34 protein-coding genes and 2 riboswitches (2 of these 36 only partly in view) are annotated in these 57671 nt (G+C 56.5%); of the genes, 7 read left to right on the top strand and 27 right to left on the bottom strand.

The window, feature by feature from the left end; translation table 11 throughout:
• The 17 genes from C7459_RS13680 to C7459_RS13600 all read right to left on the bottom strand — a co-directional run.
• Nucleotides 1-4342, bottom strand: the 5' portion of a protein-coding gene (locus C7459_RS13680) for a non-ribosomal peptide synthetase (protein WP_109689859.1). Its footprint begins 398 nt before the window's first position; 4342 of the gene's 4740 nt are visible here — the first part of the coding sequence; its start codon is at nucleotides 4340-4342; its stop codon lies off the left edge, out of view.
• A gap of 5 nt (nucleotides 4343-4347) precedes the next feature.
• Nucleotides 4348-9885 carry a type I polyketide synthase gene (locus C7459_RS13675; protein WP_109689858.1) on the bottom strand — a complete coding sequence of 1846 codons (5538 nt, stop codon included), beginning with the start codon at nucleotides 9883-9885 and terminating at the stop codon, nucleotides 4348-4350.
• Nucleotides 9886-9912: 27 nt separating this feature from the next.
• Nucleotides 9913-11196 (bottom strand): MFS transporter, encoded by a 1284-nt coding sequence (locus tag C7459_RS13670; RefSeq protein WP_109689857.1) that lies wholly within the window; start codon nucleotides 11194-11196, stop codon nucleotides 9913-9915.
• Nucleotide 11197: 1 nt separating this feature from the next.
• Entirely contained in the window at nucleotides 11198-18358 is a 7161-nt protein-coding gene (locus C7459_RS13665; RefSeq protein WP_109689856.1) for an amino acid adenylation domain-containing protein, read from the bottom strand.
• A 21-nt stretch (nucleotides 18359-18379) separates the two neighbouring features.
• The gene (locus C7459_RS13660) at nucleotides 18380-25363 is read right to left on the bottom strand and encodes a non-ribosomal peptide synthetase (RefSeq protein ID WP_245884551.1); all 6984 of its coding nucleotides are present in this window, start codon (nucleotides 25361-25363) and stop codon (nucleotides 18380-18382) included.
• 19 nt (nucleotides 25364-25382) lie between these two features.
• Entirely contained in the window at nucleotides 25383-28673 is a 3291-nt protein-coding gene (locus C7459_RS13655) for a condensation domain-containing protein (RefSeq protein ID WP_109689854.1), read from the bottom strand.
• Between the two features lie 178 nt (nucleotides 28674-28851).
• Nucleotides 28852-29715 (bottom strand): 2-oxoacid:ferredoxin oxidoreductase subunit beta, encoded by an 864-nt coding sequence (locus tag C7459_RS13650; RefSeq protein WP_109689853.1) that lies wholly within the window; start codon nucleotides 29713-29715, stop codon nucleotides 28852-28854.
• 8 nt (nucleotides 29716-29723) lie between these two features.
• Complete coding sequence (locus C7459_RS13645) at nucleotides 29724-31454, bottom strand: 2-oxoacid:acceptor oxidoreductase subunit alpha (RefSeq protein ID WP_109689852.1); 1731 nt, start codon at nucleotides 31452-31454, stop codon at nucleotides 29724-29726.
• Between the two features lie 17 nt (nucleotides 31455-31471).
• Entirely contained in the window at nucleotides 31472-33730 is a 2259-nt protein-coding gene (locus tag C7459_RS13640) for a hypothetical protein (RefSeq protein ID WP_109689851.1), read from the bottom strand.
• Nucleotides 33727-34866 (bottom strand): glycosyltransferase family 4 protein, encoded by a 1140-nt coding sequence (locus tag C7459_RS13635; protein ID WP_170119459.1) that lies wholly within the window; start codon nucleotides 34864-34866, stop codon nucleotides 33727-33729. The genes C7459_RS13640 and C7459_RS13635 overlap by 4 nt, the downstream gene beginning before the upstream one ends.
• A gap of 85 nt (nucleotides 34867-34951) precedes the next feature.
• The gene (locus C7459_RS13630; protein WP_109689849.1) at nucleotides 34952-35827 is read right to left on the bottom strand and encodes a LysM peptidoglycan-binding domain-containing protein; all 876 of its coding nucleotides are present in this window, start codon (nucleotides 35825-35827) and stop codon (nucleotides 34952-34954) included.
• Nucleotides 35828-35834: 7 nt separating this feature from the next.
• Nucleotides 35835-35973, bottom strand: a riboswitch (cyclic di-AMP (ydaO/yuaA leader).
• Between the two features lie 177 nt (nucleotides 35974-36150).
• Nucleotides 36151-37599 carry an aminotransferase class I/II-fold pyridoxal phosphate-dependent enzyme gene (locus C7459_RS13625; protein WP_109689848.1) on the bottom strand — a complete coding sequence of 483 codons (1449 nt, stop codon included), beginning with the start codon at nucleotides 37597-37599 and terminating at the stop codon, nucleotides 36151-36153.
• A 167-nt stretch (nucleotides 37600-37766) separates the two neighbouring features.
• Complete coding sequence (locus C7459_RS13620; protein WP_109689847.1) at nucleotides 37767-38225, bottom strand: YwhD family protein; 459 nt, start codon at nucleotides 38223-38225, stop codon at nucleotides 37767-37769.
• Between the two features lie 39 nt (nucleotides 38226-38264).
• Nucleotides 38265-38711, bottom strand: coding sequence for a hypothetical protein (locus C7459_RS13615; protein WP_109689846.1), 447 nt, complete (start codon nucleotides 38709-38711; stop codon nucleotides 38265-38267).
• 99 nt (nucleotides 38712-38810) lie between these two features.
• Nucleotides 38811-39533 carry an amino acid ABC transporter ATP-binding protein gene (locus tag C7459_RS13610; protein ID WP_109689845.1) on the bottom strand — a complete coding sequence of 241 codons (723 nt, stop codon included), beginning with the start codon at nucleotides 39531-39533 and terminating at the stop codon, nucleotides 38811-38813.
• A complete protein-coding gene (locus C7459_RS13605; RefSeq protein ID WP_109689844.1) occupies nucleotides 39526-40185 on the bottom strand; it encodes an amino acid ABC transporter permease in 660 nt (219 codons plus the stop codon). The genes C7459_RS13610 and C7459_RS13605 overlap by 8 nt, the downstream gene beginning before the upstream one ends.
• A gap of 20 nt (nucleotides 40186-40205) precedes the next feature.
• On the bottom strand, nucleotides 40206-40997 hold the full coding sequence (locus C7459_RS13600) for a transporter substrate-binding domain-containing protein (RefSeq protein ID WP_170119458.1): 792 nt from the start codon (nucleotides 40995-40997) through the stop codon (nucleotides 40206-40208).
• Between the two features lie 292 nt (nucleotides 40998-41289).
• Between C7459_RS13600 and C7459_RS13595 the strand changes: the two genes are divergently transcribed.
• Nucleotides 41290-42414, top strand: a complete 1125-nt coding sequence (locus C7459_RS13595) for a M20 family metallopeptidase (RefSeq protein ID WP_245884549.1) — start codon at nucleotides 41290-41292, stop codon at nucleotides 42412-42414.
• Between the two features lie 47 nt (nucleotides 42415-42461).
• On the opposite strand, the gene C7459_RS13590 is transcribed toward C7459_RS13595, so the two are convergent.
• The 3 genes from C7459_RS13590 to C7459_RS13580 all read right to left on the bottom strand — a co-directional run bounded on the left by C7459_RS13590 (nucleotide 42462) and on the right by C7459_RS13580 (nucleotide 45107).
• Nucleotides 42462-43385 carry a DMT family transporter gene (locus C7459_RS13590; protein ID WP_109689842.1) on the bottom strand — a complete coding sequence of 308 codons (924 nt, stop codon included), beginning with the start codon at nucleotides 43383-43385 and terminating at the stop codon, nucleotides 42462-42464.
• A gap of 127 nt (nucleotides 43386-43512) precedes the next feature.
• Complete coding sequence (locus C7459_RS13585) at nucleotides 43513-44730, bottom strand: M16 family metallopeptidase (protein WP_109689841.1); 1218 nt, start codon at nucleotides 44728-44730, stop codon at nucleotides 43513-43515.
• Between the two features lie 17 nt (nucleotides 44731-44747).
• Complete coding sequence (locus C7459_RS13580; protein WP_109689840.1) at nucleotides 44748-45107, bottom strand: arsenate reductase family protein; 360 nt, start codon at nucleotides 45105-45107, stop codon at nucleotides 44748-44750.
• A 177-nt stretch (nucleotides 45108-45284) separates the two neighbouring features.
• Here C7459_RS13580 and C7459_RS13575 point away from each other — a divergent pair, with 177 nt between their 5' ends.
• From C7459_RS13575 to C7459_RS13565, 3 genes are all read left to right on the top strand, one after another.
• Complete coding sequence (locus C7459_RS13575; RefSeq protein WP_109689839.1) at nucleotides 45285-45713, top strand: CoA-binding protein; 429 nt, start codon at nucleotides 45285-45287, stop codon at nucleotides 45711-45713.
• Nucleotides 45713-46294, top strand: a complete 582-nt coding sequence (locus tag C7459_RS13570; protein ID WP_109689838.1) for a DsbA family oxidoreductase — start codon at nucleotides 45713-45715, stop codon at nucleotides 46292-46294. The genes C7459_RS13575 and C7459_RS13570 overlap by 1 nt, the downstream gene beginning before the upstream one ends.
• A gap of 133 nt (nucleotides 46295-46427) precedes the next feature.
• A complete protein-coding gene (locus C7459_RS13565) occupies nucleotides 46428-47306 on the top strand; it encodes a S1 domain-containing protein (protein ID WP_109689837.1) in 879 nt (292 codons plus the stop codon).
• Here the strand turns inward: C7459_RS13565 and C7459_RS13560 are convergent.
• The gene (locus C7459_RS13560) at nucleotides 47303-48148 is read right to left on the bottom strand and encodes a GTP pyrophosphokinase (protein WP_109689836.1); all 846 of its coding nucleotides are present in this window, start codon (nucleotides 48146-48148) and stop codon (nucleotides 47303-47305) included. The two genes, C7459_RS13565 and C7459_RS13560, sit on opposite strands and share 4 nt — an antisense overlap.
• Nucleotides 48149-48374: 226 nt before the next feature.
• Between C7459_RS13560 and C7459_RS13555 the strand changes: the two genes are divergently transcribed.
• Both C7459_RS13555 and C7459_RS13550 read left to right on the top strand, forming a co-directional pair.
• On the top strand, nucleotides 48375-49724 hold the full coding sequence (locus C7459_RS13555) for a lamin tail domain-containing protein (RefSeq protein ID WP_109689835.1): 1350 nt from the start codon (nucleotides 48375-48377) through the stop codon (nucleotides 49722-49724).
• Between the two features lie 200 nt (nucleotides 49725-49924).
• Nucleotides 49925-50737: a DUF4350 domain-containing protein gene (locus tag C7459_RS13550; RefSeq protein ID WP_109689834.1), complete on the top strand. Its 813-nt coding sequence runs from the start codon at nucleotides 49925-49927 to the stop codon at nucleotides 50735-50737.
• A 106-nt stretch (nucleotides 50738-50843) separates the two neighbouring features.
• Here the strand turns inward: C7459_RS13550 and C7459_RS13545 are convergent, their stop codons facing one another.
• Entirely contained in the window at nucleotides 50844-51947 is a 1104-nt protein-coding gene (locus tag C7459_RS13545; protein WP_109689833.1) for a M24 family metallopeptidase, read from the bottom strand.
• 117 nt (nucleotides 51948-52064) lie between these two features.
• Here C7459_RS13545 and C7459_RS13540 point away from each other — a divergent pair, with 117 nt between their 5' ends.
• Nucleotides 52065-53063 (top strand): metallophosphoesterase family protein, encoded by a 999-nt coding sequence (locus C7459_RS13540; RefSeq protein ID WP_109689832.1) that lies wholly within the window; start codon nucleotides 52065-52067, stop codon nucleotides 53061-53063.
• A gap of 37 nt (nucleotides 53064-53100) precedes the next feature.
• On the opposite strand, the gene C7459_RS13535 is transcribed toward C7459_RS13540, so the two are convergent.
• From C7459_RS13535 to C7459_RS13515, 5 genes are all read right to left on the bottom strand, one after another.
• A complete protein-coding gene (locus C7459_RS13535) occupies nucleotides 53101-54060 on the bottom strand; it encodes a DMT family transporter (RefSeq protein WP_245884542.1) in 960 nt (319 codons plus the stop codon).
• A gap of 149 nt (nucleotides 54061-54209) precedes the next feature.
• A riboswitch (FMN riboswitch) is annotated at nucleotides 54210-54362 on the bottom strand.
• 96 nt (nucleotides 54363-54458) lie between these two features.
• Complete coding sequence (locus C7459_RS13530) at nucleotides 54459-55559, bottom strand: HBL/NHE enterotoxin family protein (RefSeq protein ID WP_170119457.1); 1101 nt, start codon at nucleotides 55557-55559, stop codon at nucleotides 54459-54461.
• Nucleotides 55556-56113 (bottom strand): hypothetical protein, encoded by a 558-nt coding sequence (locus C7459_RS22980; protein ID WP_146201001.1) that lies wholly within the window; start codon nucleotides 56111-56113, stop codon nucleotides 55556-55558. Before C7459_RS22980 ends, C7459_RS13530 begins: the two co-directional genes overlap by 4 nt.
• Nucleotides 56110-57015 carry a hypothetical protein gene (locus C7459_RS13520; RefSeq protein WP_109689829.1) on the bottom strand — a complete coding sequence of 302 codons (906 nt, stop codon included), beginning with the start codon at nucleotides 57013-57015 and terminating at the stop codon, nucleotides 56110-56112. The genes C7459_RS22980 and C7459_RS13520 overlap by 4 nt, the downstream gene beginning before the upstream one ends.
• 4 nt (nucleotides 57016-57019) lie before the next feature.
• Nucleotides 57020-57671, bottom strand: the 3' portion of a protein-coding gene (locus C7459_RS13515; RefSeq protein WP_109689828.1) for an HBL/NHE enterotoxin family protein. It continues 452 nt past the right edge of the window; only the last 652 of its 1104 coding nucleotides appear in the window; its start codon lies off the right edge, out of view — the gene reads right to left on this strand; the stop codon is at nucleotides 57020-57022.

The following is a 57671-nucleotide window of genomic DNA, read 5'->3' as shown; positions in this document are numbered from 1 at the left end:
AGTAGGCGGTGTTGCGCTCCGGATTTACTTCTTCGATCACGCGGTCAAACGGCACATCTTGGTTGGAGAATGCCCCATAGGCTGCGTCGCGGACGCGGGCAAGCAGGTCTCGGAAGGTCGCCGCTCCCGCAAGCCTCGTGCGGACCGCGAGCGTGTTGAGGAACATGCCGAACATCGATTGTGTCTCTTCATGGTGGCGGTTTGCAATCGGTATACCGACGAGGATGTCGTCACAGCCGCTGCGCTCGCCGAGCACGAGATTATAAGCAGCTAGCAAGGTCATGAAGAGCGTTGCCTGTTCTTGTCGGCTAAACGCTTCTAAGTCTTCAGGCAATCCGGCGGGCAGGTCAAGACGCAAGTTGCTCCCCTTGACACTCTGCACCTCTTGGCGAGGGAAGTCCGGGCGCAGGTCGAGAAGCGGGGCTACCCCTGCCAATTGGGTCTTCCAATACTGCACCTGCCCCTCAAGATAACCTTCCTCGAGCAAGCGTCGTTGCCAGACTGCGTAGTCGGCATAGTTCATGCCAAGCGTTGGAAGCGGCGAGGCCTCGCCTCCTGTGTAGGCCTCGTACAACGCCGTCAACTCTCGGGCCAGAATGTCCAACGACCAACCGTCCCCGATGATGTGATGCACGCACAGGTGCAAAACATGGCGTTGCTCACTCAATTGGAAGAGTTCCGCACGCAACATCGGCCCCACCGCCAGATCGAACGGTGTATTGATCGCATCCAGATGCTGCCGAAGGGTTGCCTCCTGTTGGTCTGCTGAAGTGGTCCGAAGGTCAAATCGCTCGATCTGGAAAGCCACATCGGGCAGGATGACCTGTACCGGCTGGCTGCCGTCGAGACGGAAGACGGTGCGCAAGGCCTCATGACGGCGGATGATTTCGACGAAGCTCTGTTCCAGCGCGTCCGCATGCAACTGGCCTTCGATCTCCCAGAAGTAGCGGACATTGTATTGCGTGTCGCGTTGCAGTTGGTCAGCGAGCCAGAGGCGTTGCTGTTCATAGGAGAGCGGCAACGGCAGGGTGCGCGGCACAGGGGACATCGTCGGCAGAGTGTCGCCGTGCGCTTCACGCAGTTTGGTGCCGAGGAACGCCGCCAACTTCGAGACGGTCGGGGCTTGGAAGATGTCGCGAATCTGGAAGTCCACGTGGAGCGCTTTTTTCAGGCGTGAGGTGATCAAGATCGCATTGACGGAGTGCCCGCCAATCTCGTAAAAGTTGTCGTGTACGCCAACTGTCTCCCGCTTCAATACAGCCTCCCACACCGCCTGCACCTGCTTTTCCAACTGGGTGAGCGCTGCGCTTGGGGCCGTCTCCTCCGCCTGTGCCCGTTCTGGGGCGGGCAAGGCACGACGGTCGATCTTGCCATTGACCGTCAGAGGCATGCTCTCCAGGTGCACGAGGTGCGTCGGAATCATGTGTGGCGGGAGCGTCTCCTTTAAGAAACTGCGCAAGTCACGAGTTTTAATCGGCGTTCCGTCCACCGTTGTGTAGTAGCCAAGGAGACTCTTGTCCCCCTGACCGTCATCCTGCACGATGACCGCTGCCAGCTTGATCTGCTCTTGCGTTTCCAGCACCGCCTCAATTTCGCCAAGTTCGATACGGTATCCGCGAATCTTCACTTGGTCGTCGAGGCGGCCTAAGTAGACGAGGTTGCCATCGGCCAGGTAGCGGGCGAGGTCGCCTGTTTTGTACATCCGGGTGTTCGGTTCAAACGGGTTCTCGACAAAGCGCTCCGCCGTCAGGTCCGGACGGTTCAGGTACCCTCTGGCAACACCGTAACCGCCAATGTAGAGCTCACCAACAGCTCCGATCGGCACCGGTTGCAGATGTGAGTCGAGGACGTAGAGCTTGGTGTTGGCGATCGGCCGTCCAATCGGGACGGGCCCGGTCGCTTTTTCCCCGCGCGGGACGCTGTACACGCAGCAGCCGACAACCGTCTCAGTCGGGCCGTACTCGTTGACCAGCACGGTGTCTGGAGCGTGTTGTTGCCACGGCGCGATGTTTTCATAGGTCAGCGCCTCGCCGCCGATGACAAACACGTGGTTCCATGTATGGGCATCACCCGCCTGCGTTTCCATGCCCAACAGTTGCAAGTGCGCCGGCGTGATCTTGGTCAAGCTGTAGCCAGGCGCGGTGCGCATCGCTTCAACCAATGCATCCACGCCCATCGATTCAGCGACCAGCACGACCCGCTTGCCACTCAGCAGCGGGACGTACATCGACGTGACAGTCAGGTCGAACGCCAGCGAGGAATGCACCGGTGCGCCATGTCCTTGTTGTGCATACGTCTCCATCGCCCACGTCAAGTAGTTCATCAATCCACCATGTGTGATCAAAACGCCCTTCGGTCGACCTGTGGAGCCCGACGTGTAGATGACATACACGAGGTCATCGGCACCGATGCGGTATTCAAGGTTCTGTTTCGGGAAGTCGGTCAATCGGTCAAACTCAGTGTCCAACAAAAAACGAGGAGCTTGCGCGGGCAAACGCTCAGCCAGATCGCTTTGGGTGAGCAGGAGTTTCACTCCACTATCCTCAACCATGTAGGAGATGCGTTCCACCGGGTACGCCGGATCGATCGGCACGTAAGCGCCACCTGCCTTGAGCACGCCAAGCACTGCCACTACCATCTCTGGTGTGCGGTCTACTAGGAGGCCTACTCGGGTGTCCGTATCAACTCCCTGTTCACGCAGGAAGCGCGCGAGTCGGTTGGCACGCTCGTTCAGTTCTTGGTAGGTCAGGCGAACATCGCCACCGACCACAGCGACTTCGTCGGCATGAAGTATCGCCTGCTTTTCGAAGGCCTGTACGACGTTGTACTGGCGCGGGTCTTCCGCAGTGGCGGTATCATTCCACTCCACGAGCAAGCGCAGGCGGTCTTCGGCACTCAGCACCGGCAGTTTCCAAACCGGGCTGTCCGGTTGCTCGACGACGCCCGTCAGCAGGGTCTCGTAGGCGTTGGCAAAACGGACCATGGTCGATTCATCAAACAAATCACTGTTGTATTCGAACACCAAATGCAAGCCGTCTGGTTTCGTGTGCGCTTCGATCACGAGGTCGAACTTGGCAACACCCGCGTCGAACATCTCGTAGGCGATGCTCAATTGGGGCAGGTGCGTTTCCGGAATTTCACGATTCAGGTTAAACATGACTTGGTAAAACGGTGACACCCCTGGCAAGCGTTCTGGTTGTAATTCCTCGACCAGTTTCTCCAACGGGACATCAGGATTGGTCATCGCGCCTGTTACTCGCTCACGCACCCGTTGTAGGAGCTCACGGAACGATTCTTCACCCGACACGAGCGCCCGAAGCGGGAGCGAGTTAACCAATGGCCCGAAGATTCCATGCGTTTCCTCACGAGAACGCCCAGAGACCGGAAAACCGACAGCGAAGTCTGTTTGGCCCGTGTAGCGGTGCAGCAACGCTTGGAAGGCTGCCATCAAGGTCATGAACAGTGTAGTCTCTGCCTCGCGACTGAGTTGTTGCAGGCGCTCGACGAGGTCGGACTTGATCTGCAAGCGGGTGAGTGATCCCCGATAGCGCTGGATCAACGGGCGTGTGCGATCGGTCGGCAATTCAAGCGTTGGGACTTTGCCGGAGAGCTGTTCCTTCCAATAGTCGAGTTGTTGACGCGCGACATCACCGCTGAACCACTCGGTTTGCCACGCCGCAAAATCGATGTAGTGGAGCGCAAGTGCCGGGAGGTTCGCAGGTGTTCCCGTGCTCGCTTCCCCGTACAATCGTCCAAGTTCGAGCAGGAACAGACCCCCCGACCAGCCATCGACTACAATATGGTGTACCATGAACATCAACAGATGTTCTGCTTCCGAGATGCGGTACAAGGACGTGCGCAGCAGCGGCCCTTGTTCGAGGTCCAGCGGTCGATGCGCCTCCAGACACATCAGTCGCTTCGCCTCCACCTCCCGCTCAGCAAGCGGAAGGTGTTCGAGGTCGATGAGTGGCAAGGGAAGTTCCATTGTGTCGTGTACACGTTGGAGGAGTTCTCCCTCGCCTTGCTCGATGAAAGTGGTGCGAATCGCTTCGTGACGATCGACGATTTTTTGGAGGCTTTTTTGCAACATCAGAGGGTCGAGATTCCCGGTCAGACGGATGATCGACGCATTGTTGTAAGAAGCATTGTCCGGCTCCATGCGCTGAAGCAGCCACATCCGCTTTTGCGTGAACGACACCGGATACGCTTCCCGATCACGCGGCAGAGCTTTGATTGGCGAGCCGTTCGCAGACGCGGACGACTTGGCTTTTTTCACCCGTGCCTGTAAGGCGAGGAGCTGTTCGGGGGTCAGAGTGGACAGCTTGTCTTTTAAATTGCTCATGCTTCTTACTCCTCCTTGGTGGCGGCAATTTCAGCCAACAGTGCATCCAGTTCTTCAGGCGAAAGTTCGCTGAGTTCGGCCATCAGGTCTTCCTCGACGACATCAGCATCCGACAACACAGCCCATTCATCGACCTGCGGCCGCAGCGCGGCGGCAAGTTCGGTTACGCTGACGCCTCGAATCAGGTCCACGATTGCAATGGAAGCACCCACTGTTTTTTCCAGACGGCTCTTGAGTTCAATCGCCATCATCGAATCGAGTCCGTACGATTGCAAGGAACGCTCCATGAGCAGTCTGGCACGCGGGACACGCAGGACTTGCGAGACCACTCCGGAGAGCTGTTCTTGAAGCAGCTCTTGGCGTTTTTCGTCGTCTGTCTGGCGGTAGAGAGAGGCAAAATCGACCGTCTCCGTTGAACCGGGGTTGCCGTCCGTTTCCCCTGCTTCGTTGGCTTGTGCGACGATGTCAGCAAGCATCGGCGGGTACTCGCCGTTCGGGTAGTTGCTTTGTAACACGGTGGACCAATCCAGAGCGGCAACCGTAACTTGTGGTCGGGTGTGTGCGAGCAGGTGACCGAGCGCTTGCACCCCTTGCTCTGGCTGGAGCGGGAAGATGCCGCGACGCTCGAAGAAGTCCAAAAGATCCAGGTTGTTCGCCATGCCAATGTCCGCCCAGGAGCCCCAGTTGATGCTCAGAGCGGAATGTCCTTGCGCTTGACGGAGGCGTGCTAACGCATCGAGGTACGCGTTCCCGGCGGAGTAATTCCCTTGTCCTGCTGAAACGATCTGGGCCGCCATCGAGGAGAAGAGCACGAAACAGTCCAGAGGTTGGTCTGCAAATGCTCGGTGCAGGTTCCACGCTCCGAGCACTTTCGGGCGCATGACGCCGTACAGATCGTCGAGCGTCATCTGGGCCAACATCTGTGGGATCGCCGTTCCGGCAGAGTGGAAGACCCCACGAATTGCCGGCCAGCCCTCGCGGTGATAGTCACGCAGGAAGTCTTGCAGCTTGGCCTCGTCTGCAATGTCAAAGCCAGTGACGTGCACGCTGGCTCCAAGGCACTCCAATTCGCGGATCGCTTGGATTCGTTGGCCGATGCGGGAATCTACCGAATGTTGATCCCAGTCACGACGCTCCGGCAATGGTTCGCGGCCGATGAGGATCAAGCGGCGAGCACCCTGCTCGATCAGCCAGCGTGCGATCAGCAGGCCGAGGCCACCGAACGCGCCGGTGATCAGGTACGCCCCATCTGGGCGGAAGGAAGGCGCCAGAGGTACAGTCAGGTCACCGGAATCATGAAGACGTCCGATCAAGCGTTGACCAGCTCGGAAGACGATCTGGTCTTCCCCATCTTCATAGAGGAATTCGGCGAGCAAGTTTTGGGCGTCATCAAGTGCAGACTCGTTGGTGCTACTATCTAGGTCAAGCAGGCCCCCCCAGAGGTCTTGGTGCTCCTGATGACCGATTACACGGCCCAAGCCCCACAGTGCAGACTGTGCGATTCCATCCAACGTCTCCGTTCCGTTGACCGGTTGTGCTCCTCTCGTCACCAACCACAGGCGAGTTTTTTGCTTGGCACTCACTTGAGCAAGGGCTTGGAGCAGCAACAGTACGCTTCCGCATCCCTGTGGTTGCATCGCATCGCCGCCTGTTTGGTTCAGGCTCCAGAGATGGGCAATGTCTCGGACCGACTGTCCGTCAACATATAGGTCTTCCAGCAGAAGCTGATAATCCTCCGCGTGCTCAACCCGAACCAGGTACTCCCCGTTGTCGAGGCGCTTGAACTCTGTACCAGGACGCACCAGAACCGGACGTCCACCACGGTCTCGTAAGAGGCTCGCCAGTTGGTCGGCCACATCGGTTTCATCGGCGAAAAGCAACCATGTGCCAGACGCATCGCTTACGTTCGCTTCCTGCGCTTGAACCTCTCGTTCGCGCGGTGTCCAAACGAACTCGGCATACCGAGTCGGGCGCATCATCGTGGTGCTCGTATCGGTTTGCAGTGATTGCGCGATACAATCGGTCAACTCCAGCACGACATTTCCTTGTTCGTCCACGACGGTAATTGAGCCGCGAACCCTACTGTCGGTGTGCTCGTCGAGGCGGGCAAACGCCCACATCCTCGCTGTCGGTGCCATCCTCAACACGGCACGGGTGATTGCGACCGGCATGAAGAGCGCAGAACGGCCCTCACCGTCAAATGGCAAAACGGCCGCCATCATCTGCAAGGCAATATCAAGCATAGCCGGGTGGAACACATAGTCCCCTGCTTCTCCTTCAAGCGGCTCGGGCATCCGAAGCTCTGCCAACGCGACCCCTTGGCCTTTCCAGAGTTGTTCCATGCCTTGGAACAACGGGCCATACTCCAAGCCGAGGCTTTGGAAGTGTGCATAGGCATCCGTTTTGGAGATCATTTGGGAGCATTGGTCACGCCATGCACCGAGGTCTATCGTGCGCACCGCGAAGGCTGGCTGCGGTCTGACCGTACCCTTGGCATGACGAGCCCAGATCGGATCACTTTCATACCCAGTGGAGTAGACTTCAAACTGCCCATCTGCCGGATCGAAATGAATCTGGAGTTTGTCTCCTGTCTCTTCGTTCAGGAACAGTGCTTTTTCAAATGCTACATCGGCAATTTCCAAACCGACTGCACGACTTCCGTACAGATTGCGCGCAGCTGCCAACCCCATCTCCATATAGGCCGCTCCCGGATAGACGATGGCCCCTCGAATGCGGTGGTCTCCCAGATAGGGCAAGCGCCAGACGTCAATACTTGATTCCCACACCGGGCGTGCGGAGGACAGTCGTTGAGCGAGCAACGGATGGCAATCTGGCTCCCCGAGACGGTAACGACGGGATTCTGCCGACTCCTGCCAGTGGTGCTCACGTTGCCACGGGTACTTCGGCAAGCGGACGAACGAGCCCGCCTCGACCAACTTCGGCCAGTTCGGCTCAAAGCCCAAGGTGTACAAAGCCCCCAACGAGCTCACCAACTGTGGGCGCTCGTCTTCGGCCCGGCGGATCGAGGGAAGTACATCGGCGGTGCGGTTTTTCAATGCTAGGCACTCGCGGACCGAAGCAGCCAGCACCGGATGCGGGCCGATCTCGACGAACGCGTCATACCCGTCCTCGATCAAGTTCAACACCGCTTCTGCAAACTGTACGGTATCTCGCAAGTTGCGCCACCAGTAATCCACACCGAGTTTGTGGATGTCGGCCTGTACTCCGAGGACGGAGGAGTAGTAGGGAATCGTCCCAGCCTTCGTCTCCATGCCTTCCAAATGTTCGAGAAACTCCTCGCGCATCGGGTTCATGTAATGGCTGTGGAACGCCATGCCAACTTTTAGATAACGGACAAAAACATCCGCCTCACGCAAGGGTGCCAGCACTTGCTCAAGCGCCTCTGGCTCACCTGCTAGTGTCACGCCATTCGGAGAGTTGATCGCGGCCAGCGATACCCGATCTTCAAAGCCTTTCATATGTTCACGCACCAAGGATTCCGAAAGTCCAACCGCTACCATCGTGCCTTGGCCGGTTATCGCCTGTTGCAAACGGCTCCGGTGGTACACCACTCGCACTGCTTCCGAGAGGGTTATGATCCCCGCTGCGTAGGAAGCTGCTGCTTCCCCCGCACTATGCCCGACGACAGCTTCTGGCACGATCCCCATCGAACGCCACCAATTCGTCAGACCGATTTGCAAAAATAGATTCGCAGGTTGCGCGATCTGTGTCTCTTCCATTCGGGACGCTGCTTCGTCCTTCAACATCTCTTCCAACAACGACCATCCAGACGACGCTTGGAACACTCTGTCACATTCGTCGAGTGTGTCACGGAACACCGGTTCTTGCTCATACAATTGTCGCCCCATTCCCCACCACTGGGGGCCCATACCCGTGTAAACAAAGGCGAGACGGCGTGGTTTTGTCGGTTGAACAGGCATTGCCCCGACAATGGCACGCGGGTGTATTTCCGAGGAAATGACGGCATCCAGCGCTTCCAACAGTTCTTCCTTGGTCGAAGCCACTACCGCCATCCGCTGCGGATGGTGTCCGCGATGTTGAGCAGTGCTACAGGCGAGATCGGACAGGCTCACATGCTCCAGTGCCCCCGCTTCTCCTACTGCCTCCCGATAGGAGAACGCCACGTCCAGCAGCGCTTCCGGTGTGCGTGCAGAGAGTGGAATCAACTGGTCTTGCTGCGTAGACGGTGAAACCGTTTTTTCCACGACTGGCGCTTCCGCCAAAACAACGTGCGCGTTGGTGCCGCCAAAACCAAAGGAATTGACGCCCGCATAGCGGGTTCCCGATTCGCCTTCCCACGGTTGTACGGTTGTGGGAACGCGCAGTTGCAACGCCTCAAAGTCGATATTGGGATTCTTCTCTATCAGGTGTAAGTGTGGGGGGATCTGCGCTTGCTGCAAGCAAAGCGCCGCTTTGATCAGCCCGGCAACTCCAGCGGCCCCCTCCATATGACCGACGTTCGTTTTCACGGAGCCGACCCAGCAATACTCTCCATCTGGACGATTTTCAGACAGTACGTTCCCCAACGCCTTGGCTTCAATCGGGTCACCAACCGGCGTGCCTGTGCCGTGGGCTTCCATATATTGAATCTGGTTCGATTGGATTCCTGCGCGATCCAATGCTTCACGGACCAACGCTTCTTGCGACTCGCCGCTCGGAACGGTCAGACCCGCACTCCGTCCGTCTTGGTTGCAAGCGGAACCCGCGATGACCGCATAGATCGGGTCGCCATCAGCGAGTGCTTCCTCCAGACGTTTGAGCACGACCATCCCACACCCTTCGGCGCGCACGTACCCGTTTGCCCGAGAGTCGAACGCCTTGGAGCGGCCATCTGGTGAGAGAAAGCCCCCTTTGGATTCTGCAATCGTCAGCTCCGGCTTGAGCATGATATTGATCCCGCCAGCCAACGCAAGGTTCGATTCACCCGTGATTAAGCTCTGGCAAGCAAGATGAACGGCCACCAGCGAGGACGAGCAGGCCGTGTCCACAGTCATCGACGGACCTTGAAAATCATACACGTAGGAGAGGCGGTTCGAATGCAACGTCATCATGAATCCTGACGTGGAATGGGTGTCGAGATAGTCCACGTTTTTCTCGGAGACTTGCATCCACTGGTAGTCATTCGTGAAGCACCCCACATACACGCCCGTTTTGGACCCGGCCAGTTGTTCAGGCACGAAACCGGCATCCTCCAAAGCCTCCCAACTGACTTCCAGCATCAGACGCTGTTGCGGATCGAGCAAATCAGCTTCCCGAGGAGAGATTCCGAAAAACTCCGGGTCGAACTTGTCGACCCCATCCAAGAACCCGCCCCAGCGCGTGTTGGCCGATCCCGGCTTTTTGCGGTTAGGGTGATAAAAACGGTTGGTGTCCCAGCGATCTGCAGGCACTTCTGTCACTGCGTCCACGCCTTCGCGAAGCAAATTCCAGAAGCTCTCCGGGCTGTTTACGCCACCTGGAAATCTGCACCCGATCCCTACGATGGCAATCGGTTCATAACCTTGCCTCAATCTCTCGCTCATTGCCCAATTCCCCCTTGTACACGATCTCTAGTTGGATGCTACTTGTTGTAAGGCTTCCTCTGCCTGCATAGCGCGCTTGCGCTCCGGCAGATGCAACAACGTGTTGACGAAGAGCCCGGCGCTTACCACCCCGATCACAAGTGTGGCAATCCCTAACACCCAAGGCGTTACGTAGGCGCCGGCCGTGATCGAACCTGCACCGATCATCTGCGCGATTACCCCAGTCAAACCAGTGAGCGCCATGTACGTGCCACGGTTCGCAGCTGGCACGATCTCCGCGAGATAGGACTGGCGAATCGACGTGTGCAACAGTTCACCACTCGTTGCGATCAACATGCACACCAGTAACGTCCACGGGCTGTTCGACACTGCGAGCACAGCAAACCCGATCATCGTCAACAGGATGCCCGTCATCAACACACCCGTGTCACGGAATCGGCTAAACACCCGGGCGGCGAGCACCGACAGCAACACAACAAGCAATGCATTCTCTGTGCGCAATATCCCAAACATCCCCACTCCGTCCACTTGCACGTCGCGGTTCCCCCATGAGAACAGGGATTGGCTGGACATCTCTTGGGACAAACGAACGCCCCCATAGTTGAAAAAGATCTGTTCCAACGAAATCAACAGCGCCACCGCCAAGATATAGAGCATGAATGTACGGTCACGGAACACCATTCCGTAGCCACCGCCCTTGGACTTTTGCTTGCCTTCCCCCGTCTGCACAGGCTTCGGGTAGTGTGTTTCTTGGATGACAAACAAGAGCAAGCACAGCGAGCCAAACGAAATGAAAGTCGCTGCTGAGAACAATTCAAACAGGTACGATCGGAAGAAAAACGCCCCGACCATCCCGCCGATCAGCAGGGAGGTGTTCAATGCCCAATAGTCGATGCTGTACACAAATTTCCGATTGTCTGGCGTGGTGCAGTCGACAATCATCGCCTGCACAGCTGGGAAGGCCAAACCGCCGAACCCATTCAACACCAGCAAGAAAATCAACGTCAGTAGTGGCGAATCGAACCAAGGAGAATTTGACAACGTGATGATCAACATCGAGAGTACACGGCCTGTTTCCGCGATTCGCAACATGTGTCTCCTGCCGTACTTGTCGGCGAGAACTCCACCGTACAGTCCAAAGGACAATCCGATCAGGATGTTCGCCATGAACAGATACCCGGTGATCACTGGACCATACCGATCAGCAAAGTAGATGGCCATGAACGGGTAGATCATGTTTCCGACTAAATTGACCAGAAACGCCTCTACAAGTCGCACTTTCAAGTTGATATGCAAATCGCGGTATCTCATCTCAGCAGCCTCTTCTCATGGTTGCAAGTTCCTTCATTTTGTCTGCTAGGGCAGTGACATGGGCGACATCCAACATCGAATTGTGATCTCCTTGCACTGGATGAACCCAAAGACTACCAGTTGTTCGCGGCCGCCATTCCTCCACCTCAACCAAGGAATGTCCTTGCGCCGACACCTCCGTGACGCGATACAGATGCAGATCCGCCTGAACAGGGCCTTCATAGCGATAGAACGCGGCTGCCGTGCCGTGCGCCGCCATCGTGTTCAACTTGGCACGCAAACTGGCTTCTGGTAATCCGCGCGGCACACGTCCAGCCCGTTCCAACTGCTGCACCACGTACGTGAACGCTTCCGAATCGGTCAGACCGTCCAATGCCATCGGTTCCAACCCAAGATCGCTCAGGGCAAACCTCAACACATCGGTCTCTGTCCACGCCTGCTTCTCACGCAAGTCGCCCGGCAGATCCATCGGATGTGCATCGAACAGTCCGAGCCAGTCCACATGCTCCCCGAGTTGCTCCAAGCGTCGAGCTACTTCAAAAGCCACGGTCCCGCCAAACGACCATCCGGCGATACGGTACGGTCCGTGCGCAGCGACGCGTCGAATCTCCTCGACATAACGATCGGCCATCTCGCCGATCGACGTCAGCGGTTCCTCCGATGTCTCGTAACCGAATGCCTGTAGACCGTATACCGACGTCTGCGCTCCAAGCGCTTGAGCCAGCAGGAAGAACGAAGAGATCCCACCGCCTTGGCCATGCACGAAGAACAGCGGTGGTTGCGTTCCATCCCCTAGTTGGATGGGAATGGCTCCGTCACACAATGCGGTTTGCGCGCAGTTTGCACTTTCAAGCCACTCGCAAAGTTGCGCAACGGTCGGTCGCTGGTAGACGTTGACGAGCGGCAATGCCACCCCGAACACAGCCTGTACCTCGCTGATCAAACCCAATACTTTTAAGGAATGACCACCAGCGGCAAAAAAGTCGTCCTGGATACCGATTGGTCGAACATTCAAAATGCGCTCGAAGATTTTCACCATCTCCCGCTCCAAGGCGGTGCGCGGTGCGACGTAAGAATCCGGCTCTGCTTGTGCCTCTGACCCCGGATCAAGTCCACGCAACGTCTTACGGTCCAACTTGTCATTGGCCAACATGGGCAATCTGTCGAGGAATACGTACCGCGACGGCAACATGTACTCCGGCAACTGTCCAGCCAAGCCTTCGCGCAAGTCAGCAGTGCCAAGCCGTGCATCAGCCACTACATACGCGACCAAAACTCCCCCGCCCTCGTCCTGCTGCAACAGCACCGCTGCTTCCCGCACATCAGGCACTCGAAGAAGTGCGGCTTCAATGTCCCCAAGCTCCATCCGGAAACCGCGCAATTTCACTTGGTCATCGGCGCGGCCGAGGAATTCCAAGCTGCCGTCTCGATGTCGGCGCACCGAGTCACCTGTGCGGTACATGCGTGCTCCTGCTCGTTTGGAAAATGGGTCGGACACAAACCTCTCCGCCGATAGTTCGTCGCGGTTGTGATACCCGCGGGCGACAGGTGTCCCTCCGATGAACAATTCACCGATAACCCCCAGCGGCACGGGCTCAAGCCGTTCGTCAAGCACGTACAACTTGGCATTGGCAATTGGAGCCCCGATCGGTACATACCGTCGTTGATCCCCGCGTTGGCAGTTCCAATACGTAACGTTGACCGCCGCCTCCGTTGGACCGTACAAGTTATGCAATTCTGTATTCGGGAATGTTCGGAAAAAGCGCTCTTGCGCTTCCACGGACAGTGCTTCTCCGATGCACAACACATTCTTGAGATCGGTAAGGAGTGCTACCCCGTCCTGCTCCACGAACATTTGCAGGGCTGAGGGCACGAACACAGCGTGTGTAATGCCTTGCTCCTCGATCAAGCGTTTTAGATACACCAAGTCCCGGTGTCCATCTGGCCGCGCAATGGTTAGCGACGCGCCACTGATTAGTGGCAAGAACAACTCCCACACCGACACGTCGAACGTATAAGCCGTCTTGAGCAACATGCGATCCGTACTGCTCAACGCGTACTGATCACGCATCCACAGCAAGAGATTGACGACTGCATGATGTTCGTTCATCACGCCTTTTGGTTTCCCGGTCGATCCAGAGGTGTACATCATGTACAGAAGGTGATCTGGCGTGTTCACGAGTACAGGATTTACTTCCGTCTCTGTTGCCCACGGGAGATGAACGGCATCGATGGTCAACACTCGCAAGGAAAATGGACTGAATACTGCTTGGAAACGCTCCTGTGTGAGCACCAGCGCAAGTTCGGCATCCTCGACCACCTCAGCAATTCGCTTCGGGGGATGTTGTGGATCAATCGGAACGTAAGCGCCTCCTGCTTTCAAGACCGCATAGATCGCGACGACCATGTCAACCGACCGTTCTAAGCATAGGCCGACACGAACTTCCGGTGCGACACCAAGCGTCCGCAGGTAGTTCGCCAAACGGTTTGTGCGCTCGTTTAGCTCCCGGTACGTCAGAGTTTCGTTCTCATCCACTACAGCCACCGCGTCGGGTGTTCGTTCGACCTGTTGCTCAAATAACTCATGTACGCACAAGTCTGTTGAGTAGGCCACATCCGTTTCATTCCACTCGCTCAACAAGCGGTTCCGCTCAGACGCTTCAAGCATCCGCAACGACTCCACGGGCGCATCCGGCGTTGCTACGATTTCTTGCAAGAGTAGGAGCAGATGGCTCATCCAGCGCTCCACCGTCTCTCGTTCATAGAGATCGGTACGATAGGTAAACAGGCACTCCATCGTGTTCGGTCGCTCCACAAAATCGATCTGCAAGTCAAACTTGGTCGCCGAGACGTCGAGTTCAACGGGACGCATGTGCAAGCCCGCCACCTCTGGAAAACGATCATCTCCGTCGCGAAGAACTTGGAACATGACGGAGAAAATCGGCGTACGACTCAGGTCACGTACCGGATTGATATCTTCGACCAATTGGTCAAACGGGTACTCGTGATGCTCGTAAGCCTGCAACGCTCTCTGTTTGACCTGTTCCAGTACATTCAGGAAAGACTGCCCTGCTTCTACGTGCAGCCGCAACGGCAGAGTATTAATGAAGAGTCCAACCAGCCCTTCCAGCTCTAGCAGGTTGCGACCAGCTTCCGGGGTGCCGATTACGAGATCGCTCTGTCCGCTCAACCGTGACAACAGAATTCCAGTTGCTGCCAGCAAAACGAGGAACAACGTGGCATCTCCTTGTTGTGTTAACGCCTGCAGTTTCGTTGCCAACTCTGCGTCGATCGGTTGTCGAACTTGTTGACCTTCTGACTGCATCACCGCCGACCGTGGATGATCGGTTGGAAGATCCAGCACGGGCAGTTCCCCACCGAGCGTTTCTAACCAGTACGCCTGTGCCGCCTGCAGTTGACCTTGCTCCAGTCGTTCGTTCTGCCATGCTGCATAGTCGGTATACTGGACAGTCAACGGAGGCAATGCCTCTCCATGTCCTGCACACTCGGATGCGTAGAGCGTTTGGAATTCGCGCAACATCACTTGCCAGGACCAGAAATCCCCGACGATGTGGTGCAGTTGGAGCATCAACCAGTGTCGATTCGGCTCCAAGCGGAACACGCGCATCCGGAAGACCGGTCCGACTGTGAGATCAAACGGGGTCTGCATCTCCGCGTTGACATCTGCCCACAAGGCCGTTTCCCGCTCCTGCTCGTTCAGCATGGAAAAGTCTAGCAACGGACAATGCAACGGTTGCAACTCATGAACACGCTGAATCGGGTGTCCGCCCACCATCTCGTACGTCGTGCGCAACACATCATGTCGTGCCAAAATCGTTTCAAACGCCCGTACCAATGCCGGTAGATCCAACGACCCCTCCAACTCCAGCAGAGCCGGCATGTTGTAGGACACGTTGGTCCGATCCATCCAATACATGAAAAAGAGTCGGTGTTGCGCATGCGACATCGCATACGTCTCAGCTGGAGGCAGCTTGGGAATCACAGCTTCCCAACTTTCTGTCACTTCCATCGGCGCGTCGCCCACCAGTGTGGACAATTCGCGAATCGTCTGGTGTTCGAAGAGCAGATGCAACGGAACATCGACACCAAATTGTCTTTTGATCCGGGCGCGCACTTGGATCGTCTTTAACGAATGCCCACCAAGTTCAAAGAAATTGTGGTCGATACCAAGTCCCGAAACCTTCAGCACATCCTGCCAGATCTGCACCAGAGCCTCCTCCGCCGCATTGCGTGGTGGGGTGACGGTGCGCCCAGCGTCGCTCTGCTCGGGTTCCGGCAGTGCCTTGCGATCAACCTTGCCGTTGCGGTTCAGCGGCAATCGGTCGAGGAAGATCAGTGCCTCCGGAATCATGTACTCCGGTACCAACTGCTTCAAATGCTCTCGAAGTTCGGCGGTCTCAATCTTCTGTGACGTCACGACATACGCCAACAATCGGTTCTGTCCAAATTCGTCCTTGCGCACGAGGGCCACGCACTGGTCTACCCATGGATGACGGCGCAATGCGCCCTCCACTTCACCTAATTCCATGCGGTGCCCACGCACTTTGACTTGGAAGTCAGCCCGGCTGATGTAGGCAAGCCGCCCGTCGGGCGTAAAGTACCCAAGGTCGCCCGTACGGTACAACCGCTCCCCCATGCCGTCTGCGAACGGATTTCGTAAAAACGCTTTTGCCGTGCGCTCCGGATCATGCAGATACCCGCGCCCGACCCCGACACCCGTCACACAGATCTCCCCAATGCCTCCAATCGGCACATCGCGCAGGAAACGATCGAGCACGTACACCCGATGATGCGGAATGACGGTGCCAAGCGACACGTACGGTCGATCCTCCGACACCCACGAGTCGATCACCTCATGTGTGAAGTCATCGGAAGTTTCCGAAGCGCCATACGCATTGATCATGCGCACGTTCGGATAGAGGCGTCGCCAGCGGTTGCAAAGTTCTGACGGCAATCCCTCTCCTGTGGCGACCAAGTGCCGAAGCGACGACAATGCCACTTTTTGATGCTCTTGCGCCGCACGCCAGATCATCTCGATCATCGCGGGCACTAACTCCAGATCTGTCACCCCGTCACGCTCAGTCGCGTCTAAAAGTCCGTCTGGATCGCCCGACACTGCGTTTGGATAGATCACCGTAATTCCCCCGACCATCAAGGGGGCGAGGAATTGCCAGACCGAGATATCAAAGCAGTGCGACGCCGTCTGCGCCACGATGCTGTCGGACGTCACCTCCAGCAACCCGATCTTGGCGTATAGGTGGTTTAACATCCCGATGTGCTCAACCATCGCGCCCTTGGGCAGCCCGGTAGAACCAGATGTATAGAACACATTCGCGAGGTCACCCGGTTCGTTGATAGCGGGTGGATTCGCACGCGACAACGCGGCACGCGGGGTAGAGTCACTCAGATTGACAAGCACGGGAGCTGTCTCCAAGCCCTCGATCAGCACCTCGCTCTCCGAAACCAATGGTGCTTGAGTCAGGACTACCTTGGCGCGTGACGTTTCAACCACCGTGCGATTGCGGGCGACTGGATTGGCTGCGTCCAGTGGCACGTATGCGCCACCCGCCTTGAGTACCCCAAGGATGCCGATCAACATCTCAATATCACGTTCGGCGAACAAGGCTGCAACATCATCACGGCCAAATCCCATGTCCCGCAATTGCCACGCTACGAGATTGGCTTGGGCGTTTAGTTCGGCGTAGGTCATCGAATCTTCGCCGCACCGCACCGCAGTCGCGTCCGGTGTGCGCACCACTTGTTGCTCAATGACTTGATGCGCCAACAAACTCAGATCTGGATTCGGCAGTTCAGAACGATTGAACGCTTCAAGTTCGCTCTGTTCCTGCGCAGAGGTCAGACGCAACTCCGACATCGGAGCTGCGAGGTTGGCTTCTGCCAAGCTCTCCAACAACGTGTGCCATTGGTGTTGCAGGCGTTCGACCGTCGAGGCTGGCAACTCATCATCGGCAAACGACCAGTCCACCCGCCACGATTTCCCCGCCCGCACAACTAGCTGCAGCATCGGCTTCTGACCGGAACTCACCTGCTCCCACAGCGGCGTCCAACGAATGTCTGACGATGTCGAGAACGCGAGGCTCGTGTCATACATCGACACCCCATCCGGCACCTCTGCATCGCGGCGCGCCTCCTCCTCAGGGAGAAAAGCAACCGCCTCCACCCCTTGTATCCGCTGCTCAGATCCGCGCAAGAAATCCAGCAGAATCTGCTCTCCCGCCACGTTCATCGAGACCGGCAAGAGTTGAGCAAAGGAGCCTAGCATACGGGCGACATCCACCACATCTGCCGGGCGTCCTTCCGCCTGCCAGCCAAATGTCACCTGTTCCTCTCCGCCATAAAGTGCTGCCAGCATCGCCCATGCGGCGGCGGCCACAGCGCGGTCCGAGACCTGCGCTCGTGCCGCCAGCTCACGCAATGCGTCGCTCAACTGCGGTGACAAGGTCTGCGTAACAGACCGACGACGCTTGTTCAAACCCGTACCACGCCGCACCGATGAAAACATCGCGGACGGCACGAGTTCCCCAGCTTGTGCGCGCCAGAACTCCTTGGCCGGCATCCAATCCTTGCGAGTCAGCCACTGCAAATACATAGCGAAGCGCGGACGTTCCGGCGAGAGCGACGGAGCGTTTTTTGCCACCATCGACTCATACACAGCAAACCAATCCTCCAACAGCGCCGTACGACTCTGTTCATCGAGAATCAAGTCATGATGTGTGACCCACAGCTGCGTGCAAGCCTCCGTGTGGCGAACCAGAGCGAAGCGCAGGAGCGGGCCCGCCCCGATCTCAATCGGGGTGCCCATCTGTGTCACAAGTTCCGCTTCTGCTCCCGCGCGTTGCGCTTCCGTCAGACTGCGCAGGTCATGTACCTCCAGCAAAATCGGTCGTGTCTTCAGCAACACTTGCACCGTGCGGTTCTTCAAGGTACGGAAAACAGAGCGCACTTCCGGATGAGCCGCGATGACCGCCTGCAACGCCTGATCCAACAAGACCTGATCGAGCGTATTTTCCACCTCATAGGCATACTGGCTGAGGTGTGGGGTTCCGTCAGCGATCATCCGCTCTTGCAAAACGGAAAGTTCCAGCACCTCTAGCACATTCTCTTTGGATAGATAGTTCAAAATTTCCAGACCCACCTTTCCTTACCCGAATAACTCGTCCTCAAGGTCTCCCAATGGTGACTGGACGATCTCGCGCAGACGTATCTCCGGGTCTTCCGTCAAGCGGTGCAGCAACTCTTGGAACTGCTCCGCCATCCCTTGCATGGTCACCGATTCGAACAAGTCGGTGCGATATTCGAACAGTACGTCAATTCCATTTGCATACTGGTGGACGTGTACATTCAAATCGAACTTGGCTGTTTCACGGCCGACCGAAATTGTGCTCATCTGAAGGTCTGGCAGCTGATAGTGGTTCTGGGCCACAAGTTGATAATTAAACATGACTTGGAAGAGCGGGGAACGGCTCAGATTTCGTTCCGGCTGGAGTTCCGCCACCAACTTCTCAAATGGTACGCTTTGGTGTGCATACGCTTCTAACGAAGTCAGCCGCACGCGGTGGAGCCATTCGCCGATGCTCGGATTGCCCGCCAAACTCGTGCGCAACACCAGCGTGTTCACGAAATAGCCGATCAGCCCTTCTGTCTCCTCCAACAAACGGTTAGCGACAGGTACGCCGATCAACAGGTCCTCCTGTCGAGTACGCGCATACAGCATCGCCTGGAATGCAGTCAGCATGACCATCTGCACCGTGACCTCTTGTTCGAGCGCGAACGCCTCAACTTGCTGAACGAGTGCGCTCGGGAGCGAAGTGCGGATTACCGCCCCTGCATAACTCGGCTTCGAAGGGTGGGGACGGTCGGTCGGGAGTTCGAGGATTGGCAACTGGCCACCCAGTTGCCTTTTCCAGTACGCCACTTGTCGCTCATAGGCCTCACTCTGGACAAAACGCTGTTGCCAAGCCGCGTAGTCGACATATTGCCAGGCGGGCTGGATGAGTGGCGAAGGCTTGCCTTGGGCAAACGCGGTATAGAGCGCCGCGACTTCCCGCGTGAACACACCCGCCGACCAACCATCCGAGATGATATGGTGTAGGGTGGCAAGCAACACATGTTCACTTGGCGCCAGACGGTACAGGTGGAACTGGTACAGTGAACCCGCATGCATGTCAAACGGACGAGCGCTATCCTCCAGAATCATCCGCTCCAGCACCTGCTCGCGATCGTCGTAGGCATGCCCCTGTAAATCGGTCATCGGCAGGTTCACCGCTTCCGGCGGCAATACGATGGCAACCGCCTCGTCTTCCTGAGCGCGAAACGCGGTACGCAGCGACTCATGGCGACAGATGATCTCCTGCAAGGCAGCTTGTAGATGACCCTTGTTCAAGTCACCCTCGAAACGCAACGCAAACGGCACATGGTAGAGTGCACTCTGGGATTCGAGTTGCTCGAAGAACCAGAGTTGTTTTTGCATATCGGACAACGGCAGGGCTCCCTCACGAGAGATCGCTGTCAGTTCACCTAGCTGCTCTACGGGTTGTTCTCGCAACGCCGTCTCCACCGCAATCGCCAACTGTTCAATCGTCGGTCCTTCGAACAAGTGGCGCAAAGGCAGGTCCACGCCGAATTGACGACGAACGCGGGACATGACTTGTGTGGAGAGCAAGGAGTGACCACCGAGGGCAAAAAAGTTCTGGTTCACGCCGATGCGCTCCAGCCCTAAGACCTCTGACCAAATCTTGCTTACCGTTGCTTCGATTCCTGTCTGTGCCACACGCACGTCCGGATCAATTCCTGCCGCAACTTCCGGTCGTGGCAGTGCCCGACGGTCGACTTTTCCGTTCACCATGAGCGGCAAGGCATCGAGCAGCAGATAATAAGCGGGTACAAATGCACTCGGGAGCCGCCGTTCAAGGTGAAGGCGCAATTCCTCCACAGAGATCGACTCCGTGTGGGTCGGTACCACATAGGCGGCGAGTTGCGTCTGCCCTTGTGCATCCTGCAGATCAAGCACGGTGCAAGCGGCTACAGCTGGATGGCGCATCAGAACAGCCGATACTTCGCCCAACTGGACGCGCACGCCGCGCACTTTGATTTGATCGTCGAGACGACCTAGCACTTCCAACGCGCCATCCGGTCGGTAGCGCCCACGGTCACCTGTGTAATAGACGCGGTCTTGCACAGCCTCACCAAACGGATTCGGACGGAAACGCAGCGCCTGTTCCTCTGGCGCATTGAGATAGCCTAGCGTACCAAAAGGTGTGCGCAGGACGATCTCTCCCGCCTCTCCGATCCCGCAGAGTTGGCCGCTTGCGTTGACCACCCACACCTGCGTGTTCGGTTGTGGCCACCCGGCCGGTTGCAGGCCCGGCATGACTTCACCACGGCGAACGTGATAGGAAGTTTTGATCATCGTCGTTTCCGTTGGGCCGTAGAAGTTCACGAGCTCACCCTCAGTAAAACGCGCGTGCCACCTCGTCACAAATCCATCGGTCAACGGTTCTCCGGAAAGGAACAGCCAGCGCAACGACGGTAGCGTCACACCCTCTGGTGCCCCTTGTAGCCACGACTGCGCCAACGACGGAACCGAGTGCAAGATGGTGATACGCTCCCGTTCCAACCAAGGAAACACCACATCTGGGCTGAGATCTTCCGGCTCGTCCAACAGGTGCAGAGTGGCTCCAGCAGTAAGTGGCAAGAAGATGTCGCGCAGAATCGCGTCGAAGGACAAGTGGATCATCTGCGCGACCCGATCCTCTGAACCAACATGGAACTCCTCACGCTGCCAAGCCAGGAAGTGGTTCAAGCCCTTGTGAGTGCCCAGCACCCCTTTGGGCAGATTTGTTGTACCAGACGTGAAGAACAGATAGGCGGGGGCATCCGGCTCCAGCTCTTCCCACACCGCGCTCTCCTCGCCGGCCAGAACGGAATTCGTACCCACATCGCCCGTTTCCTCAGATACACGCAACAAAGGCAATCCCTCTGCCAGATCACGAACTTCGTCTGCCAGTTCCTGCTCTGTGCAGAGCAGCAGACGCTTCGGTACGGCTTGCTCCAGCATCATGCGTTGGCGCAACGGCGGTAGATCCGCGTCCACAGGAAGCAACACGCCCCCGCTTTGCAGAACAGCCAACGCGCTGACCACGAATCCGATGCGACGACGGCTGATCACCGCTGTTACATCGCCTTTTTGCAATCCTTGTGCACGCAGGGCATGCGCCAACCGATCTACCCGAGCCAGCAAGTCTCCGTAGGACACAGCACGCCCAGCTTGGACAACCGCACTCTTCGTAGGTAGCTCCATCGCACGTGCCCGGAACTCGGTCAGCACCGATGGATACTGCGGCTCATCCAACGGCATCGCCACTTCAGGCAGGATTGCTTGAGCCGTCTCCGTCAGCAATGTAAACGTTCCAATCGGGCGATCGGGTTCGGCCAGCGTTTGTTGTAGGAGCCCTTGCAGTTGCTCCAGCAACATCGCCCCACGCACCTCAGAGAACAGTTCGGCCCGACAGACCAACTCCAGAACCATCACCTGTTCCACCTCTTGCACGAACAAGGTCATCAGATGCTTGGACACCAGTTGGAAGTCGTACGTCGTCGTGGCCCGTATCCCGGCTGCTTGTACTGTCGTTTCCGGCGAGTCAAGGTAATTGATCATCACATCAAAGATCGGATTGCGCAGGAGACTGCGCTCTGGTTGCACCGCTTCGACCACTTTTTCAAATGGCACCGCGGCATGTTCGTAGCCTTGTAACGTCACACTGCGCACCCGACGAAGCAGGTCGCGGAAACTCGGATTGCCCGAGAGATCACAGCGTAAGGGGAGGGTGTTCAGCAACAGACCGATCATCTCTTCCGTTTCGAGACGATCCCGATTGGCGACTGGCGTTCCGACGATCAGATCGTCGAGTCCGGACAGACGGTGTAGCAACAAGTTGTACACGGCAAGGAACACCATGAACGGTGTCACGCGCTCCTCCCGACATAACGACTTGACAGCTGCTGTCACCTCTACGGGTAACGGGCTGCGTTGCATCCTGCCACGTGTGGAAACGTCTGCCGTCAGCGGACGATCCATCGGGAGGTCGATCTGTGGCAATGAGCCAGCCAACTGCCGGGTCCAGTACTCCAGACCGCGCAGCTGCCCCTCCTCCAGGCGATTTCGCTCACGATATGCATGATCGGGATACTGCATCGCCACTTCGGCTAGCACAGATCCCTCATACAGCGCCAGCAACTCTCGCTTGAACACATCAAGCGAGCGCGCATCGAACACGATATGGTGGATGTTGAGTAGCAACAGATAGTCCTCCGAACGCATTCGCACCAAGCAACCTCGATACAGCGGCCCATTTTGCAGATCAAACGGCTGCTGAGCATCGTTCGCAAGCAGACGCTCGAACGCCGATTGACGTTCCGATTCTGTCTCTTCGCTGAGGTCAACAAGCGGTACATCCCAGGTGCTAGGCTCTACAATTCGTTGCATCGGCTTCTCGTCCACCACAGTGAATACTGTGCGCAACGCTTCATGTCGCCGCACCACTTCGCTCAGGCTGCCACGCAACGCATCCACGTCCAAGTTCCCTTCCAAACGCAACCCGAAAGGCACGTTGAACTGCGTCGTGTCGGGGTTTAACTGTTCCACAAACCACATGGCTTCTTGGGCATGCGACAACGGCAACTGCTCAGGACGCTCCGAGGTTTCCCACGCAACCGACTCCGATCGCTCAGTTGAACGTCCCTCTAGTAAAACGGCCAGCTCCTCCACCGTCGGACAGTCGAACAACTCACCCACCGACAAGTGCGCGCCCAGCGTCTCGCGCAGGCGTGCCACCACTTGGTTGGCAAACAACGAATGCCCTCCCAAGTAGAAAAAGTGGTCGGTCACGCCTACATCCGGCACCTGTAACACGTCTTGCCAAATCTGCGCAATCGTCTGTTCCAACGGGGTTCGCGGCGCGATGTGCTCCTCGCGGGCATTATCGGAAAACGAGACTTGTGGTAGCGCTTTACGGTCAATCTTGCCATTAGGGGACAGCGGCATCTGCTCCAACACCACGAATACGTTAGGAACCATATAGTCCGGCAATTTAGACTTCACATAGTGGCGGAGTACCGTCTGATCGAGGTCCGCTCCTTCAACCGCTGTTAGGAACGCAGCGAGAAACTTCCCGCCGTGGCGATCCTCCTGGGCCACAACCACGACCTCGCGTACGGCCTCATGCGTTTGCAACACCGCCTCGATCTCTCCAAGTTCAATTCGCAAACCCCGAAGTTTGACTTGATGGTCGATGCGTCCAATGTAGTCGATCGTGCCATCAGGCAGATGCCGCGCCAAGTCACCTGTTCGATATAAGCGAGCACCTGGCTTGGTCGTGAACGGGTCGACTACGAATTTCTCCTCATTGAGTTCCGGTCGATTCAGATACCCACGGGCAACTGCCGTACCGCCGATGAACAATTCGCCCGCCACACCGCGCGGCACTGGTTGCATCCGGTCGTCGAGCAAGTAGATCTGCGTGTTGGCGATCGGATACCCGATCGGGACGACCCGCTTTGCCGACTCGCGCTCACACTGCCAATGCAAGACGATGACCGATGCTTCCGTCGGCCCATACAGATTGTGTAACTCGGCATCCAATTTTGCAAAATAGCGCTCTTGCAACTCAAACGGCAACGCTTCCCCTGCGCAAAGTGCCCGCTTGATCGTCGTGCAGTCCTCGACTCCGTGCTCCTCTAGGAACAACTGCATCATCGACGGCGCAAATACGATCGTCGTAATTCCCTGTTCCTTCACCAACTTGACCAAGTATGCACTGTCCTTGTGCCCTTCTGGTCGGGCGATGACGAGACGCGCTCCGTAGACCAGCGGCCAGAACAGCTCCCACGCCGATACGTCAAAACTGTAAGGTGTCTTCAACACATGGCGGTCATCTGGAGTCAGTCCAAACACCCCCTGCATCCAGCGCAACAGGTTACAGATCCCGCGGTGTGTGCTCATGACCCCTTTGGGTTTGCCAGTTGAGCCAGACGTATAGAGAATGCTGATCATGTTGTCCGGAGAGAACGTACCACCTGGGTTTTCCGTGCTCTCCTCAGCGAACTTCGTCCACTCGGTATCGAGGCAGATCAATTCAAACCCTGCGTTCGGCAGCTGTTCCAACCACCGCTTCTGTGTGAGCATCAGCGGCACCTGCGAATCCTCCATCGTAAACGCCATACGCTCCGCTGGGTGATAGGGATCAACTGGTACGTAGACACCGCCGGTCTTGAGCACGCCGTAGATCGCAATCAACATCTCCAGCGAACGATCCATGCATACGCCCACCCGCACATCCGGACCGACGCCCGACCGCACCAAGTAATGGGCAACCTGATTGGCACGCTCGTTGAGCTGGCGGTACGTTAGCACCTGGCCTTCAAAAACCAACGCGACCGCGTCGGGCGTCTTGGCAACCTGCCGCTCGAACATCGTATGAATGCATTCCTCCGGCCCATAGTCGACCGACGTATCATTCAGCCCATGCAACACTCGCTGCCTCTCCAAGGCAGAGAGCACTGGCAGACCCAGTAGATCCGAGTCCGGCTGCTCTACGATGCCAACCAACATCGTTTCCAAGCTCTCCAACAACTTTTCCACCGTCTCGTGCTCCAACAGTTCAACACGATAATCAGCGGCTAGCACCTTGTCACTGATGATCAACGACAACTCATACGGTGACTGCCCGGGGTCCGCACTTGCGACAGAGCCCCACGCATATCCAACTTGAAAAACGGACACGTCCGTTTCGATTGCCGGACCACAACGCACCGACTGTACCAACGTAGAGAACGGCTGGTCCGGTGCTACATGTACCCGCGATGGATGTACAGAGCCGGTGGCAGACTGCACCCCTATGACAAGATCATCCTGTCCCGTGTAGCGATACAACAGGGCGTGAATAGCCGCGAGCACCACATCTTCCATCGTGGACCCAAACTGCTTGCTCAGTTGGCTCAACCCGATTGCAAGACCTTCCGGAAATTCACGAGCTACACGACGGCTGTGCATGGACGGCACGGCCTTGCGCGGCGCATCGGTCGGCATATTGACAATGGGTAGGCTTTCACGACCCTCAACGGTCATCTTCAATCCAATTCCCTCCTCAAAAAAGCTCTTCCCAAGCATCCTCTGCCACGGCTTCCTCAATCTGAAGCTGTGACAATCGCAGCTCTGGGTCGGTGGAAAACTGCTCCAATACTTGAACGATTTGCTCCAAGAACCGATCCACAGTCTCTGGACGGAATTTGGCAACCGCGTAGTTCGCCTCCAGCACGATCCCGCCATCCACTTCGCGCATCGACATCACCAATTCATAGGCGGACGATTCCGCTTCTTCCGTCCCATACAAGCGTTGCACCGCCTCCTGCACCCGGTCAGCCAGTAACTCGGTCAACGGCTGTGGCTTCAAACGCATCCCGTTCAAGCGAATCTCGCCATCCGTCACGTTTTGCCCGATCAAGATCACCGAGTACAGCGACGCGGCCTTGGCTCCTCGTTTGCGCAATTCCTGCCACAACAAATCGAACGGATAGTCTTGGTTGGCATACGCGTCAAACGACGTCTGTGCCGCCCGTGCCACCATCTCCGCGCAGGTTGGGTTGCCCGACAGATCCGTACGCATCGCTACGGGATTGATCATCGGCCCGAATACTTCTTCCAACTCTGGATGGGTTCGACCTGAAAGCGTCGCCCCGACAGTGACGAGCGTCTCCCGCGACAAGCGAGACAGCCACGCCATCACCCCCGACAACACGGTCGCATACAGCGAACTGCCCTGGTCCTGCGCCAATTGATTCAACCGAGCTGTGATCTCGGACGACATCTCGATCGTGCGCACATCAAGCGGATTGCGTGCCCAAACGCCTGTATCGCCCGGCAAGCTCGGAGGTTGCACATCGTCCCGCAGCTGCGTGAGCCAGTAGTCCAATTGGCTTTGTAACTCGCCATCTGCCAGTCGCTGATGCATCCACGCCGCCGCATCAGCAAACGGCACCACTTCGGGTAGTTTTACTTCGTCCTCTCCACGTCGGAACGCGGAGTAGTACTCATTCAAATCACGGATCAACAGACGGACCGCCCAACCGTCATACCCGATGTGATGCGCACAGAGGAACAAGAGCGACTTCTGCGGGCTTAATCGGTACAATTCAAAGCGGAAAAACGACTCGTTGCTCAGGTTAAACGGTGTCGTCCATACGTCCAAGACGCTCTCACGCACCATCGCCAGTTGCTCAGACTCCGGCAGTTCCTGTACGTCGTGCTGGTGTAGATGCGGTTGTACCCCGGCATTCAACCGCTGGTACGCTACACCATCCTGTACCTCGATGGTTGTACGCATGATCGCATGCCGAGCAACAAGTGCTTCGAAAGCGCGGGCAAAACAATCCGTATGCAATTCCCCTTCAATTACATAATAAAAACCAGAGCCGAACTGGTTGCTCGTCGACAACTGCGCCGAAAACCACAAGCGTTCCTGAGAGGGAGACAGCGGGTATAACGCTTGCTCCGGCAAGCGCGGAATCGAGGCATAGCTCGTAGCCGACACCTGCGTTTGAGCCCCCACAGCTCGCTCCACCGCCTGTGCGAGTGCTTCCAGCGTTTTGGTTTCAAACACGATGCGCATCGGAAACTCCACGCCGTAGGTCGCCCGCATCCGGATGACCACTTGCGTTGCCAACAGCGAATGTCCACCTAAGTCAAAGAAATTGTCGTGAACGTCGATCTCCTCAACCCCAAGCACTTCAGACCAGATCGCCGCCAGACCTCGCTCCACCTCATTGCGAGGTGCGGATAATTCCCCATCACGATGCAACTCCTCCTGCATGCGCTCCAACCGTCCACCAGGCCACAGTCGCCCACGGCTCAGGGTCGTCCACTCCGCGTCCGCCAGGTCCTGCTTGCGCGCCTCGATCACACCGACGGCTCCCAATGGAACCCACTCTCCTGATGCATCGACAACCCGTACTTGCACATCTGGCAACGGGCGCCACAGATCATAATTTTCTAAATGTTCGGTTACATAAAGCCAACCGTCGTCCTCAGCACGTTCCAAAGATCCGGCCTGCCCGCGTAGCGCGGCTGCCTGCAAGTCTTTCGTTGACGAGTGCCAAAAACGCAACTCCCCACACCGCAGGTGAGAATCTGTAGACAGTTGCTCCAACATCTCCAACAGCGCGAACAACCATTGGTTCACCGCTTCCTCCGGCCAGATCCGCCCATCGGTCCGCACCGTCAACTCTGCGCCATCCGCATCCATGTAACAGGACAACAACGCCTCAAACGGTTCCACCTGTCCCCGCTCCTGCAACAAGGACACTCGCACCCCCGCCACCTCAAAATCAGACCAGCGCTCTCGACTTTCGAATCCGATCTGGAACATTCCGCGCTCGGCGGCGGTTCCCGCCTTTGGTGTCGTCAACTCCCAACTCCACGACTCCTGCCATTCGTATGCCTCCAGAGTGACTCGGCTCAACCGCACAGCCGCATCCTGTACGCGCTCTTCCTCGTTCCAATGGCTGGTAAGCGGTACATAGCGGGTCATCAGTCCAAGCGCTGTTTCAACGCCCTCATCTGTCCGTCCATCACAACTTAACCCCATCACGATTTCCGATTGCCCCGACACGCGCTGCCAGACCGTACGCCACGCCAACAAGACAAGATCCTGTGTCTGCACGTTCCATTGACTGGCCGTTCTGGCCAACTCTTGCCAGATGTTACCCGAAACTCGTTGTGATTTGAGTACCTGTTCCTGATTCTCCGTCGCCAATTGCCAAGGTACGTGCAGAGCCGGAACCGCATCGAGTCGTTGCCGTGACCAAAACGCCCGACCCGTGTCGCTTTCCTCGTCTTCGAGCAGTTGGTTCAACCACTCGGAAATGACTGTGTATGTAATCGCTTCCTCTTCCGCGTCTACAGATACAGTCTGCTGCTGTTGCACCCGTGCTTCGTACAAACGGAACCATTCGTGTACCAAATACTTAGAATCTGGGTCCGCATGGAGGGCTGGAACTTGTAGGACTACAATCCCTCTCTCTGGCTGTTCCGACAGTAGGGCTGCGCGAAGCAGTGGTCCTTTTTCCAAGTCGCAGGTCGTGAGCGACAATTCGTTCAATATACGTTCTATATCAGGGGACTGAACGTTTTCATAGACTGTCCATGCGGTCTTGACCTCGTCCAGAACGACCTGTACCGGGATCGATAGACCTGGCATCTTGTGAAACACCGTACGTAACACTTCTTCGCGGTGGACCAACTCTTCCAATGCTTCGGCCAGTAGATCGGGCTGTAAAGAGCCTTCAACAAGAACAGACATCTGCAACTGTGAAGTGCGAGACGTGTTCCACACACGTTTTTGTTGCGGAGATAGGCGGTAACCTTCGATGGATGTGTTCAACTCACTCTTCCTCTCTATATCAACTTAGTCTTGATTAGATTCAGTATAATTCACCCTTGTCTTAAATTATTTTAGGCAGAACAACTGATTTAGTCAATATAGTTTTACCGATAAAAAATAACTTTATTTTTTCACAACAAAAAAGGCACCCCTTTTGGGAAAGGGGATGCCTTTTTTCCTATCTGCGGAATTGATCCATCAGCGATTGCATTTCCGCTTGCGGAATCTCCAGCGGCAATTTCACCGTGCCGCGGTCGGTCGCGCCGAGCACCGCTTCGTGGAACGCGGGACGATCTTCTTGGTAGAGGATGCCGGTGCAAACCGAATCGGTCTCCCCGATGCGTTGCAACGCTTTGGCTTTGTTGTGCTTGTCATAGCCTTCCTCCTCGTCAAGGTTGACGATGTTCTCCTTGAACCACTCGTAGGTATTGACGCGGTTGAAGGTGACACACGGAGAGAAGACATTGATCAGCGAGAATCCTTTGTGTTTCATTCCTTCTTCGATGATGCGTTGCATCTGTTTCAGTTCGCCGGAAAAGGCTTGGGCGACAAAGGAAGCCCCTGCGACGATCGCCAACTCCAACGGCTTGACCGGTTCTTCCGCGACACCGGTCGGAGAGGTTTTCGTCTTGAAGCCTTTTTTCGACGTGGGGGACGCTTGCCCGGTGGTCAAACCGTAGATGTGATTGTCCATGACGATGTACGTGATGTCCACATTGCGGCGGCAAGCGTGAATGAAGTGACCCATCCCGATGCCGTAGCCATCGCCGTCACCACCTGCCGCGATCACCGTCAAGTCTTGGTTCGCCATCTTGATCCCTTGTGCAGTCGGCAAGGAACGACCATGCAGGGTATGGAACCCATAGGACCCAAAGTGTTGCGAGATCTTCCCGGAGCAACCGATCCCCGAGACGCAGCATACGTCCTCCGGCTCCAGTCCCATGCGCACACAGACTTGTTGCAGGGCGGCCAGCACGGAGAAGTCGCCGCAGCCTGGGCACCAAGTCGCTTTTTCAAACCGAAAATCCGCCAAAGTTGCCATGTCTCAAATCACCCCTTCACCGCTGTGACGATATCGCGAATCGTAAACGGATTGCCGTCGTACTTCAGAACCGGGTTCAGCTTGGCGTGGTAGCCAATTTCTCGGGAAATGATGCCCGCCAGTTGTCCGGTGTAGTTGTTGTCGATCACATACACTTTTTTCGCAGCTTCGAAGTACTTTTTCACATCTGTCGGGAACGGTGCCAAGCAGCGGAATTGCAAGTGACCATAGGAGATGCCGTCAAAGTGCCGGGTCGCTTCTTGAATCTGAGCCACTGTCGAGCCCATGCCGACGATCAGCACATCCGGTGCCTCGACCCCGGTGTAATCATAGCCCCAGTCATTGACATGCTTCTGCAACTCATCAAACTTGCGGAAGCGCTTTTCCATCTGCGCTTTGCGCATCGGCACATCCTCGATCTCCAAGCCAGTCTCTTCGTGCTCGTTGGTGAGGGCGCAGTACCGACCGTTTTTCATGCCAGGAATCGAGCGCGGCGAGACCCCCGATTCGGTGTCAAGGCTGTAGCGCTTGAACGCCCCCTTCTCCAGAGCATCGAGCTGTTCTTGGTCGACGAACCCTTTGCGAGCGATATCGACCGTGGAGAGGTCGAGGTCGCGGAACGCCATTTTGTTCATCCCGAGCAGCAGGTCGGAGCAGACGATGACCGGCAGTTGGTACTCCTCCGCCAAGTTGAAGGCACGACCGATTTGATAGAAGCAATCCGGGATCGTGGTCGGCGTGATGACGATGCGCGGAGTTTCCCCGTGCGAGCCGTAGAGGGCTCCGCTGATATCCGACTGCTCCGTTTTCGTAGGCAGACCTGTCGAGGGGCCGCCGCGCTGGACGTCGACGATGACCAGCGGGGTCTCGGAGATGCCCGCCATGCCAAGCGCCTCCATCATCAGCGACAGACCTGGGCCAGACGTTGAGGTCATCGAGCGGACACCTGCATAGTTCGCGCCGATCGCCATGATGCAAGCGGCAATCTCGTCTTCGGCCTGCAGGACTTTCCCACCATACTTCGGCAGGTTGGCGAGCACCCAGTACAAGATCTCCGTCGCCGGGGTGATCGGATAGGCCGCGAGGATGCGACACCCGTTCAACACAGCGCCTAACCCGATCGCTTCGTTCCCCGACATCAGCAGGCTGCCTGTTGCGGGCTTGGTCGCTTGCGGTGCTGGGCGGCGGACATCGCCGTAGTGATCCTTGATGTAATCGTAGCCTTTGTTGAAGGCGGTTTTGTTCAGCTCAACAAGTTCAACGCCTTTTTTGCCAAATTGTTGTTCGATCTGCTCGTAGAAATTGCTCGGATCGATGTCAAGGACGTATGCGGAGGCACCCGCTGCGACCATGTTTTTGATGATCGCGTTGCCGAGTTCCTTCGCCATGTCGGAGAGCGGCACGGAGCAAACTTTCAGCCCTGCACGCTTGGTGGTCGCTTGAAACTTGGCATCATGGATGATGATGCCACCCTCGATCAATTCGTCTTCATTTTCCTGAATCGACAGTTGGTCAAACGCGACCAGCATGTCCAAGTCGTCGCCGTGGTAATAGATCGGGTCGAGCGTCGATGCACGAATTTTGTAGTTCGTGTGCCCGCCCTTGACGAGCGACATGAAATGGCGATAGGCAAATATGTAGTAGCCCATCCGCGTGAGCACGGTTGCCAGAATCTCCCCGGTGGAATCAATCCCTTCCCCCTGAGCCCCGCCAACCTTCCAAGTGAATTCGTTGGTCATGTAGGTCACCTCATACTTCATTCTGGTGGTGCAGTGTCTTGGACTAGTATGTCCCAATTCTGGATTTCCATCGCCTGTTGTGGAACCGGATCAACCAGCGGCACTGCCGCGTAGAGCAGGGCGAGTCCTGCCGCCACCACGCCAGAGTCGTTGAACAGGAACGCTGCGACCGCCGCCGTGACGATCATCCGACCGTTGCGCAACAACGCCGCCTCCGCATCCCGCCTGCTGTAAACCCGCACGACGAGAAACGCCAGCAAGAGCAGGAACAGCTTGCCCCACGCGGAGACGCGCAACAACAGCAGATTCAACTGCAATTTGCGAGCGACGAGTTGGTAGAGCTCGCTGAATTGCCCGTCGACCAGCTCACGGGCGCTACGCCCGATGTGCGTCTGCTCGCTGCTAGGCAACATCACATTCATCACCATCATGCCGAGCACGACCACCACAGCCACGGAGCTCAGCCACAGCCAATTGCGCCGTGTCATCCGCCAATCGCTAAACTGCATCAACGCATAGGTGCATCCGATCGCGGCCGCCAACGCTCCGCCTGCATTCGTACCGATGCGCGGTGCAGCAAACAGATAGATCACGAGGAGAAAAAGCGCGGCCAGCAGCGCCCGCCCGCGCACGCCGATTTTTTGCCGCGAACGAGCCGCTGCGTTCAGCCCGAGCAACAGCGCGCCGAGCAATATCCCCATGTACTCATTGCCAATTCCGTAGTACCGCGCCCCTGCTATCGGATCATAGGACAGCACCGACTGTTTCAACAGCGGCGCTCCGAGCAGGAGATCTGCGACCAGCGTCAACACCGTGCCACCCGCCAACACCCCGAGGCGGACGAACGGGTCGCGCAAGCCGCGCAACATCAACCCGATCGACACTGTCAGCCCCAGCGAGTACCACACCGTCTGCTCCGTGCTTGTAGGAGCGAACAGCGGTACGCAGAGCCACGACAGCGGGAAGACCAGCATCAGTTCAGCCAGCGGTGTGAGGTAACGCAACCACGGGCGACGGAACCATTCGGCGAGCAAGAGCAGGGCCGCGAGCCCGATCCACGTGTTGATCCATGGTTTGACCAGCACCGCACGGGCGTTGCTCGGCACCAACATCCGGTCGACCTGCTGACGCAGGAGGTGGAGACTGTCCTGCTTGGCATTCATCACCGTCTGCCCCAGCGCGGGTTGCCCTAGCCATGCTTGGTGCGTATGTACATAGCCGAGCCCCTGCAGAAAGCTCGCGAACGTTGGCGCGAGGTCGTAATTGGCGATCAACCCTTTGCGCTTGGTCGTGGACGAGGTCAGAAGCCCACCGACCATCACATCGCCACCCGCCAGCAACACCGGAGCCAGCGCCGGCGCGTCAGCCGCAGGGTGCTTGATCGGGGAGACGACGGCGAGCATCGTGTTCGGGCCAATGTCTGGCAACAGCTTGCCGATCAGTTCATCGCCCTCGTGCAAGGCGAGATTGTAGAGGCTTTGTAATTGTGAATCTTCCATTAATACTTGCGTCCTGTACCACCGCCCGAGATCACCCGGTTCCAGCACGAACAGATTCGCTTGGTTGCGCACGTTGCGGTACTGGGTATACAGACTCTCCACATCGGTTCGCATCCCATAGGGGCGCGTAAGATCGGACACATTCCCTGCGCGCAGGGAGCCATCATCCACCTGCCCCTTGCTGTCTGCGGCGATCAACGCGGCGGGACGGTTCAACTCATCCCCCCAGTCTGCATTGCCAAGCACTGCCGTTTTGCCACCCGCTTCGTGTACCGCGTCGCCCAGAGCGCCCAGCACGGCGGTGTTGGACTTCGACTTGTCCACACCTTCGAGCAAGAGCGGCCATTGGGAGACGACGATCCTTCCGGTCGGCTCTGTGCCCATGTGGCGAACGTAGAGCTCACGTCCAGTCAACACGTGCCCATCCCGGTGGATCGTTTCGTCGACTTCCATCGCCTCCGCCGCGCTGACCACGGCCCCCGCTCGACTGCCTGCACCGAGCGTGAGCGCCGCGTTGACCTCGTTTTTTGCCCCCAAGGTATTGAGGTTCATCACCCCGACAGAGCCGAGCTTCTGCATCCGCCACAGGTTCGGCGTGCGCTCAGGCGAGAGGTCAGACAGGCGCAGTCCGTCGAGCAGGACGAGCACGACTTTTCGCGCCATCTTGTCTTTGGAGGCGTTCTCCGCTTCTTGCGCCGCCTGTGCGGACGGCAACAGCACGTGCAACCCCAGCACCAACCCCAAGAAACTTGCGAGCAGTCTGGCTTTTTTCCTCATACGATCACCCCTTGCCGACTGGCCATCACCTCGTCATACTCGCGCAACACCGACCGCATCATCCCGTGCCGGGAAAAATGCTCGTGTGCGCGCAAGCTCCCTAGACGGCCCATCCGTTCGCGAACATCGCCACGCTCGATCAGGTAACAGAGAGCGCTCGCCACCAACACCGGGTCCGCTGGCGGCACCAGCAGGCCGGTCTCACCGTGCAGGACCACCTCTGGCAAGCCTCCGACATCTGAAGCCACAACGGGACGGCCCGCCAACATCGCCTCGATGGCGACGAGGCCCAGCCCCTCCTGACGCGAGGGAACGGCGACGATGTCGACCCCTGGCAACAACTGCGCAGCGTTCGGCACTTCCCCGAGGAAACGCACGCGCGCGAGCCCGATCTTGCCTGCACGGTTTTGGTAGTCGGAGAGCAACGGACCGTCCCCGATCAAGACCAATTCCGCATCAAAACCACGGGACAGCAGGATCGTAAACGCCTCCAACAGCACATCGATGCCCTTCTCCTCCACCATCCGACCGATGCAGGCGATCACGATGCGCGACTCCTCCTCGGCCCCGAGCACAGCGCGGGCATAGCGGCGGGTCAAGGGCGGCGGGCCTTGGATGCCGTTGCGGATCGTGACCGAACGGTGCTCCTCCACGCCGTGCTGGTGGCAGACTTCCCGGCGCAGGGAATCGGAGACTGTGATCACGCGATCGGTGTCGGCAGCGAGACGGCGCTCCAGCGCGTTGAGCGCTTTTTTCAAAATCGCTTGGCGGGGCAGGACGTGGTTGTGAACGGTGTACAGCACCGCCGGACGCGGTTCGATCCTCCGCACGGCGAACCGTCCGACATACCCGGCCTTCGCTCCGTGCAGATGCACGATGTCGAAGCGTTCGCGACGCAAGATGTTTTGCAGATGGCGCATCGCCTTGAGGTCGTGAATCGGGTTCATGCGATCGTCCAACGGAAACGCAAGCGTGGGAACGAGACTGCTCAACTCGCGAAAAAACGCCGTCTCCGGCGGGCACGCTGCGGTCACGCGATGCCCCGCTTCCAACAGGCCGGTGATCAGATCGAGCACGTGGCGGCGCATGCCCCCTTGCATCGGGCGCAGGACTTGTAAAACCTGATAGGTACGCATAAGTTCACCTCTTCTCATCCTTCCAGTATGTCCCCGAATCGGGCATGAAAAAACCACCTGTCCGCAAACGGAACAGGTGGTTTTTTTACTTCAGGATATACAGTTGGATGTTTTGCTTGCCGAACTGCACCAGTTGTTGCTGGTTCGCCTCGATGTAGAGGTCCACACGGTTGCCCTTGATCGCGCCACCGGTGTCCTCAGCTACCGCGACGAATCCGCCAGCCGGCAGCAACGGAGAGTTGTAACCGGTCACCCAGACTTTCGTGCCGAGCGGAATCACGTTCGGGTCGACCGAGATCACACCTGCGCGGACTTTGGTGCCGATGCGGGTGTAACCGCCCCACTGCCAGTTGATGTTGCCCGGACCGTAGGCGGTCGCGGCAACGTCCACCGTCTTCGTGTACGGCAGTCCCGCCACAGTCGGAACTGCTGGTTGCGCCTGCGGAATCGGAGTCAGCACCGGCACGGTGGTCTTGATCGGAGCATGGGCTGGTGCCGGAGCGGTTGCATGGACCGGTGCCGGAACGGACGCTTTGCCCGCACCCGGTGCCGGAGCGGTTTCGACTGCTTTGACCGGCGGGATCGTCACGCCGTTTTTGCCGACGGGGATCATGATCACTTCACCGATGAACAAGTTGGTGCGGTCGAGATGGTTGACGCTCAGGATATCGGTGACCGTTGTGTTGTAACGCTTCGCCAAGTAGGACATGTAGTCCCCACTGCCGACTTTGTACGGAAACGGCAGGGTCAGCTGTTGGCCCGCCAGAATCACGTTCGAATTCAAGTTGTTGGTGTACTTGACCGCCTCGACCGTCGTCCCGTTGACTTTCGCCAGTTGCGACAGCGTCTGTCCCGGTTGCACGGTGATCGAAGCTGCTGTTGCCTTCGTGTCAGCGAGGGTCAGTGCCCCCGCCACCATCAATGCACCTGCGAGGAGGTGCTTCCATTTTTTCATCATCATGGTCTTGCACGTCCCTTCTAGAAGCCTGCGGAGTTAGCTGACGGATTCGGGAAGAAGGTTCCCGCTCGCCACGTGTTGTGGCAAGTTCACCCCAAGTTTGGTTCCTCCGCTCCTCTTCGTGTGTGAGGATTCGGCTTGTTATGGTTTTTTACGTTCGGTGTCGAACACTTGCTTCACTCTATCAGACAATCCCGAGTGGATCACTAGGCGATAACTGGAAACCAACTGGGAATATCTCCGCAGCCGATCCCACTGCGGGTTTCCCGCGATCTGGAAAAAAGCTCCTCCCCGCCCGGAGGCGGAGAGGAGCTCTTGTATCGAAACTATTTGAGGACTTTGACAAACTCGATATTCGGGTCGTCCGGGCCTTGCACGGGCAGACCTTCCTTGATGTGTTCGACGATGTAGCCGATATTGTCAGCCGTGACAACTTCGCCCGGCATGACGATCGGGATGCCCGGCGGGTAGACCATGATGAATTCGGCGATGATGCGTCCGGCCGCTTCGGCGAGCGGGACGATCTCCGTCTGTTTGTTATAGAACGCGTCGCGTGGCGAGAGCGCCAACTGCGGCGTGGACGGGTATTTGACGTGCTTGCGCTCCAGCACTTCACGGCGGTACTTGACCGCGATCACTTCCAGCGCGCTGACCAAGAGATCGATCGTCTCTTGCGTGTCGCCGAACGTGATGATGCAGAGGATGTTGTACAAGTCGGACATTTCGACTTCAATGTTGAAGTCAGAGCGCAGGATTTTCTCCACTTCCCAACCGGTCAACCCGAGGTCGCTGACGGTGACGTTGATTTTCAACGGGTCATGGGCGAAGGTTGCGCTGTTTTTGAGGATCTCATCGCCAAAACAGTACATGCCATCGATGGCGTTGATGCGACGGCGTGCATCGTGTGCCAGATCCAACGTCTTCGTGATCAAGTCATGACCGTGGATCGCGAGGTTTTTGCGCGCGACATCGAGCGAGGCGAGCAACAGGTAGGACGTAGAGGTCGTATGCAGCATCGAGAGCACCGACTGCACGTGCTCCGGCGAGATCAGGCCCTCGCGGATGTTCAGGACGGAACTCTGGGTCATCGAGCCGCCGAGCTTGTGTACGGAGGTTGCAGCCATGTCAGCACCCGCCTGCATCGCGGAGAGCGGCAAGTCTTCATGGAAGCCGAACAGCACGCCATGCGCTTCGTCGACGAGCACGGGGATTCCGCGCGAGTGGACGAGATCGACGATCGACTTGAGATCGGCGGACACACCGAAGTAGGTCGGGTTGATCAACAGCACAGCTTTGGCATCAAGATGGGCATCGAGCGTATCGCGAACCGTGTCCAGCGATACCCCATGGGCGATGCCGATCTCAGCATCGATCTCTGGATGCATAAATACGGGATGCGCGCCGGAGAAGATGATCGCCGAGAGGATCGATTTGTGCGAGTTGCGCGGGACGAGGATCTTTTCACCAGGTCCGACGGCCGCCATGACCATCGTCATGATCGCACCGGAAGTGCCATGAACGGAAAAGTAAGTATGGTCCGCGCCATAAGCACGTGCGGCGAGCTCTTGCGCTTCCTTAATGATGCCTTTCGGGGAGTGCAGATCGTCCAACGGCGCGATGTTGATCAGATCTATGGAGAGGGCGTTCGGGCCGATAAACTCGGAAAACTCATTCGGCATCCCGAAGCCTTTTTTATGCGCGGGAATGTGAAACTGAATCGGGTTCCGGCTCGCGTGTTCCACGAGCTTCGTGAACAGGGGGGTTTGGTTTTGCATCTCACACCTTTCCTTTCGTCAACAAAGATACGAAGGGTATTATATCACCAATGAGATAGATTAGAAATAATCTTTTCTGAATTTCTATGCGTTGATGCATAGGGTCTAGAAAACAGGAAGACCACCGTGGGCCGATACTCCCTCAGTGGTCTGCACAACATCCGCTTTTACAGTTGTCCCTTGATCTCCTCTGGTGTGTTCGCCCAGAGGTCGGCACGGAACGTTTCGAGGAAGTTGCGGAACTTCGCTCGCTCCTCCGTGGTGAGGTGCGCCAGCGAGAACTTGCCCTTGATGGCGCCATCCATCGCCATCACCAATGCGCCCATGCTCTTGTAGCCCACCATGTCCTCGCTGTTGACCACGAGTTCCGCTGAGACCAGTCCATAGTACCCACGGCCCGTCTCGTAGGACTTCAACTGCACCCAAACTTCCTTCACCTTGCGCCCGTTCGGGACATCCTCTGGCTTGGTGTAGGTGCGGAAATCAACACCGCGCTCCAGTCGAGACTTGCCGTGGATCGCGCCATTGTCTACATAGAGATCATCGCCATCGATCATCACGACAGACAGCGTTGCAAAGTCATCGGGCGTGCCATGTCCGGTGCGCCCTGTCAGGTTCAATTCCATGTTTGAAATCCCTCCCAGTTTTAAGGGATCGTACTCGATTTAGGCGTTTTTTGTCAAGGTCACCAGCAACCTCCTGAGCATCCATCCGATCACGGCTCCGACCATCAGCCCCACGATCGGCAACCAGACGGGCCCCCACCAGTCGGTGGAATAGATCACACCCAGTGTTCCCGTATACGCGGAAAAAACAAACGGCAAATAGCCAAACCGCCCCTGTCCACCCCCAGCGAACGTATACGAGTCCCACACCGCAAACATGTAGACACAAGGATAGAACATCAACCATTGATAGTTAGTCTGTTGCACAGAGGCTGATAGATCCCCATGAAAACTCGTGATGATCGCCGCATTTAAGTGCGATTGTACATTGATCAAAAACTCCAAGCCAACGAACAGCACCCCTTTGAAAACCTGTCCGTTGAGCAGTTGGCCGAATCCAGGGAATGCAATCGACCACAGTAATCTTTCGAAGGAATCGACCTTCATACACCTATCCCCTTACCCCTGAGGTTGACATCTGTTTTTCTCTTACTGTTCCCTATCACACGAAAAAAACAGCCGACCCACACCGGGTCGGCTGTTTTTTTACAACATCTTGTCCAAAAAAGTCTGGGCGCGTTCGCTCTTGGGCTGTGTGAAAAACTCCGCGGGCGGGGCGTCTTCTACGAGCCGACCACCGTCGAGGAACAGGATGCGATCCGCCACTTCCCGGGCGAATCCCATCTCATGCGTGACGATAGCCATCGTGATGCCGGTGTGGGCCAGTGACTTCATGACCTCCAGCACTTCCTTGACCATCTCAGGGTCCAGTGCGGAGGTCGGCTCGTCGAACAGCATGATCTCCGGCTCCATCGCCAACGCCCGGGCAATCGCGACACGCTGTTTCTGCCCGCCAGAGAGCTTCGACGGGTAGACGTCCGCTTTGTCGGCCAGCCCGACGCGGGTCAACAGGTCGAGCGCTTTTTGCCGCGCTTGGTCCTTGGCTACTCTCTTGACGTTGGTTGGAGCATAGGCGACATTCTCCAGCACCGTCATGTTCGGAAACAGGTGGAAATGCTGGAACACCATACCGATCGACTGGCGAATTTTCATCGCATCAGCACGTGGCGCGGTGATCTCCTCCCCCTTGATCACAACGTGACCGCGGGTCGGAACTTCGAGCAGGTTCAAGCAGCGGAGCAACGTGGACTTCCCCGATCCAGACGGGCCGATGATCGCGACGACTTCCCCCTTGCCAATCTCGACGGAGATGTCGTGCAGGACGGCAAGTTTGCCAAACGATTTGGAAAGCGATTCTACCTTAATCACTGCGACGCAATCTCCTTTCGAGCACGCGGGCTCCGAATGTGAGGATCATGACCATTCCATAGTAGATCGCCGCGACGAACAACAGCGGTTCGAAGTAGATGTACTTCTCCGCCGCCACGAGGTTGCCACGACGCAGGAGGTCGAGCGCACCGATCGTGGAGATCAACGCGGTATCTTTGAGCAGCGCGATGCTCTCGTTGACCATCGCGGGGAGGATGTTTTTGACCGCTTGCGGGAGGATGATGTCCCACATCATTTTTTTGTACGGAATACCTAAGGCAAGCGCTGCTTCGCGCTGGCCTTTGTCAACCGAGATGATCCCGCCACGAATCGTCTCCGAGATGTAGGCGGCGGAGTTCAAGGCAAACGTGATCACGCCCGATTGCAACGGTTGTATGCTGTAGCCGGTCAGTTGCGGAACGGCGTAGTGAATCAACGCCAGCATCACGATCAGCGGTGTTCCTCGAAAAATCGAGGTGTAGACCACGGCAAATCCATTCAAGTACTTGTTGTTGGAAATTTTGAACAGCGCCAGCACGACGCCCCACAGCAAGCCAAGCACGGCGGAGAGCAGCATGTATTCCAACGTGACCCCGATCCCACTCAGGATAAAAGGGATCGAGGGCACAATTTTGCTAAAGTCCAAATTCATGCCCCAGAGTCACCTCGTTTCTAGTTGGTGGTTTCGAACCACTTTTTGATCAGGCTGTCGAGTTCGCCACTGTCTTTGAGCTTTTGGAGTTCCTTGTTGAAATCGCCGACGAGGGTGGAGCCTTTCGGGAAGGCAATCGCGGAACCTGCCGATTCGGTTTGCGGGATCGTGTTGAATTCGAGGTCTTTGTTCGACGCGATGTACCCCTTCGCGACGGTGTCCTCGATGATCGCTGCGTCGAGGCGACCTGCCTTGATCTCTTGGATCAGGTCGCCAATTTTGTTCAGGGAGGTGATGTTGACACCTTCCATTTTCTTTGCGGCCCCTTCTTGGATCGAACCGAGCTGGACACCTACTTTTTTGGCTTTGATGTCCGCTTCGGTTTTCAGGTTGGCGCCTTTTTTCGCGATGATCGTATTTTTCGCTTCATAATACATATCGGAGAAGTCGGCGTTTTGCAAGCGCTCCGGCTTCGGGGTCATGCCTGCCATCACGAAGTCAGATTGCTTCGCTTGCAGAGCCGGGAGCAGACCGTTGAAATCGACGTCCTTGATCTGGAGTTCGTAGCCGAGGTTTTTGGAGATCGCCTTGGCGATGTCTACGTCAAATCCGACGATCTGGTCGGAGCCACCATCCGTTTTGTGCGACTCGTAGGGCGGGTAGTCGGCCGAAGTCATCATGACGAGTTTTTTCGCGGACGCGTTGCTGCTCGACGCGGTGGCATCGGATGAGGTGGAGCCACAGCCCACTGTCATCGCCAATGCGGCGGTCATGGAGATCAAGGTCAGCGTTTTCAGGTGTTTGTTGTTCATCGTGTAGTTCCCCCTATGTGTGTGTATCTATGGAAGACTCTGTTGGTCTCGATTCATAAACCGTTGAATGGATATGGATATTTATACGACACCTCGCATAATGAGCGCAATTTGCTGAAGTTCCTTATCGTTCGGTTTAATCGTCTCAATCTCGATTATCCGCTTAATTTCTTGGTTTTTCGGGGAGCTGTGCCTGCTGTTGCACACAGAAATTTCAGTCAATTCGTGCATAGCCTTGACCTGTCTGGAGAAACTTGGCATAGTGTGGGGAAAAGGGGGCTTGCAAGTGGTGATGAACTGGACGACGTATTTCCAAGAACGCTTGGATGACGTGTTGGAAGAACTGAAAACCTATGTGGAATTGGAATCACCGACGCATGACAAAGCGGCGGTCGATTCCCTCGGGGCCTTGATCCAAGAGCGTTTCACAGCATTGGGTTGTACGCTGACGGTGCATGAGCAACAGACGATGGGCAACCAATTGCGCTTGGAGGTTGGCGAGGGCGAGGAGCAGATTCTCGTGCTCGGGCACTTCGATACGGTGAAAAACGTCGGCACCCTCGCCACCGAACCGTGGCGTATCGCGGACGGTCGAGCGTATGGACCCGGCACGTATGACATGAAGGCTGGGATTGTGTTCTCCTACTTCGCGTTGCAGGCCATTCTGGAGAACCACTTGCCGTTGAACAAAAAGCTGGTGTTTTTCTGGAACACAGATGAGGAGATCGGTTCCGTTTCCTCCAGAGAACTCATTCAAGCCGAAGCGCGAAAAAGCGCTTTGGCGCTCGTCATCGAACCGTCATTTGGCGAGGGGTTGTTGAAGACCTCGCGCAAGGGCGGTGGCGAATTCACGCTCCGCGCCTATGGCCAGGCCGCACACGCCGGCAATGACCACCAAAAGGGTGTCAACGCGATTGCCGAGCTCGCACATCACATCCTCGAAATCCAATCTTGGACGAACTATGCGCTCGGCACCACGCTGTCGGTCGGGACGATCCGCGGCGGCACCACCTCGAACGTCGTGCCGGAGTATGCAGAAGTCCACATCGATGTCCGCGTGCAGATCGCGTCAGAGGCGGATGTGATCACGTCAAAAATGCACGCGTTGCAGCCGGTGTTGGAGGGGGCTCGCCTCGTGGTAGAGGGGGGCATCGACAAGCATCCGATGGAGCGCACGGCGGGCACAGAACGCCTCTTCCGCGTGGCACAGGAGCAGGCGGAATTGGAAGGCTTCACGCTCGGTGAGATCGGCGTGGGCGGCACGTCTGACGGCAACATCGCGGCCTCGGCCGGCTGTGTCGTACTCGACGGGCTGGGTCCGATGGGCGATGGTGCCCATGCCTCGCACGAGCATGTGGTGATCGATGCGATCCCGCGCAACATCGCGTTGTTGGTGCGCTTGTTCACAGCCCTGTAAGTGAAAAAAAGCCTTTGCCCACGTGGGCAAAGGCTTTTTTCTGCGCATCAGACGCTCTGGTTGAGGAGTTGGCGCTCGGCTTTCGACTTCGACGTCCCGAGCAGGATCGCCACGAAGACGGTCGAGAATCCGAAGATGTGAATCCACGTGATCGATTCGCCGAGCAAGAGCACGGAGAAGATCAGACTGAGCATCGGCATGCCGTTGATGTACATCGCCGTGCGCCCAGCCCCGATGATGCGGATGCCAGAGTTCCACCACACGGAGCCATATCCGGTCGCGAAAAACGCCGAGAACAGCAACACGCCCCAGACGAACCAGTCGGAGGACAGCGTAAACGGGGCGTCAGACACCAGTTGTTGCCCAGTGGCTGCGATGACCAAGAGGAGCGTCGCGATGATGTGGCTGTACGCGGTGACGACCATGACCGGCACAGTCTGGGTCGCTTTTTTTATGAACATGCCGCTGATCACATACGTCAGCATCGCCACGACGATCAACCACTCCCCCACTCCGAAGTGCAAGCCTGCCGACTGCTCCCACGAGTTCCCGAACACGACGAGGAACACGCCGCAGAACCCGAGCAAGACACCACCGACCTTGCGCACCGTCAAGGGCTCGCGAAACAGGAAGTACGCCAAAACCATCGTCACCAGCGGATTCAGACCGAGGATCAGCGATGCGGTCGACGCCTCTGTGGTCTTGACCCCTGCCGACAGCGTGATCTGATGCAGGAAGATCCCCGACACGGCGATGCCCGTGATCGTGCCCCACTCGCGCCAGGAGATTTTTACGAAGCCGTACTGTTTCCAGACCAGAGCGGTCAGCAAGACTGCCGCCGCGCCGATCCGCCACGCGCCGAGCATCGTCGGGTTGAAATACGCCGACAGGTACTTGACCATCACCACGTTCAAACCCCAGAGAATTACGACAAACAGCAGCAACAGCCTGGCTTTTCTCTCTTCGTTCATCTCCACACTCCTAATTTTCGAAAATCGAAATAAGTGCCTATCAACCTGATTATACACCGTTGACAATCACACAGAACAGCAGGAAAAAAAAGCCCCTGTCGCGTGGACAGGGGCTTTTGGGGCGGAATTACTTTGGCTGATGTGGGCCGACGGTGACACGGGTCATCAACTTGTCGTCGAACACTTCATTGACGAGTTGCAACGCCTGCTCGACCGTGACCGCTTCCAGATCGTTGATGTCCTTCTCATACGGACGATACTCGCCCCAGAGCACTTCATCGTCGATCAACTTCTGGACTTTGGTGCCCAGTTGGTCGCTGCTCATCAGGAGCGAGGAGCGCAACATCGCCTTCGAGCGCACCAGTTCGTCTGGGGAGATCTCCCGCTTGAACTTGTCGATCTCATTGACGATCTCCGCCAGCACGCGGTCGGTCTCTGCCGGTTGACACCCCGCATAGATCATGTACGAGCCGACATGCGGCCAGCCCGAGTAGCCGCCATCCACGCTGTAGACGAGGCCGAGTTCATTGCGCAAGCGCTGGAACAGTCGCGACCACGAGTCGCCGCCGAAAATCGTCATCGCTGTATCGAACGCGGGGATGTCCGGGCGCAGGATCGCCGGGGCCCGGAAGCCGACAAAGACTTGCTCCTGCTCCGAATCCTCCTCCTCATGCCGCACCTTGACTTGAGACAGCGGTGGCAATCGCAATTCGGCACACGTGCGCGGGTTGTCGCCAAAATGCTTGGCGAGCACTTCCACAACCGCTTCGTGCTCCACGTTGCCAACCAGCCCGACGATCAAGTTGTCTGGCGTGTAGTGCGCTTGTGAAAATTCCAACACTTGACGACGCGTCAGACTGGCAATCGACTCTGGCGACCCGATGGTCGGATGTGCAAAGTTGCCGAGCAACGAGTGAAAGGCGAGGTCTTCGCCCCACGCGGACGGGTCATCGCGGTACATCTTCCACTCTTCTTGGATCACGTCTTTCTCCTTGTCAAACTCTTCGGCGGGCACATGGAAATTGGCGAGCAACTCGGTGAACACATCCAGCCCTTGCAGAATCGTCTCCGCTGGACCGTCGATCTCAAACGTCGTCGACTCAAAACCTGTCGAGGCGTTGGTCGAGCAGCCCAGCCGCGCAATCTCGTTGCCGAACTCCACTTGGTCCATCTGCGGCGTGCCTTTGAACACCATGTGTTCCAACACGTGCGCCACACCCCACAGTCGGAATGGCTCATGCCCTGAGCCGATGCCGAAGCGCAAGTGCGCAACCGCCCCACGCAGGTAGGGCGTTTTTTCCGTTACAATCGTTAACCCGTTAGGCAATACCGTTTTTCGAATCATCCTCTGCACACACGCTCCTACCCGAGAACCTTCTGGAACTCGTCTTCCTTGAAACCAACCGTCGCCTTGTCACCGCGCACGAGGATCGGGCGTTTGATCAACATGCCGTCTGTGGCGAGCAAATCCAATTGCTCCTCGACGCTCATGTCTTTCAACTTGTCCTTGAGCCCGAGTTCCTTGTATGTATTGCCGCTGGTGTTGAAGAACTTTTTGATTTCAAGTCCGCTCTTGGCCAGATAGTCTCGCAATTGTTCCTTCGTCGGGGGGTTCTCGACGATCTGAATATCGGTGTATTGCACATCGTTCGCCTCTAGATATTTCTTGGCATTGCGGCAGGTGCCGCACTTCGGATACTGGTAAAAAAGAATCTCAGACATCTCGTGCTATCCTCCTCATGTATATGAACTTAGGTTGGGTTCAATGTACCATGTTTGTCCATCTCTTGCCAATTCACTTGCGCGGGAGTTTCTCCTGTTGATTTGTAGCATAGCCGACAGATTGTTCCCGGCAATCTAGGGTATGCTGGTAAAAAAACAGAGCAGGAGATGTTCGCCATGTACACAGCACCAAGCAACGAGCAAGTCAAGCAATGGTTGCAAGAAACCAAGACGATCGCAGTCGTCGGTCTGTCTGACAAACCAGACCGCACCTCCTACCAGATCGCGGAAACGATGCAACAGCGCGGCTTCCGCATCATCCCGGTCAATCCGATGCTCAAGGGCGAAGTGCTGGGTGAAAAAGCGTATGCTACGCTCGAAGAGATCCCGGAACCCGTCGATCTTGTCAACGTGTTTCGCCGTTCTGAGGAATTGTATAGCGTTGTCGAATCAACGATCAAGTCGGGCGCGAAACGCGTCTGGGCCCAACAAGGCGTCGAAGATGAAAAAGCCGCACAACTGGCGCAGGAAAACGGCGTGGAGATCGTCATGGACCTCTGCATCGCCGTTGCCCACAGCGTGCTGCTGGCAGGAGGTAAGCATTGATGAGCAAACTTCATTTCCATTTTGATTACGCGTGCCCGTGGTGCTACGTGGGTGCGCATACCGTGCGTGAACTGGCCAAGGAAGGCGTGGAGATTCTCTACCACGTCTGGAAGATGCCGCCAGGTGCAAACCCACCGGCAAAACCGGAAGGCTACCGCGAAGCAGCAGGCATTCGCCTCAAGCAACTCCGCGAGGAGCAAGGCATCCGTGTCTCCTCCCCGGTCCAAGGCGAGACCGTCCCGGCGTTGGTGGCAACCAAAGTTGCCGAACAGTTCGGTCGTGCAGCCGACTATGTCGAAATTGTGTACCGTGCCCATTGGGCGGAGAAACAGGACATTGCCGATCGTGACGTCCTCGTCGCACTCGCAGAATCAATCGGTCTGAACGGAGCTGAGTTCCGTCAGGCGTTGGAGAGCGATGCCGGTCGCGCCGCCTATGAGCGTGATCTGCAACAAGCGATCGACGAAAACCTCGACACGATCCCCGACTACATCAACGGCGCAGACCCATCGAAACGCCTCCTGATCCATCATTTCGATGACATGCCGACGCTCGAACAACTGCGCGAATTGGCGCGATAAAACAAGGCAGCCGCTAGGCTGTCCTTTTTTTGAGTCGGCTTGACAATGGTGACACCGACTGTTAACTTAAATGGATAGATAGTCTGTTTTCGCTATTACATAATTTGTCATTCAAAAGGAGTCACGCCTCTCTATGGATACGACATTGCGCTATGTTCAACAGTTTGGTCGGTCGAAGAAAGATAATTTGAAACCTAGTCTGACGAATAAATATCATGTCGGACAATCTATTGAAGTATTCCCGTTTCGGATGATGGATTTTGGATGTTTCGCATCCACGGCAGACGGCTTGAGCGGTTTGTTGCACAACAGTGAGATGGCGATCAATCTACAAGGCAAATTGCCTGAGCTGATCGATCGCGAAGCTTCGATTCAAGTACGGATTACCAAGTACGACCGTCGTAGCGGCGAAGTCGCCTTTACGATGGAAGGCAAGGAGAAGGACCGTGAGAAAGACAAGGAAGCAGCCTCTCCGACCCCAACCGTAGCAGATGCCATCGCGCTTCCGGAACTGATCGCTCCGACGCCTGCAACCGCTAACACACCGGCGACGGTCAGCACGCCAGTTCCGACTTTTGCCCAGACCGGAGCGTCTGTTCAACCTGCCGTTCCTGTACAGGCCAGCCCGTCTGGACAGACCGTTTCCCCGGCCCCTGTCGTTTCGACATCTGCTCCCGCTACCTCTGTTGCTTCGGTTTCCTCCGCCAACACAACGTCCGATCTTGCCCCGCACCAATTTACGACTTCCCAACCGGTGCCGACAGAGCCAACTCGCGATTCTTTGTCTGTACGCCTCGACCAAGAACTGGCCGACATTCAGAAGTTCCTAGAAGGTGTCACCCAGAAACAGATGTCGGAGAAAGCACAGCGACTGCTGCGTGATCTGCTCGAACAGAACAGCACGTTCCGCCTCACCTATGCGATGCAAACCGTTGTTGACGACTTTGACCCAGATCTGAACTTCCTGCTCATCTCCTTAATCGAAAAAGCAATGAAAAACCCGACTCCTTAGGAGACGGGTTTTTTTAACAACCGCGAATTCAACATCTCGTCGATCATCTGCAACTTCGGATTGTACGCAAAGTCGTGGTCGCGGCCAAAGTAGGTCTGGTAGAGTTCAGCCGCACGGTTGAAGTCTTTTTTGACATACAGGGAGAAGATCTCCTCCAGTTTGTCCTCGTTGGCGACGGTGTCCTCCAAGCGCATCTCCTGCGACGTGCGGATTTCCCGGCGGAACTGCGCCATCTGCAAATCCAACTCGTAGGCCGTATCCGCCGCCCGGCGCAACTGTTCCTTCATCTCGACCGGCAGTTTCTCGTCATACTTGTAGCGCAACTCATGCTCGTTGGTCGCCCAGAAGTTCATCGACATCGTGCGCAATTGGATCTCGCACAGCACTTCTTTTTTCTGAGAGCCGTGATAGGTGGGGTAGCGCACGACGAGGTGTACGCTGCGATAACCCGATTCCTTGGGGGTTTCAATGTAGTCGGTGATCTCTACGACTTGAAAATCCTCACGTTCACAGAGAATCTGCTGCACCTCGCGGATGTCCTCCAAGTAGCGGGTGACAACGCGCAATCCTGCGATGTCGTACACGTGCTGCTCGATGTCCTCGATCCAGTTGCCATTGCCGACTTGTACGCCCTTTTTCTCCGCTTTTTTCAACAGCGACTCGACCGTTTTGACCCGACCCACCACAAATTCGATCGGTGAGTAGCAGTCCTGTTCGAGGCAGCCGTATTTGATACCCTTTAATTTGACCTTCAGTTCATCGATCGTCTGCTGATACGGCGCACGAAACTTCGATAACCGTTCCAAATCGCCTCTGCTGGGTTTGTAGGTGGTGATGCTCATTTCTCCTTCTCCTTACCTATGCCGTGCAAGTAGATGCCACCTATACAATACCATTTTCACCCGCCAATTTCCTCCTTCGATCCCTGCTAAAAAAACGAGGTAGCCGTTGTTACTCTGGGATTAAATTACAACAAAACCTCAACAAATAATTGATGAAATCTTTCAAGTTATCACTTATAATGTAGGTGAAGAGACTTGGACAATCATATAGGGGGAACTCCTAAACATGAAAAAACACACGGTTATCGGATTGACGAGCTTGGCTATGGTCGGCGCACTTGCTGCACCGGCAGTTTTGAATGTGCAACCGGCTTCTGCAGCGATCGCTGCGGGTTCTGTCGTCATCAACGAAATTATGTACAACTACGCTTCGGGTACGACGCAGGAATGGGTAGAACTCTACAACACCACCGGCGCAAGCATCGACCTCTCCGGCTACAAAGTCACCGATAACAATGTAGGAGCCTCTTCGCTGACGGAAGGCGTGTATACGATTCCGGCAGGCACTACGATTCCGGCTGGCGGCTATCTGACCATCGGCAACTCCGTCTCCAGCGCACAATTGAAATGGTCTGCCAACCTCGCGCTGTCCAACTCCGGTGACGGCTTCGCGCTGTTCAGTGATGCCGATGGCAACAACCTCGCATCGTCTGCTGAAGTGATCGACTCCGTCGAGTTCACCTCCGCATGGGGTGGCAACGGCACCGGCCCATCGCTGGAACGCAAAGACCCGGCAGGCACTTCGAGCTCCTCGACGAACTGGGCTTCGTCCACGACGTCTGGCGGTACCCTCGGCGCGAAAAACACCGTGTACATCAACGGTGGCGGCGGTGGTGGTGGCGGTACGGTCACTGGTTCGAAAATTCTCTGGGACCAAGGTCATGGCCAAACGGCTGGCAACGCAGACTGGACGATCGGCGGCGCGAACTCCTCGTTCGCAGACGCGCTGCGTGTGAAGGGCTACACGGTAGCTTCGACCACTTCGGCGATCTCCGCAACCGTGCTCTCCGGCTACAAAGTACTCGTGCTGCCGGAGCCGAACATCAACTACACCGCTACAGAGAAAACCGCCATCAACACCTTCATCCAAAACGGCGGCGGCGTGTACTTCATCGCTGACCACATCGTTTCGGACCGCAACAACGATGGCTGGGACTCCGTGCAAATCTTTGACGGCTCGCAAACGGTTGCCAACCCGACCACCGGCTCTTGGGTCGGCGCAACGTTTGGCTTCTACTTCAACCGCAACAACTTGGTCCAAGAACCGGTCACCGACATCCGCGCCAACTCCGTCACCAGCGGCGTAACTGCGGTCGGCGTGTGGAACGGTTCGACCATCCACGTCACCGGCTCCAACTCGTCGGTCGTCTCTGACATCTTCATCTCGGGTCAAGCAGATCCGTTCCACGTCCACGGTTCCTACGGTTCTGGCCGCTTCGCAGCCCTCGGCGACTCCTCGCTGTACGATGATGGCACCGGCGCAGCTGGCAAGAACCTGTACGATGGCTGGAATGACTACTCCGACAAAGTCCTCGCGGTCAACACGGTTCAATGGCTCGCAGGCACCATCAACTAATCTCGATCTTGGCAGAAAAGAGAACCTGACCGCTTAGCGGCAGGTTCTTTTTTGTTATTTATTTATGATAATGAAACTTTATTCTATACACGAAACCTTTACAAATTTGTCTAGTCATTTGGTGCCGTTTCTATTATAATTTGGAATGGAACTGATAGTTGCTCTTACATACTTGAAACGGTCTAGGAGGTTTTTTGAACATGAACAAAAAATCATTGCTCACCCTCGCTGTCGTCGCTACCCTCGCAGCGCTCGGTCTGGCTACCCCGGATGCTGCATCTGCATCTCCGGTCGGCAAAAAAGTTCTGTTTGACCAAGGTCACGGCGAAACCGCTGGGAACGCGGATTGGACGATCACCGGTGGCTTCTCCAACTTTGCCACCGCGCTCAAAGGCAAAGGCTACACCGTCACCTCCACCACTTCGGTAGTTACTTCCACCGTTCTGTCCGGCGTGTCGGTCTACGTCATCCCGGAGCCCAATATCAACTTCACCGCCAGCGAAAAATCCGCGATCAACACCTTCGTGGCCAATGGCGGCGCGGTGTACTTCATCGCCGACCACATCGTTTCCGACCGCAACAACGACGGTTGGGACTCCGTGCAAATTTTTGACGGATCGCAAACGGTTGCCAACCCGAGCACGGGCTCCTGGGTAGGTGCTACCTACGGCTTCTACTTCAACCGCAACAACGTATCGCAAGAGCCGATCACCGATGTTCGCGCGAACACGCTGACCAGCGGCGTTACCTCCGTCGGCGCATGGAACGGTTCGACGATCCACAAAACCGGCTCCAACACCTCGATCGTTTCCGATATCTTCCTGACCAGTCAAGCAGATCCGTTCCACATCCACGGCAACTACGGCTCCGGCCGTTTCGCGGCCCTTGGCGATTCCTCGCTGTACGATGATGGCACGGGTGCAGCTGGTGACAGCCTGTACGACGGTTGGTCTGACTACAGCGACGCAGCGCTTGCAGTCAACACCGTGCTGTGGCTGTCGGGCGACCGCTAAGCAATGGCTTATTGAAAGGAAAAGAACTTGCCCCACTGCGGGCAAGTTCTTTTTTATCGAGCATCGAGCTAAGCCCCGAATCTGGGGCATTTGAGGAATTTTGTTGTTACTCAACACCAAGGATCTGCAGTTCCTTCGGATACTTGGTCAGCACTTCGACACCCGTCTCGGTGACCAACACATCGTCCTCGATGCGGACGCCGCCGAGACCGGACACGTACACGCCCGGCTCGATGGTGAAGACCATCCCCGGCACGAGTTTTTGTTCGTTGTTGCCGTGCATGGACGGGAATTCGTGTACCTCGATGCCCAGTCCATGACCGACGCGGTGCGTAAAGTACTCCCCATAGCCGAAGCCTTCGATGGTTTGGCGTGCTGCTGCATCGACGACTTTGGCAGGCAGGCCCGGTTTGGTCGCCATGATGCCTGCGAGATTGCCCGCGAGCACCGCTTCGTAGATGATCACTTGTTCATCAGACGGCTCACCGACGACGAATGTCCGCGTGATGTCGGAGCAGTAGCCTTCATAGACAGCCCCCAAGTCGAGCAACACGAAGTCCCCTTCTTGGATCGTGCGATTGCCTGGGACGCCGTGCGGCAGGGCGCTTTTCTCGCCAGCCAGCACGATGGTCGGGAACGATGTGCCCGAAGCGCCCTGCGCTTTCATCGAGGACTCGATCACCGAGACGATCTCCGCTTCGGTTTTGCCCACAGCAATCGCTCGTACGGCCGCTTCCACAGCGCGGTCGGCGATCTCGGCCGCTTTTTTCATGATCGCGACTTCTGCTTCGTCCTTGCGCATCCGCATATCTTGCAGCAATTCCTCTGCCGCCACAGCCGGAGCTGTGCCGAACACGGTTTGCAATTGTTCGAATCGCGCTACCGTCAATTGTTGCTTTTCGATAGCCAAGGCACCAAATGGACCGTTGCCGACGACAGCGCGGACGATGTCCATCGGGTCTTCGGTGTCCGACACGGTGACGATGTGCGGGAAGCCAGCTTTCTGTGCCGCCTCCTGCTCCAAGGACGGCACGAACAAGGTCGCCTCGCCCGTTGCTTGCAAACACAACCCCATGAAACGTTCCATCGGGTGGCAATCAAACCCCGTCAGATACTTCACATTCGGCGGCGACGTGACCAGTACAACTTCCACGTTCCGCTGCTTCATCCAGTCCCGAATTCGGGAGAGACGCACGTCATAGATCGACATCCTCTGTAGGCCTCCAATTTTTCCTGATCTAGATACTGATTTCCATATGCGACGTACATTTCCTGCTCGCGGGGCACACTAGGACGACTCAACCAGACGGAGGAGGAATCGCACGAGATGAACCGATCCATCCAGATCACGTTCGCTGTCGTCGTCGCCCTGCTGCTCTGCTGCGTCTTGACCCCCGCCCAATCCTTCTATGCTTCCCCCAGTCGGGCAGAACGTGTGGAAAAGCCTCTCGCATCGTTTGGAGTGCTCTCCGACGTCCATGTGGTGTCCGATTGGCAACCTGCCCATCTCAACGGCGCGCTGAAATTCGCCAACGCCCTGCGCGATCTCCGCACGTACCATCCCGACTTCATCGTCGTCAACGGAGACCTGACCACCAACGGATCTCCAGAGGACTTGTCACTCGCTCGCGAGATCGCCAACGACCACGCGGGGTGTCCCTTGTACCCGACGATGGGCAACCATGATTATTATCACTCCTGGGACAACCCCTCGTGGAGCGATGCCCGCGCCCAAGCGCAATTCCTGCGTACATTCAGCCTGCCCAATCTCTACTATGACAAGTGGGTGCATGGCGCACACTTGATTTTTCTCTCCTCTGAACAATACTTCCGACAGCAAAAAGAACGCGGCGAAGCAGCGTGGCTATCCAACCAACAGCTCCACTGGTTTGCAAACACGCTGCGCTCTGCACCTGCCGCTCCGACATTTGTGTTTCTCCACCAACCGCTCGACGGCACCGTCGGCAAGTCCGACCCCGATGTGAGCGCCGTGCAGTCGGTGGAGTTGCTGGATCTGGCAAGCCACTACCCGCACATCGTGTGGTTCTCAGGACACTCGCACATCGATGCAGAAGCCCCGAGCGAGGCGGTCGTCAAGCGAGGCGTACACTTCTACGGTCTAGGCTCGGTGTACGAACCGATTGAGTTGACCGCAGACCCCACCCCCGGCTCGGAAAAGCGCGGCGAGGGACTCTATCTGCACCCGCATCCGGAGCGTAGCGAATCGCGCTTCGTCGAGCTCTACCCAGATCGCATCGTGATCAAGACCCGGCTCCATCATCTCGCCACGTGGAGCGATCAGGTGGAGACGATTCCGTTGCGTTAAAAGAGAACCCGACCACAACGGTCGGGTTCTCTTTTCATCAGTTGCGCTCTTGCAACCTTGCAATCCGGTACACCACGAACCAGATCACCGCGAATCCGATGAACTGTCCGAGCGTAAAGCCTTGCTTCAGGAAAATCCAGTTCAGCGTCAACCCGGCCGCTGGGAAGGCCAACTCCGCGAGCGTCGCGTAGGAAGCCGGCGTGGTCGACAAGCCACGGTAGTACAGCAACAGGCTGAGCAAGCCGGGCAGGAGTGCCTGCAGTAGAATCAACAGGAACGGTACGAGCAACACCGATTGGCTCCACATGCTCTCCCCCTGCGGAGTTTGGGTGCCGTTGAGCGCCACCAACACCGCCATGAACGGGAGCGCAAATAGAAAGCGTGCTGCCGTCACCGATTCAAAACTCATCTTGTTCAACACCAAACGACCCATGACGGTCGAGCCGCCCCACAAAACCGCCGCTCCGATCGCAAACAGCGAAGCGAGCATTTCATTCGAACCTTGGTTCCCATACGGCATCGCAAAGCCAAATGTCAGCAGGTACGTTCCCGCCAACGCCACCAACACCCAGCCACCAAATCCGCGCTGCAAGCGCTCGCCGAGCACCAGACGAGCCAGCAGGAAGACAAAGACCGGTTGTAGCTTTTGCAACAACAGGACGACGCTGGCATTGCCCATCCCAAAGGCCGCTGTGAACAACACCGTCGCCAAACCTGAACCGCCCCACGAGATGAACAAGATCGCACCCCACTGCTTGGCGGTGAGTCCGCGCAGTTGCCGACGATTGATCCACATGACGGGAACTGCGTACAACGCCAGCAACAGGTGTTCGAGCAACACGATCTGTGTCGCCGAGAAGGTCGCCAACAGCGGTTGGCGCAGGACGGAGTCCGTCCCCCACAGCGCCGCGCCCAGCGCGATCAACCACACGCCGTTCCAACTCGTCATGATGTTCCACCCGGTGGTGCGGGGCATGCTTACACTTGCCTTACTCAATTCAAAAACCTCCCGATGAGCATTTTCGAATTGTAACAAACCCTTCGTCCAAAAAAGCCCCGTTCGCGCAACAACGCGAACGGGGCTTTCATGGATAGCAAAATAAGCCTCCGAACCGCGCGTTTTTGCGCGCGGCTAGGAGAGACTCGTTTTACCTTCTTCCATCCGGACTGTACCGTCGGCCTTGGAATTTCACCAAATCAGTCCTCGCCTGAACCAAACAAGCGAGGAGTCGCGGGCTCAGACCCACTCGGGGGGTCATCACCGCCGGTCGGGAATTGCACCCTGCCCCGAAGGTATTTATTCAATTCAAAATTCATCGTATCGCGATCGGCTTTCCCTGTCAATAGGATTCAGCTACAGAAAGGCCGACGTACCTGCCCTGCAGTCATCGTGCATCACTTAATGTTGTTGATGTTCGGGTTGTATTTGTAGTCGATGTCGGCCAGTTGACCCGCGAAAGTATCAAGTTGGTTCCAGTCATTTTGAACAAGTGCCAGCTCGGAGATCGCGCCGTTGATGTCCTGCGTTGCCAAGTCTGCCTCCAGAACCTCGATCTCTCTGCGCAATTCCTTCAGGCCGACAGCAAATCCGTTCCAGAGCGAAGTGATGTTGTTGAGCGCTTGTTGTGCCTGCTGATTCGCCGTACACACTTGTTGCAACATCTCCGTGTTGGCGGACAGCGCGATCACATCGCAGGAGATGGTATTCAAATTTGCGGTGTCTTTGCTGATTTGACTCTGATCCGCTTGAATCTGCTGTTTCAAAGCGATGATCGCCCCGATCGAGCCCGTCAGCCCCGTGACGCCCACACCGATAAGCGTCGCGCCTGCACCGGCGGTTTCTACCGTGACGACGATCCCGACTAAACAGATGAAGATCGAAATCCCGGCTCCAACCTCTGAAGCCGTCAACTTGGTGGAGCACGCTTGGATGTCCGCCGTCAGCGTTTCGATCTCGCGTTTCAAGCGGGACATCTCCGCTTCATCGACGTCGATCTGGTGCAGACAAGCATCCAAACCTTGTTTCAGAATTCCATAGTCGTTGCGCGTATTCACGTTGAAGGTCTCAATCGATTGCGTCAGTTGCGTACACAGTGCCGACTCCGATACGATGCGGTCGTGAATATTATCCAATTGATTGAGAATTTCCTGCTTGGCAGCGGTATCTTGCGGGTTCGCCTGCAACTGCTTGAGCAGTTCAGAGATGTGCGTAAGTTTCGACTGGACCAACTTGTTCATGTCACTCACATTCTGTGGAACAACCAGCAATTGCGGCACGATCGAAGAGTTCCATTGCAGAGCGTGCCCTTTTGCAATGCCAAACTTCTGCACGAACGAACTAAACCACACGGGCGGGTCCTGAAGCGCGGTCACAGATGCGTTGGTAAACCCATATACGTAGGCCGAGACGAGCGTACAGGCGTTGATGTAATCGACGAGAACTTGCTGGCTAACCTCCGTAGAGGGTGCCAATTTACGAACTTGATGTGCGATCATGGATGAAGGCTCCTTTGAAGAGAATTCTGCCAGACCTTCCATTCGCGTTGCCTGATTTGGATGAGGTCGGACAGTTCCTTACGCGCCTGGCGGACACTGTCCGCCATGTCGGCAAATTCATTCCACCCGGCCTTCGCACCTTGCTCCATAACACGAGCGTCCTGCTCCAGGTGCGCATGCAAGTCGCACAACGCGTCCAGCAAGGCTTGATGAATCTCAACGAGCGACATGACGAGGGTTTGCATCTGTGCCCGCAGAAGATTCTGTTGTTTGCGAGCCAACTCATCGGTTGGGTATGCCTGCAACCGCGCGGAACACAACTGATCTTCATCGAGAAGTGGCCGCAGGCGCTTCTGCACATCGGCTAGGCAATCTGGCCACATCTCCACTTGCCACACCAACGAATGCCTCCACCGCAGAGCGTGTGCCTTCGCCTGTGCAAACTCCTCCAAGAAGTGCCCGTAACCAGACGGCGAATCGAGCAAAACCGGCACCGATGTTTCGAGCACTTTTTCCGTATAGGCAAACAGTTTGGATGCCATGGCCCTGATCACGAGTACGAGATTCCTGCTAAATCCCTCGACATACTCAAGAGATTGCCCCACTCCACCTTGGCCATGTTCAACTCGGCCGACGCGAAATTGAAAGCTGTTGGGAGGACCTCGATGGTCACGTTTAGTTGCTCTTGCAAGTTCCCCAACAGATCCATGAAGTCCCCCCATTGCTGCCTGATGGCACCAAAGTTTGAAACGACCTGCTGATTCTGTAGTTGCATACCCTTGATCGATGCGTTCATCCCCTGCAGGACGATCACATCGCTTTGCAACGAATTCAACAATTGCAGATCAGATTGAATTTTTTCGCGGCATTCCCTAACTTTGGCCCATGCTTCCGGAGTGGGGATATGTGACAGGGCGTCAATCTCTGCCTGGAGATGGCCGATTTCCTCATGCAGGTACTCGATATGCCGGTAATTCTCAACCATCTGGTCGTTCGACAGCTTCACGCCATCGAGCAACACAGGATGATCCACTTGAGCGGTCATCCCGCTGTATTGGTCGAGATCGTTCACCAGAGTCCTACAATCATTCATCAACGTCGTGACCACATTCAAGATCGACCGCAGTTGTGAGATCGCATCGTCGATGGCATCCCGATCGTTCGGATTTCTCGACAAATCCTTACAGTCATCATCCAACGTGTCAAAATGCGACTTCACAAGCGTGCTCGAATTGATCACGTGCTGCGGAACCGAGATGAACTGCGGAACGATCTGATTGGACCACTTGAGCGGATCGGTGGCCACCTTATCGAACACGGCCACATAGGAATCGAACCAAGATGGCTTATCTTGGAAGGCAGGTCGCGCATAGTCGACAACTAGATTTTCATAGACAGCTACGACGTGACAGGCGTTGGCATAGGTGAACAGATCTACACGCTCATGGATCGCCATTCGCTTAACCGAGCTGATGAACGTTCGGATCGAAATTGTAATCGACGTTCACCAATAACGCAGCGAATTTTTCAATATCATTCCAATCCGCTTGCGCTTGTTTGATTTCATCCGTCGCTTGGTTGATGTTGGTGGCGACGTCCGACTCTGCATGGTGGAGGATATCGATCAAATTCTTCGTCCCCTCACACAGGTCTTTCCATACATTGCTGACGATGACGAGCGCTTGGCGTGCATCTTGGTTCGCTTGAACCAGATTCTTCAACGACAGAGTCTCCACATTCAGAACCAAGAGGTCTTTGTTGTAGTCGTTCATTTTCGACGTGTCTTCGCCAATTTTTTTCTGATCTGCATGAATTTGTGCGTTCGCCAAGACGATCCCCGCAATCGATCCGCCAATTCCTACCACGCCTGCAGCCGTGAGAATAAATCCTGCTCCCCCCGTTGCCACACCGACCACGATGCCCACAGCCGCAATGAAGATCGATACGCCGAGACCGACTTCCGCAGCGGTCAAGTATTGGTTTAACTTATTGATTTCATCGTTCAGCGCAGAGATTTCATCGGTCAGACGTTTGACTTCAGCTTGGTCCGTTTCGGTTGCGTTGTTCAGTTTGTCAAGGCCATCGCTCAAAATCTTGTAATCCGATTCAAGG

This window comes from Tumebacillus permanentifrigoris (assembly GCF_003148565.1).
Lineage (GTDB): Bacteria > Bacillota > Bacilli > Tumebacillales > Tumebacillaceae > Tumebacillus > Tumebacillus permanentifrigoris.
This window is presented reverse-complemented; position numbering and strand designations above follow the sequence as displayed.

What these genes read in the sequence shown, in the direction of transcription:
- C7459_RS13585 (WP_109689841.1), bottom strand. Translation starts at nt 44,730, where the DNA reads ATGATTCGAAAAACGGTATTGCCTAACGGGTTAACGATTGTAACGGAA.
- C7459_RS13670 (WP_109689857.1), bottom strand. Translation starts at nt 11,196, where the DNA reads ATGAGATACCGCGATTTGCATATCAACTTGAAAGTGCGACTTGTAGAG.
- C7459_RS13640 (WP_109689851.1), bottom strand. Translation starts at nt 33,730, where the DNA reads ATGAGGAAAAAAGCCAGACTGCTCGCAAGTTTCTTGGGGTTGGTGCTG.
- C7459_RS13675 (WP_109689858.1), bottom strand. Translation starts at nt 9,885, where the DNA reads ATGAGCGAGAGATTGAGGCAAGGTTATGAACCGATTGCCATCGTAGGG.
- C7459_RS13660 (WP_245884551.1), bottom strand. Translation starts at nt 25,363, where the DNA reads ATGACCGTTGAGGGTCGTGAAAGCCTACCCATTGTCAATATGCCGACC.
- C7459_RS13570 (WP_109689838.1), top strand. Translation starts at nt 45,713, where the DNA reads ATGAGCAAACTTCATTTCCATTTTGATTACGCGTGCCCGTGGTGCTAC.
- C7459_RS13590 (WP_109689842.1), bottom strand. Translation starts at nt 43,385, where the DNA reads ATGAACGAAGAGAGAAAAGCCAGGCTGTTGCTGCTGTTTGTCGTAATT.
- C7459_RS13555 (WP_109689835.1), top strand. Translation starts at nt 48,375, where the DNA reads ATGAAAAAACACACGGTTATCGGATTGACGAGCTTGGCTATGGTCGGC.
- C7459_RS13630 (WP_109689849.1), bottom strand. Translation starts at nt 35,827, where the DNA reads ATGATGATGAAAAAATGGAAGCACCTCCTCGCAGGTGCATTGATGGTG.
- C7459_RS13620 (WP_109689847.1), bottom strand. Translation starts at nt 38,225, where the DNA reads ATGGAATTGAACCTGACAGGGCGCACCGGACATGGCACGCCCGATGAC.
- C7459_RS13575 (WP_109689839.1), top strand. Translation starts at nt 45,285, where the DNA reads ATGTACACAGCACCAAGCAACGAGCAAGTCAAGCAATGGTTGCAAGAA.
- C7459_RS13565 (WP_109689837.1), top strand. Translation starts at nt 46,428, where the DNA reads ATGGATACGACATTGCGCTATGTTCAACAGTTTGGTCGGTCGAAGAAA.
- C7459_RS13550 (WP_109689834.1), top strand. Translation starts at nt 49,925, where the DNA reads ATGAACAAAAAATCATTGCTCACCCTCGCTGTCGTCGCTACCCTCGCA.
- C7459_RS13560 (WP_109689836.1), bottom strand. Translation starts at nt 48,148, where the DNA reads ATGAGCATCACCACCTACAAACCCAGCAGAGGCGATTTGGAACGGTTA.
- C7459_RS13595 (WP_245884549.1), top strand. Translation starts at nt 41,290, where the DNA reads ATGAACTGGACGACGTATTTCCAAGAACGCTTGGATGACGTGTTGGAA.
- C7459_RS13540 (WP_109689832.1), top strand. Translation starts at nt 52,065, where the DNA reads ATGAACCGATCCATCCAGATCACGTTCGCTGTCGTCGTCGCCCTGCTG.
- C7459_RS13600 (WP_170119458.1), bottom strand. Translation starts at nt 40,997, where the DNA reads ATGAACAACAAACACCTGAAAACGCTGACCTTGATCTCCATGACCGCC.
- C7459_RS13645 (WP_109689852.1), bottom strand. Translation starts at nt 31,454, where the DNA reads ATGACCAACGAATTCACTTGGAAGGTTGGCGGGGCTCAGGGGGAAGGG.
- C7459_RS13635 (WP_170119459.1), bottom strand. Translation starts at nt 34,866, where the DNA reads ATGCGTACCTATCAGGTTTTACAAGTCCTGCGCCCGATGCAAGGGGGC.
- C7459_RS13605 (WP_109689844.1), bottom strand. Translation starts at nt 40,185, where the DNA reads ATGAATTTGGACTTTAGCAAAATTGTGCCCTCGATCCCTTTTATCCTG.
- C7459_RS13530 (WP_170119457.1), bottom strand. Translation starts at nt 55,559, where the DNA reads ATGATCGCACATCAAGTTCGTAAATTGGCACCCTCTACGGAGGTTAGC.
- C7459_RS13650 (WP_109689853.1), bottom strand. Translation starts at nt 29,715, where the DNA reads ATGGCAACTTTGGCGGATTTTCGGTTTGAAAAAGCGACTTGGTGCCCA.
- C7459_RS13580 (WP_109689840.1), bottom strand. Translation starts at nt 45,107, where the DNA reads ATGTCTGAGATTCTTTTTTACCAGTATCCGAAGTGCGGCACCTGCCGC.
- C7459_RS13625 (WP_109689848.1), bottom strand. Translation starts at nt 37,599, where the DNA reads ATGCAAAACCAAACCCCCCTGTTCACGAAGCTCGTGGAACACGCGAGC.
- C7459_RS13545 (WP_109689833.1), bottom strand. Translation starts at nt 51,947, where the DNA reads ATGTCGATCTATGACGTGCGTCTCTCCCGAATTCGGGACTGGATGAAG.
- C7459_RS13615 (WP_109689846.1), bottom strand. Translation starts at nt 38,711, where the DNA reads ATGAAGGTCGATTCCTTCGAAAGATTACTGTGGTCGATTGCATTCCCT.
- C7459_RS13520 (WP_109689829.1), bottom strand. Translation starts at nt 57,015, where the DNA reads ATGGCGATCCATGAGCGTGTAGATCTGTTCACCTATGCCAACGCCTGT.